Source organism: Kribbella sp. NBC_01484 (assembly GCF_036227145.1).
In the GTDB taxonomy this organism is placed as follows: Bacteria; Actinomycetota; Actinomycetes; order Propionibacteriales; family Kribbellaceae; genus Kribbella.
This window is the reverse complement of the sequence record NZ_CP109437.1, coordinates 857,303-912,136: the sequence shown is the minus strand read 5'-3', so window position 1 is coordinate 912,136 and position 54,834 is coordinate 857,303. Positions and strand designations below refer to the sequence as shown.

General features: G+C 68.4%; 61 protein-coding genes (2 of these 61 only partly in view). 33 read left to right on the top strand and 28 right to left on the bottom strand.

Translation table 11 applies throughout. The features are described 5' to 3' along the window. Together OG555_RS04425 and OG555_RS04420 are read right to left on the bottom strand one after the other, a co-directional pair. Nucleotides 1-1,418: the 5' portion of an MDR family MFS transporter gene (locus OG555_RS04425; protein WP_329481389.1), read on the bottom strand. It extends 220 nt beyond the left edge of the window; the window shows 1,418 of its 1,638 coding nt (coding positions 1-1,418); its start codon is at nt 1,416-1,418; its stop codon lies off the left edge, out of view. Further along, on the bottom strand, nt 1,415-2,020 hold the full coding sequence (locus OG555_RS04420; protein ID WP_329481388.1) for a MarR family winged helix-turn-helix transcriptional regulator: 606 nt from the start codon (nt 2,018-2,020) through the stop codon (nt 1,415-1,417). Before OG555_RS04420 ends, OG555_RS04425 begins: the two co-directional genes overlap by 4 nt. 155 nt (nt 2,021-2,175) lie before the next feature. Between OG555_RS04420 and OG555_RS04415 the strand changes: the two genes are divergently transcribed. From OG555_RS04415 to OG555_RS04395, 5 genes are all read left to right on the top strand, one after another. Beyond that, a complete protein-coding gene (locus tag OG555_RS04415) occupies nt 2,176-2,904 on the top strand; it encodes an SDR family oxidoreductase (protein WP_329481387.1) in 729 nt (242 codons plus the stop codon). An 89-nt stretch (nt 2,905-2,993) separates the two neighbouring features. Then, complete coding sequence (locus OG555_RS04410) at nt 2,994-3,941, top strand: ABC transporter ATP-binding protein (protein ID WP_329481386.1); 948 nt, start codon at nt 2,994-2,996, stop codon at nt 3,939-3,941. 3 nt (nt 3,942-3,944) lie between these two features. Then, complete coding sequence (locus OG555_RS04405) at nt 3,945-4,727, top strand: ABC transporter permease (protein WP_329481385.1); 783 nt, start codon at nt 3,945-3,947, stop codon at nt 4,725-4,727. Nucleotides 4,728-4,968: 241 nt separating this feature from the next. Next, nucleotides 4,969-5,772 (top strand): ABC transporter permease, encoded by an 804-nt coding sequence (locus OG555_RS04400; RefSeq protein ID WP_329481384.1) that lies wholly within the window; start codon nt 4,969-4,971, stop codon nt 5,770-5,772. 65 nt (nt 5,773-5,837) lie between these two features. Next, nucleotides 5,838-6,590, top strand: a complete 753-nt coding sequence (locus OG555_RS04395; RefSeq protein ID WP_329481383.1) for a hypothetical protein — start codon at nt 5,838-5,840, stop codon at nt 6,588-6,590. A gap of 1 nt (nt 6,591) precedes the next feature. Here OG555_RS04395 and OG555_RS04390 read toward each other — a convergent pair whose 3' ends face one another. Then, nucleotides 6,592-7,836: an aminoglycoside phosphotransferase family protein gene (locus OG555_RS04390; protein WP_329481382.1), complete on the bottom strand. Its 1,245-nt coding sequence runs from the start codon at nt 7,834-7,836 to the stop codon at nt 6,592-6,594. A gap of 53 nt (nt 7,837-7,889) precedes the next feature. On the opposite strand from OG555_RS04390, the gene ilvA reads away from it, so the two are divergent. Continuing rightward, entirely contained in the window at nt 7,890-9,092 is a 1,203-nt protein-coding gene (gene ilvA / locus OG555_RS04385) for a threonine ammonia-lyase (RefSeq protein WP_329481381.1), read from the top strand. On the opposite strand, the gene OG555_RS04380 is transcribed toward ilvA, so the two are convergent. Beyond that, the gene (locus OG555_RS04380; RefSeq protein WP_329481380.1) at nt 9,093-9,536 is read right to left on the bottom strand and encodes a MarR family winged helix-turn-helix transcriptional regulator; all 444 of its coding nucleotides are present in this window, start codon (nt 9,534-9,536) and stop codon (nt 9,093-9,095) included. It lies immediately after the preceding gene. 88 nt (nt 9,537-9,624) lie between these two features. Between OG555_RS04380 and OG555_RS04375 the strand changes: the two genes are divergently transcribed. Both OG555_RS04375 and OG555_RS04370 read left to right on the top strand, forming a co-directional pair. Then, on the top strand, nt 9,625-11,124 hold the full coding sequence (locus OG555_RS04375) for an MFS transporter (protein WP_329481379.1): 1,500 nt from the start codon (nt 9,625-9,627) through the stop codon (nt 11,122-11,124). A gap of 135 nt (nt 11,125-11,259) precedes the next feature. After that, nucleotides 11,260-12,243 carry a hypothetical protein gene (locus tag OG555_RS04370; RefSeq protein WP_329481378.1) on the top strand — a complete coding sequence of 328 codons (984 nt, stop codon included), beginning with the start codon at nt 11,260-11,262 and terminating at the stop codon, nt 12,241-12,243. Here OG555_RS04370 and OG555_RS04365 read toward each other — a convergent pair. The 3 genes from OG555_RS04365 to OG555_RS04355 all read right to left on the bottom strand — a co-directional run bounded on the left by OG555_RS04365 (nt 12,225) and on the right by OG555_RS04355 (nt 14,819). After that, nucleotides 12,225-13,472 carry an MFS transporter gene (locus OG555_RS04365; RefSeq protein WP_329481377.1) on the bottom strand — a complete coding sequence of 416 codons (1,248 nt, stop codon included), beginning with the start codon at nt 13,470-13,472 and terminating at the stop codon, nt 12,225-12,227. The genes OG555_RS04370 and OG555_RS04365 overlap by 19 nt on opposite strands. 211 nt (nt 13,473-13,683) lie before the next feature. After that, complete coding sequence (gene greA / locus OG555_RS04360) at nt 13,684-14,196, bottom strand: transcription elongation factor GreA (RefSeq protein ID WP_329481376.1); 513 nt, start codon at nt 14,194-14,196, stop codon at nt 13,684-13,686. 194 nt (nt 14,197-14,390) lie between these two features. After that, on the bottom strand, nt 14,391-14,819 hold the full coding sequence (locus tag OG555_RS04355; RefSeq protein ID WP_329481375.1) for a DUF4307 domain-containing protein: 429 nt from the start codon (nt 14,817-14,819) through the stop codon (nt 14,391-14,393). A gap of 58 nt (nt 14,820-14,877) precedes the next feature. Here OG555_RS04355 and mca point away from each other — a divergent pair, with 58 nt between their 5' ends. From mca to OG555_RS04340, 3 genes are all read left to right on the top strand, one after another. Next, on the top strand, nt 14,878-15,741 hold the full coding sequence (gene mca / locus OG555_RS04350; RefSeq protein WP_329481374.1) for a mycothiol conjugate amidase Mca: 864 nt from the start codon (nt 14,878-14,880) through the stop codon (nt 15,739-15,741). 31 nt (nt 15,742-15,772) lie between these two features. After that, nucleotides 15,773-16,075 carry a hypothetical protein gene (locus OG555_RS04345; RefSeq protein ID WP_329481373.1) on the top strand — a complete coding sequence of 101 codons (303 nt, stop codon included), beginning with the start codon at nt 15,773-15,775 and terminating at the stop codon, nt 16,073-16,075. Between the two features lie 115 nt (nt 16,076-16,190). Further along, nucleotides 16,191-17,216, top strand: coding sequence for a copper resistance D family protein (locus OG555_RS04340; protein WP_329481372.1), 1,026 nt, complete (start codon nt 16,191-16,193; stop codon nt 17,214-17,216). Here OG555_RS04340 and OG555_RS04335 read toward each other — a convergent pair. Further along, nucleotides 17,202-17,738 carry a nitroreductase family protein gene (locus tag OG555_RS04335; protein ID WP_329481371.1) on the bottom strand — a complete coding sequence of 179 codons (537 nt, stop codon included), beginning with the start codon at nt 17,736-17,738 and terminating at the stop codon, nt 17,202-17,204. The two genes, OG555_RS04340 and OG555_RS04335, sit on opposite strands and share 15 nt — an antisense overlap. A gap of 63 nt (nt 17,739-17,801) precedes the next feature. Between OG555_RS04335 and OG555_RS04330 the strand changes: the two genes are divergently transcribed. The 3 genes from OG555_RS04330 (at nt 17,802) to OG555_RS04320 (ending at nt 23,608) form a co-directional block, all read left to right on the top strand. Beyond that, nucleotides 17,802-19,778, top strand: a complete 1,977-nt coding sequence (locus tag OG555_RS04330; protein WP_329481370.1) for a thioredoxin domain-containing protein — start codon at nt 17,802-17,804, stop codon at nt 19,776-19,778. 250 nt (nt 19,779-20,028) lie between these two features. Beyond that, on the top strand, nt 20,029-22,083 hold the full coding sequence (locus tag OG555_RS04325) for a M4 family metallopeptidase (RefSeq protein WP_329481369.1): 2,055 nt from the start codon (nt 20,029-20,031) through the stop codon (nt 22,081-22,083). Nucleotides 22,084-22,180: 97 nt separating this feature from the next. Then, complete coding sequence (locus tag OG555_RS04320) at nt 22,181-23,608, top strand: M20/M25/M40 family metallo-hydrolase (protein ID WP_329481368.1); 1,428 nt, start codon at nt 22,181-22,183, stop codon at nt 23,606-23,608. Here OG555_RS04320 and OG555_RS04315 read toward each other — a convergent pair. Together OG555_RS04315 and OG555_RS04310 are read right to left on the bottom strand one after the other, a co-directional pair. Beyond that, a complete protein-coding gene (locus tag OG555_RS04315) occupies nt 23,605-24,114 on the bottom strand; it encodes a hypothetical protein (RefSeq protein ID WP_329481367.1) in 510 nt (169 codons plus the stop codon). The genes OG555_RS04320 and OG555_RS04315 overlap by 4 nt on opposite strands. Before the next feature lie 77 nt (nt 24,115-24,191). After that, nucleotides 24,192-25,361 carry a phosphotransferase gene (locus OG555_RS04310; RefSeq protein WP_329481366.1) on the bottom strand — a complete coding sequence of 390 codons (1,170 nt, stop codon included), beginning with the start codon at nt 25,359-25,361 and terminating at the stop codon, nt 24,192-24,194. Between the two features lie 105 nt (nt 25,362-25,466). Here OG555_RS04310 and OG555_RS04305 point away from each other — a divergent pair, with 105 nt between their 5' ends. Further along, the gene (locus tag OG555_RS04305; RefSeq protein WP_329481365.1) at nt 25,467-25,913 is read left to right on the top strand and encodes a MarR family winged helix-turn-helix transcriptional regulator; all 447 of its coding nucleotides are present in this window, start codon (nt 25,467-25,469) and stop codon (nt 25,911-25,913) included. A 22-nt stretch (nt 25,914-25,935) separates the two neighbouring features. Here the strand turns inward: OG555_RS04305 and trhA are convergent, their stop codons facing one another. Further along, on the bottom strand, nt 25,936-26,631 hold the full coding sequence (gene trhA / locus OG555_RS04300) for a PAQR family membrane homeostasis protein TrhA (RefSeq protein WP_329481364.1): 696 nt from the start codon (nt 26,629-26,631) through the stop codon (nt 25,936-25,938). Between the two features lie 259 nt (nt 26,632-26,890). Here trhA and OG555_RS04295 point away from each other — a divergent pair, with 259 nt between their 5' ends. From OG555_RS04295 to OG555_RS04285, 3 genes are all read left to right on the top strand, one after another. Continuing rightward, entirely contained in the window at nt 26,891-27,670 is a 780-nt protein-coding gene (locus OG555_RS04295) for an isoprenyl transferase (RefSeq protein ID WP_329481363.1), read from the top strand. Between the two features lie 350 nt (nt 27,671-28,020). Then, nucleotides 28,021-29,355, top strand: coding sequence for a PhoH family protein (locus OG555_RS04290; protein WP_329481362.1), 1,335 nt, complete (start codon nt 28,021-28,023; stop codon nt 29,353-29,355). A gap of 183 nt (nt 29,356-29,538) precedes the next feature. Next, nucleotides 29,539-30,249 (top strand): hypothetical protein, encoded by a 711-nt coding sequence (locus tag OG555_RS04285; RefSeq protein ID WP_329481361.1) that lies wholly within the window; start codon nt 29,539-29,541, stop codon nt 30,247-30,249. A 17-nt stretch (nt 30,250-30,266) separates the two neighbouring features. Here the strand turns inward: OG555_RS04285 and OG555_RS04280 are convergent, their stop codons facing one another. Then, nucleotides 30,267-30,758, bottom strand: coding sequence for a hypothetical protein (locus OG555_RS04280; RefSeq protein ID WP_329481360.1), 492 nt, complete (start codon nt 30,756-30,758; stop codon nt 30,267-30,269). A 458-nt stretch (nt 30,759-31,216) separates the two neighbouring features. On the opposite strand from OG555_RS04280, the gene OG555_RS04275 reads away from it, so the two are divergent. The 4 genes from OG555_RS04275 to OG555_RS04260 all read left to right on the top strand — a co-directional run bounded on the left by OG555_RS04275 (nt 31,217) and on the right by OG555_RS04260 (nt 34,231). Further along, complete coding sequence (locus tag OG555_RS04275) at nt 31,217-31,873, top strand: spermidine synthase (protein ID WP_329481359.1); 657 nt, start codon at nt 31,217-31,219, stop codon at nt 31,871-31,873. Between the two features lie 44 nt (nt 31,874-31,917). Continuing rightward, nucleotides 31,918-33,321 carry a class II fumarate hydratase gene (locus OG555_RS04270; RefSeq protein ID WP_329481358.1) on the top strand — a complete coding sequence of 468 codons (1,404 nt, stop codon included), beginning with the start codon at nt 31,918-31,920 and terminating at the stop codon, nt 33,319-33,321. Continuing rightward, complete coding sequence (locus OG555_RS04265; RefSeq protein ID WP_329481357.1) at nt 33,318-33,977, top strand: DUF402 domain-containing protein; 660 nt, start codon at nt 33,318-33,320, stop codon at nt 33,975-33,977. The genes OG555_RS04270 and OG555_RS04265 overlap by 4 nt, the downstream gene beginning before the upstream one ends. Nucleotides 33,978-34,072: 95 nt before the next feature. Then, a complete protein-coding gene (locus tag OG555_RS04260) occupies nt 34,073-34,231 on the top strand; it encodes a hypothetical protein (protein WP_329481356.1) in 159 nt (52 codons plus the stop codon). A gap of 3 nt (nt 34,232-34,234) precedes the next feature. On the opposite strand, the gene OG555_RS04255 is transcribed toward OG555_RS04260, so the two are convergent. From OG555_RS04255 to OG555_RS04245, 3 genes are all read right to left on the bottom strand, one after another. Beyond that, nucleotides 34,235-34,651 (bottom strand): nitroreductase/quinone reductase family protein, encoded by a 417-nt coding sequence (locus OG555_RS04255; RefSeq protein WP_329481355.1) that lies wholly within the window; start codon nt 34,649-34,651, stop codon nt 34,235-34,237. A 65-nt stretch (nt 34,652-34,716) separates the two neighbouring features. Beyond that, nucleotides 34,717-36,387, bottom strand: a complete 1,671-nt coding sequence (locus tag OG555_RS04250) for a fumarate hydratase (RefSeq protein WP_329481354.1) — start codon at nt 36,385-36,387, stop codon at nt 34,717-34,719. Between the two features lie 33 nt (nt 36,388-36,420). Then, a complete protein-coding gene (locus OG555_RS04245; RefSeq protein WP_329481353.1) occupies nt 36,421-36,762 on the bottom strand; it encodes a hypothetical protein in 342 nt (113 codons plus the stop codon). A gap of 97 nt (nt 36,763-36,859) precedes the next feature. Between OG555_RS04245 and OG555_RS04240 the strand changes: the two genes are divergently transcribed. Together OG555_RS04240 and OG555_RS04235 are read left to right on the top strand one after the other, a co-directional pair. After that, nucleotides 36,860-37,555, top strand: coding sequence for a DUF1707 SHOCT-like domain-containing protein (locus OG555_RS04240; RefSeq protein WP_329481352.1), 696 nt, complete (start codon nt 36,860-36,862; stop codon nt 37,553-37,555). 97 nt (nt 37,556-37,652) lie between these two features. Continuing rightward, complete coding sequence (locus OG555_RS04235; protein ID WP_329481351.1) at nt 37,653-37,778, top strand: hypothetical protein; 126 nt, start codon at nt 37,653-37,655, stop codon at nt 37,776-37,778. Here the strand turns inward: OG555_RS04235 and OG555_RS04230 are convergent. Next, nucleotides 37,775-38,260 carry a hypothetical protein gene (locus OG555_RS04230; RefSeq protein WP_329481350.1) on the bottom strand — a complete coding sequence of 162 codons (486 nt, stop codon included), beginning with the start codon at nt 38,258-38,260 and terminating at the stop codon, nt 37,775-37,777. The two genes, OG555_RS04235 and OG555_RS04230, sit on opposite strands and share 4 nt — an antisense overlap. A 270-nt stretch (nt 38,261-38,530) precedes the next feature. Between OG555_RS04230 and OG555_RS04225 the strand changes: the two genes are divergently transcribed. The 3 genes from OG555_RS04225 to OG555_RS04215 are packed head-to-tail and all read left to right on the top strand — an operon-like array spanning nt 38,531 to nt 40,774. Continuing rightward, nucleotides 38,531-39,103, top strand: coding sequence for a dihydrofolate reductase family protein (locus OG555_RS04225; protein WP_329481349.1), 573 nt, complete (start codon nt 38,531-38,533; stop codon nt 39,101-39,103). A 14-nt stretch (nt 39,104-39,117) separates the two neighbouring features. Further along, on the top strand, nt 39,118-39,471 hold the full coding sequence (locus tag OG555_RS04220; protein ID WP_329481348.1) for a YciI family protein: 354 nt from the start codon (nt 39,118-39,120) through the stop codon (nt 39,469-39,471). A gap of 13 nt (nt 39,472-39,484) precedes the next feature. Continuing rightward, the gene (locus OG555_RS04215; RefSeq protein ID WP_329481347.1) at nt 39,485-40,774 is read left to right on the top strand and encodes an RNA polymerase sigma factor; all 1,290 of its coding nucleotides are present in this window, start codon (nt 39,485-39,487) and stop codon (nt 40,772-40,774) included. Here the strand turns inward: OG555_RS04215 and OG555_RS04210 are convergent. Next, entirely contained in the window at nt 40,739-41,551 is an 813-nt protein-coding gene (locus tag OG555_RS04210; protein ID WP_329481346.1) for an ABC transporter ATP-binding protein, read from the bottom strand. The two genes, OG555_RS04215 and OG555_RS04210, sit on opposite strands and share 36 nt — an antisense overlap. Beyond that, on the bottom strand, nt 41,539-42,879 hold the full coding sequence (locus tag OG555_RS04205; protein WP_329481345.1) for a 2-isopropylmalate synthase: 1,341 nt from the start codon (nt 42,877-42,879) through the stop codon (nt 41,539-41,541). The genes OG555_RS04210 and OG555_RS04205 overlap by 13 nt, the downstream gene beginning before the upstream one ends. Nucleotides 42,880-43,075: 196 nt before the next feature. Here OG555_RS04205 and OG555_RS04200 point away from each other — a divergent pair, with 196 nt between their 5' ends. Next, nucleotides 43,076-43,744, top strand: coding sequence for a FadR/GntR family transcriptional regulator (locus tag OG555_RS04200; protein WP_329481344.1), 669 nt, complete (start codon nt 43,076-43,078; stop codon nt 43,742-43,744). Here the strand turns inward: OG555_RS04200 and OG555_RS04195 are convergent. The 3 genes from OG555_RS04195 to glpX form a co-directional block, all read right to left on the bottom strand. After that, nucleotides 43,741-44,211, bottom strand: a complete 471-nt coding sequence (locus tag OG555_RS04195) for a hypothetical protein (RefSeq protein ID WP_329481343.1) — start codon at nt 44,209-44,211, stop codon at nt 43,741-43,743. The two genes, OG555_RS04200 and OG555_RS04195, sit on opposite strands and share 4 nt — an antisense overlap. A 2-nt stretch (nt 44,212-44,213) precedes the next feature. Then, nucleotides 44,214-45,161 carry a carbohydrate kinase family protein gene (locus OG555_RS04190; protein WP_329481342.1) on the bottom strand — a complete coding sequence of 316 codons (948 nt, stop codon included), beginning with the start codon at nt 45,159-45,161 and terminating at the stop codon, nt 44,214-44,216. Between the two features lie 118 nt (nt 45,162-45,279). Beyond that, on the bottom strand, nt 45,280-46,314 hold the full coding sequence (gene glpX, locus OG555_RS04185; protein ID WP_329481341.1) for a class II fructose-bisphosphatase: 1,035 nt from the start codon (nt 46,312-46,314) through the stop codon (nt 45,280-45,282). A gap of 69 nt (nt 46,315-46,383) precedes the next feature. Between glpX and OG555_RS04180 the strand changes: the two genes are divergently transcribed. Together OG555_RS04180 and OG555_RS04175 are read left to right on the top strand one after the other, a co-directional pair. Then, the gene (locus tag OG555_RS04180; protein WP_329481340.1) at nt 46,384-47,115 is read left to right on the top strand and encodes a DUF4245 domain-containing protein; all 732 of its coding nucleotides are present in this window, start codon (nt 46,384-46,386) and stop codon (nt 47,113-47,115) included. Nucleotides 47,116-47,303: 188 nt separating this feature from the next. Then, a complete protein-coding gene (locus OG555_RS04175) occupies nt 47,304-47,981 on the top strand; it encodes a nucleotidyltransferase family protein (protein ID WP_329481339.1) in 678 nt (225 codons plus the stop codon). 34 nt (nt 47,982-48,015) lie between these two features. On the opposite strand, the gene OG555_RS04170 is transcribed toward OG555_RS04175, so the two are convergent. After that, nucleotides 48,016-48,336 carry a DMT family transporter gene (locus OG555_RS04170; protein WP_329481338.1) on the bottom strand — a complete coding sequence of 107 codons (321 nt, stop codon included), beginning with the start codon at nt 48,334-48,336 and terminating at the stop codon, nt 48,016-48,018. Next, nucleotides 48,336-48,938 (bottom strand): flavodoxin family protein, encoded by a 603-nt coding sequence (locus OG555_RS04165; protein ID WP_329481337.1) that lies wholly within the window; start codon nt 48,936-48,938, stop codon nt 48,336-48,338. The genes OG555_RS04170 and OG555_RS04165 overlap by 1 nt, the downstream gene beginning before the upstream one ends. Before the next feature lie 40 nt (nt 48,939-48,978). Between OG555_RS04165 and OG555_RS04160 the strand changes: the two genes are divergently transcribed. Next, nucleotides 48,979-49,605, top strand: coding sequence for a TetR/AcrR family transcriptional regulator (locus tag OG555_RS04160; RefSeq protein ID WP_329481336.1), 627 nt, complete (start codon nt 48,979-48,981; stop codon nt 49,603-49,605). On the opposite strand, the gene OG555_RS04155 is transcribed toward OG555_RS04160, so the two are convergent. Beyond that, nucleotides 49,602-49,817, bottom strand: a complete 216-nt coding sequence (locus OG555_RS04155; RefSeq protein WP_328526776.1) for an exodeoxyribonuclease VII small subunit — start codon at nt 49,815-49,817, stop codon at nt 49,602-49,604. The two genes, OG555_RS04160 and OG555_RS04155, sit on opposite strands and share 4 nt — an antisense overlap. Beyond that, nucleotides 49,814-51,034, bottom strand: coding sequence for an exodeoxyribonuclease VII large subunit (gene xseA / locus OG555_RS04150; protein WP_329481335.1), 1,221 nt, complete (start codon nt 51,032-51,034; stop codon nt 49,814-49,816). The genes OG555_RS04155 and xseA overlap by 4 nt, the downstream gene beginning before the upstream one ends. 58 nt (nt 51,035-51,092) lie before the next feature. Between xseA and OG555_RS04145 the strand changes: the two genes are divergently transcribed. Together OG555_RS04145 and OG555_RS04140 are read left to right on the top strand one after the other, a co-directional pair. Then, nucleotides 51,093-51,389 (top strand): hypothetical protein, encoded by a 297-nt coding sequence (locus OG555_RS04145; RefSeq protein WP_329481334.1) that lies wholly within the window; start codon nt 51,093-51,095, stop codon nt 51,387-51,389. 933 nt (nt 51,390-52,322) lie between these two features. Further along, nucleotides 52,323-53,363 (top strand): 4-hydroxy-3-methylbut-2-enyl diphosphate reductase, encoded by a 1,041-nt coding sequence (locus OG555_RS04140; protein WP_329484766.1) that lies wholly within the window; start codon nt 52,323-52,325, stop codon nt 53,361-53,363. Here OG555_RS04140 and OG555_RS04135 read toward each other — a convergent pair. The 3 genes from OG555_RS04135 to OG555_RS04125 form a co-directional block, all read right to left on the bottom strand. Further along, complete coding sequence (locus OG555_RS04135) at nt 53,356-54,135, bottom strand: hypothetical protein (protein WP_329481333.1); 780 nt, start codon at nt 54,133-54,135, stop codon at nt 53,356-53,358. The genes OG555_RS04140 and OG555_RS04135 overlap by 8 nt on opposite strands. A gap of 3 nt (nt 54,136-54,138) precedes the next feature. Beyond that, nucleotides 54,139-54,657, bottom strand: coding sequence for a SigE family RNA polymerase sigma factor (locus tag OG555_RS04130; RefSeq protein ID WP_329481332.1), 519 nt, complete (start codon nt 54,655-54,657; stop codon nt 54,139-54,141). A 102-nt stretch (nt 54,658-54,759) separates the two neighbouring features. Then, nucleotides 54,760-54,834 carry the 3' portion of an aromatic ring-hydroxylating oxygenase subunit alpha gene (locus OG555_RS04125; protein WP_329481331.1) on the bottom strand. The gene runs 1,038 nt beyond the window's last position, so the window shows 75 of its 1,113 coding nt (coding positions 1,039-1,113); its start codon lies off the right edge, out of view; its stop codon occupies nt 54,760-54,762.

Here is a 54,834-nt window from a genome sequence, read left to right as displayed (position 1 = left end):
CCGTGCAGAGCCTGCACACTGTTCGCCGCCTTGGCCAGTCCGTCGACCGCGGCCTGCGTGGCGTTCGGAACGATGTCGGTCAGGTGGTCCTTCAGCCGGATGGTCAGTACGGCGCCGTAGACCGCCGTACCGATCGCGCCACCCATCGAGCGGAAGAAGGTCATCGTCGAGGTCGCGGTGCCCATGTGCTTGCGGGGCACACTGTTCTGCGCGGCGGTGACGGTGATCTGCATCGACAGGCCCAGGCCGGCGCCCATCACGAACATGTAGATCGCCATCTGCCAGTACGGCGTGGTCAGGCTCAGCGTGGACAGCAGCACCATCGCGCTGCCGACCAGGACCGAGGAGATGATCGGGTACACCTTGTAGCGGCCGGTCTTGCTCATCAGCTGACCGCTCGGGATCGAGGCGGAGAAGATACCGACGATCATCGGCAGCAGCGCCAGGCCGGACTGGGTCGGCGACAGGTCCTTGACCGCCTGCAGGTACAGCGGCAGGAAGATCAGCGCACCGAACATCGCGAACCCGAGCAGGAACGCGTAGCCGGCGTACCCGGCGAAGATCCGGCCCTTGAACAGGTCCATCGGGATGATCGGCTCGGCCACTCGCAGCTCGATGAACACGAACGCGACGGCCAGTACGACGGCCGCGACCAGCAGGCCGATCGTGGTCCCGTTGCCCCAGCCGTTGCTCGGGCCGCTCCAGGAGATGGCCAGCAGCAGCGTGGTGACGGCGGCGGCGACCGTGGCGGCGCCGAGGTAGTCGATCTTGTGCGAGCGCTTGACGTGCGGCAGCTTGAGCACGGCGGCGACGATGCCCAGGGCAACGAGGCCGATCGGCAAGTTGATCCAGAAGATCCAGCGCCAGCCCGGACCGTCGGTGAGCAGACCGCCGAGCAGCGGGCCGGCCACCGAGGACAGGCCGAAGACGGCGCCGAAGTACCCCATGTACTTACCGCGCTCGCGCGGCGGGATCACGTCGCCGATGGTGGCGAACGCCAGCGACATCAGGCCACCGGCGCCGAGACCCTGGACGGCCCGGAAGCCGATCAGCATCTCGATGTTCTGCGACATTGCCGACAGTACGGAGCCGGCGAGGAAGATGACGATCGCCGCGATGAACAGCGGGCGGCGTCCGTACAGGTCGGAGATCTTGCCCCACAGCGGAGTGGAGGCGGTCGAGGTCAGCAGGTACGCCGTGACCACCCAGGACAGCTTGTCCAGGCTGTTGAACTCGCTGACGATCCGCGGCAGCGCCGTACCGACGATGCTCTGGTCCAGCGCGGCCAGGAACATCCCGGCCATCAGACCGCCGAGAATGACCAGGATCTGCTTGTGGGACAGGTAGTTAGGGGCGCCGCCAGGGGCGGCGATGGTGCTATCTGGGCCGCCGGCGGTGGCGGGCTCAGTGGTGCTCATCTGGTGCTCTCCAGGTTCTTGTCGGTGTTCTCGCGGGTGGCGGGGTCGCCGCCTGGCGCGAAGTCTTCGTCGGTACGGCGCTCAGGATCGGGGGCGGCGCGTAGTCGCGGGGCGACCGCGGCCCAGCCCCTGTCGGCCCAGCGAGCGTCGGCCGGGGTGTCGGTGAGATTGGCGACTCCGTCGGCGAACCGGGTCATCAGCCGCTCGAACGTCAGGATGTCCTCCTCGGACCAGCCGTCCATCGCGGTGCTCAGCAGCTCCATCCGGCGGCGGGCACTGGACTCCCACTGCTCGATGCCCTGCTCGGTCAGCTCGACCCGGAAGGCGCGGCCGTCGTCGGGATCGGGGGAGCGGCGGACCAGGCCCAGCTGCTCCAGCGCGCGAACGTGACGGCTCGCGGTCGAGGCGTCGAGCTCCATCCGCGCGGCCAGGTCGGACAATCGCAGTGCGCCACTGCAGCGCAGCACGAACAGCGCCACGTGCGCGCTGTGGTCGATCGTGTCGCCGGGCTGCTTGGCCTTGAGCCGGCGTCCGATCCGGGTGAACGCGTGCATGACGCCCTCGATGGGGGTCTGCGGGGTGTACGCGTCGTTTACTTGCATGCTGCAAGCATATACATGCTTGCGTGATACACGCAAATGAGTTTCCGAGATTGCCGAGTGAGCCGCCACTCATTTACTCTCCGTCCCGGGCTGGTCACTGTCCGCAGTAGAGGAGAATCAGCGGACGATCATTCGACGACAGAGGGGTGCGTTCTGTGACGCAGGTGGCGGTGGTGACCGGTGGCGGCTCCGGGCTGGGGCGGGAGATGGCGCTCGCTCTGGCGGCGGCCGGGTTCGACGTGATCGTGACCGGCCGGACCGAGGAGACCCTTCGGGAGACCGTGGCTGACGGGGGCGGGCGGGTGCGCCTCGCGGTGCTGGACGTGGCTGACGGGGAAGCGGTCCGCGCATTCTTCGGTGGGCTGGAGCGGATCGACGTACTGGTGAACAACGCCGGGATCGGGGCGCCGGCGGCCGCCGTACCGGATGTCGCGGAGGAGGACTGGCGGCGGGTGGTGGATACGAACCTGACCGGGTCGTTCCTGTGTGCGCAGGCCGCGTTCGGGCTGATGCTGCGGCAGGAGCCGAAGGGCGGGCGGATCATCAGCAACGGGTCGATCTCGGCGCACGTGCCGCGGCCGCGGGGTATCGCCTACACCGCGAGCAAGCACGCGATCTCCGGCCTGACGAAGGGTCTCGAGCTGGAGGGTCGCGCGCACGGGATCACCGCGTGCCAGATCGACATCGGGAACGCCGCCACCCAGATGACCGAGCGGATGCGGCAGGGCGTGCTGCAGCCGGACGGGTCGTTCGCGATCGAGCCGACGTTCGACCCGAAGATCGTCGCGGACTTCGTGGTCCGGATCGCCCAGTTGCCGACATCGGTCGCCGTACCGACGCTGACCGTGATGGCGGCCGGGATGCCGTACGTCGGTCGCGGTTGACCTCCAGCGCTGTTGAGGTTCTACCTTCGGCGCATGGAGCCGCTCAAAACGACAAGAGAAATGTCGGACGGTCCGTCTAGGGTCGGTCCGTGAGTGAGCAGCGGGAGTCCCTGGTCCATGTCCGCGGGCTGCGGAAGTCGTACGGCGACTTCGAGGCAGTGCGCGGGATCGACCTGGACGTCTGGAAGGGCGAGGCGTTCGGGTTCCTCGGGCCGAACGGCGCGGGCAAGTCGTCGACGATGCGGATGATCGGCGCGGTCTCACCGGCCAGTGGCGGCACGCTGCGGATCCTCGGCCTCGATCCGGCCACCGACGGCCCCTCGATCCGGGCCCGGCTCGGCGTGTGCCCGCAGGACGACACACTCGACACCGAGCTGACCGTCCGGGAGAACCTGACGATCTACGGCCGGTACTTCGGTCTCAGCCGGGCCGAGTGCCGCCTCCGGGCGGACGAGTTGCTCGAGTTCGTCGCGCTGACCGAGAAGGCGAACGTCAAGGTCGACGAGCTCTCCGGCGGGATGAAGCGGCGGCTGACGATCGCGCGGTCGCTGGTCAGCAAGCCGGACCTGCTGCTGCTCGACGAGCCGACCACCGGCCTCGACCCGCAGGCCCGGCACCTGTTGTGGGACAAGTTGTTCCGGCTCAAACAGGCCGGCGTGACGCTCATCATCACCACCCACTACATGGACGAGGCCGAGCAGCTGTGCGATCGGCTCGTGGTGATGGACGGCGGCCTGATCGCGGCCGAGGGTTCCCCGGCCGAGCTGATCCGCGACTACTCGACCCGCGAGGTCACCGAGCTGCGGTTCGGTCCGGACGTGATGCTGTCCGACCACGACGCGCTGGCCGGCAAGGTGGAGGACCTCGCCCAGCGCATCGAGGTGCTGCCCGATCGCCTGCTGCTCTATACGGACGACGGTGAGCGCGCGGTCGCCGCCGTACATGAGCGTGGTCTGGAGCCGGCCGCTGTGCTGGTACGGCGCTCCACCCTGGAGGACGTGTTCCTCCGGCTGACCGGCCGGACGTTGGTGGATTAGGACATGGCACTCGCAGTGGAGAACGGGCGGCGCCAGTTCGACTACTGGCTCACCGTCTACAAGCGGACCTGGAAGGGCACGCTGATCAGCAGCTTCCTGCTGCCGCTGCTCTACCTGGCCGCGATGGGGATCGGACTCGGCTCGTTCGTGGACAGCAACGGGACCGGCGCGCTCGGTGGCATGACCTACCTGCAGTACATCGCGCCCGGGCTGCTCGCCGCCACGGCGTTGCAGGTAGCCGTCGGCGAGTCGACGTACCCGGTGATGAGCGGGCTGAAATGGCAGAAGTTCTACTACTCGATGATCGCGACCCCACTGCGCCCGGCGGACGTCGTCTACGGGCAGCTCGGGTTCATCGCCTTCCGGGTGGGCAGCACCTGTGCGGTGTTCCTGGTGGTGATCGCGGCGTTCGGCAGTCTGCAGTCACCGCTGGGCGTGCTGGCTCTGCCGGTTGCGCTGCTGGTCGGAATGGCCGTCGCCGGCCCGGTCGCCGCCTACGCCACCACGCTGGAGAACGACTCGGGCTTCGCGATGATCTTCCGGTTCGGGGTGGTCCCGGCCTTCCTGTTCTCCGGCGCGTTCTTCCCGGTCTCCCAGCTGCCCAACTGGATCGAGTGGCTCGCCTATGTCAGTCCGCTGTGGCACGGGGTCCATCTCTCCCGGGCCCTGGCGGAGGGCTCGGTCAATCCATGGCTCGCGCTCGTCAACGTCGCCTATCTACTGGCCTGGTTCATCATCGGCACCTGGCTCGCCGTCCGCGGCTTCACCAAGAGGTTGATCGGCTGATGGCTGTGCTTTTGGCCGGGCCTCCGGCGCCGGCGGGGTCATGGGGCCTTGGCTCCCGGCCTTCCCTCGTCGCTCCAGTCGCTGTGCTTTCGGCCACGCCTGCGGCGCGGCGGGTCATGGGGCTCTACCTCCCGGCCTTCCCTCGTCGCTCCAGTCGCTTCGCTCCCTCCGCTCCTCAGTCCAGGCCGGGAGGCCCCATGACCGGGCTCCCTACGCTCCTCAGTCCAGGCCGGGAGGCCCCATGACCACCATCGCAGCCCGGGTGGTGCCTGTTCCGGTTCGTGTTGGTGGGGGACGGCACATCGTCGAGCGGAACTTCCTGCTCTATCGGCGGTCCTGGGTCGTCTTCTTGTCCGGCTTCTTCGAGCCGGTGTTCTACCTGCTGTCGATCGGGATCGGGGTCGCCCAGTTGGTCGGCGACTTCACGCTGTCCGACGGCACCGTCATCGGGTACGCCGCCTTCGTCGCGCCGGCGATGCTGGCCAGCTCGGCGATGAACGGTGCGATCTTCGACTCGACGTACAACATCTTCTTCCGGATGAAGTACGCCAAGCTCTACGACTCCATGCTGGCGACGCCGCTGCGGCCGTGGGACGTCGCCACCGGCGAGGTGACCTGGGCGCTGCTGCGCGGCGCCTGCTACTCGGCCATGTTCATCGTGGTGATGCTGATCATGGGCCTGGTGTCGTCGTGGTGGGTGGTGGTCGCGCTGCCGACGTCGGTGCTGATCGGGTTCGCGTTCGCCGGCGCCGGGATGGCGCTGACCACGTTCATGCGCAGCTGGCAGGACTTCGAGTTCGTGCAACTGGCGATCATCCCGATGTTCTTGTTCTCGGCCACCTTCTACCCGGTCGAGACCTACCCCGCCGCGATCCGCTGGCTGGTCGAGATCACCCCGCTCTACCAGGGCGTCGTCCTCGAGCGCGCCTTCACCACCGGCACCGTGAGCTGGTCCCTGCTGATCAACGCCGCCTACCTGGCCGTCATGGGCACCCTCGGCATGTACGTCGCCTCCCGGCGGCTGGGCAAGCTGCTGCTGAAATAGTCACTGAGTGCGACCTGTCGGAACCGGAGGGTTTACAGCGCCGTCGGATAGGCATGATCCGGCGGGTGAGGAATCCGATCGGGGTGTTGCGGCGCAACCAACAGGTCCGGGCCGAGCTGAAGGCACCGCGCGAACGGCTGCCAGGTGGGCGGCGGCGGTGGATTCGGTCGTCGATGAACTGGCTGATCGCCGAGTTCGGGCGGGACGTCCTGCTCCGGCCGATCGTCCTGCCGGACGAGCTGATCCCGACCGGGTACGACGGCAGCCTCGCCGCGGCCGAGGAGCTGTGCGCGCGGGTCGCCGATCGGATGGAGCTGCCGTCGGGCCGGTGCGCGCTCAGCTTCGGGCTCGTCGGTGACGGCGTACGGCGACCGGCGTACCGCGGAGTGGTGAAGGAGCAGGGCGGCCGGTGGCTCCGCGGTGCGGACGGCAACGAGATCCAACTCGCGCCGGCGCTGGCCGCCGATCCGGTCGCCTTGGCGGCGATCTACGCCCACGAGGCCGGACACGAGTTGCTGCTCGGCGGCGACCGGATCTCGTTCGCGCGCCGGCCCGACCACGAGTCGTTGACCGACCTGCTGACCGTGTTCTACGGACTCGGGATCTTCACCGCCAACGCGGCGTACGAACGTCGTCCGCGGCCGAACGGCCGTGGCAAGCAGCCGCTGGCTCGGGGATACCTGCGCGAGGCGGCGCTGTCCGACGCACTCGCGTACTACGCCCTCCTGCGCGGCGAGCGCCACCCGGACTGGGACCGCCACCTCGACCCACCAGTACGCCGAGGTATGCGGAACCAGCTCACCATCCTCAGCAAATGACCTAGTGCTCGAGCAACCGCCGCAACCACCACACCGCGCCGCGGAGCATGGATTCGCGGTCCGGCTCGGACAGGTGGTCCCGCAGGTGCAGGCTGGTCATCGTCTGATGGAGTGCGCCCAGTTCCCTGGCCAGCTCGAGCGCCCGGCGCAGGTCCGCGGGGGCGGCGTACTCCTCCCACTCGGCCAGATACGCATCCTGCACCCGCGCATCCATCGAGAGCGGTGACTTCTCCTCGACGAAGGTCACCAAGTCGAGGAACGGGTGCGAGACCAGTCCGTCGGTCCAGTCGAAGGCCAGCACCTTCCCGTCCCGCACAGCAAGGTTCCGCGGGTGCAGGTCGCCGTGCAGCAGCGTCTCCGGTACGCCGATCGCCGCCAGCTCGGTGATTGCCTCGTGCAACTGTTCGGCCCGCCGCGGCAGCCGCGCACGCTCGGCGGGCTCGAGCAGTTCGGTTGCCGGATTCGGTCCGAGGAGCCGGTCGAGCTCCGCCGCCAGGACATTGAGCCGGCGGTCGACGCAACTGAACTCCAACAGCCGGTCGATCTGATCCACATAGCTGCGCTGCAACCTGGCATGCCCTCGCAGCGCGTCGATCCACACCGCGATGTCAGCCTCGTCGGCCAGCGGGCGACCGAGGTCGGGCAACAGCATCCAAGCGCGCTTCTCGTCGATGGCCAACGGCGCCGGCACCGCGCCGGGCCGGTCGTCCGAGAGGTGCTTCAGGAGCAACGGCTCATGCGCGAAGAGAAGCGGCAATGCGTCGGCGTGAGCCGGCCGGATCGTGCTGGAGTGTGCGAGTGCCTTGAAGTAGACGTCCCCGTCCGGGCCGCTGACGCGCAAGACGTTCGACAAACCCCACGAGCGCACTTGTGTCCACGAGCCCGGAACGTGCTCAGCGATCCAGGGCAGGGCTTCGTCGTACCAGTCCGGCATCGTCCACGCCGGGGTGACGGGGGAGTCCGGCGGCAGGGCGAGGTGTCGCCGAGCGGCCACGACCGCCGGGTCGTCGACGTCGTGCACCCAGTGAGCGTCTTCCGGTACGGAGCCGGTCGAGAGCATCAGGTAGACCATCGGTTCTTCGCTGAGGCAGGTGAGCACAGCGGCGTCGATACCGGGCAGCGCTCGGAGCACCGGCTCGACGTCCGGGAACCAGAACTTCTCGGTGACATCTGCCCGCGGCAGACCCGACGGCAACATCAGGACAGCCTCGTCGGACGCGCGGACCACGACAGCTGTGATTTCCATGACCAGCAGCGTATGTGGCCGGTGCAACGGCTTTTCGTGCGTAGGGTGAGGGCGTGATCGATGCCAGGGACATCGTGCGGGCCGCGGATCTGCTGCATGACGTGGTGGCGCCGACGCCGCTGGAGTACTCGCGCTGGTTGAGCGAGCTCGTCGGCGGTGACGTGTTCCTGAAGTGCGAGAACCTGCAGCGCACCGGGTCGTTCAAGTTGCGTGGCGCCTATGTGCGGATGGCCCGGCTGTCCAAGGCCGAGCGCAAGCGTGGCGTGGTCGCGGCCAGTGCGGGCAACCACGCCCAAGGTGTTGCGCTCGCGGCGCAGCTGCTCGGGGTCAAGGCCACCGTCTTCATGCCGCACGGGGCCCCGATCCCGAAGGAGAAGGCGACCCGCGCGTACGGCGCCGAGGTCCGGTTCGTCGGTACGTCGATCGACGACTGTCTGACCGCGGCACGCGCGTTCGAGGCGGAGACGGGTGCGGTGCTGATCCACCCGTTCGACCATCCGGACATCGTGGCCGGTCAGGCGACCGCCGGACTCGAGATCGTCGAGCAGTGCCCGCAGGTCCGGACGGTCGTCGTACCGACCGGTGGTGGTGGCCTGCTCGCCGGGATCGCGTCCGCGATGCAGCGCGACGGGATGCCGATCGAGGTCGTCGGTGTGCAGGCCGCGGGTGCGGCGGCGTACCCGGCCTCACTGGCGGCCGGTGAGCCGGTCCAGCTCGCTCACATGGCAACAATGGCCGACGGGATCGCGGTCGGGCTGCCGGGCGCGGTGCCGTTCGAGGCGGTCGAGCGGTACGTCGGGGAGGTCCGTACGGTCGGCGAGGATTCGTTGTCCAAGGCACTCTTGCTGGTGCTCGAGCGCGCGAAGCTCGTGGTCGAACCAGCCGGCGCCGCCGCGGTGGCCGCCGTACTCGACGAGCCTCGGCGGTTCAAGCCACCGGTCGTGGTGGTGCTGTCCGGCGGCAACATCGACCCGTTGCTGCTGATGCGCGTGATCCGGCACGGCATGGCGGCAGCCGGCCGGTACCTGTCCTTGCGGGTGCGGATCCCGGACACGCCTGGCGGTCTGGCCACACTGCTCGCGCAGCTCGCCGACCTGGACGTGAACATCATCGAGATCGTGCACGAGCGCATCTCGGAGACACTGCGGCTGGACGAGGTCGAGGTGGCCCTGCAGCTCGAGCTCCGCGGCGAAGACCACCGGGGCCGGGTCCTCAGCACCCTGGCCAGCGACGGCTACACGTACACGTTCAACTGATCAGTCGAGCGGTGTGCAGCTCTTCACCAGCGGTGCGTGCAGCCGCTCGGCGAGAACCTGGCGCTGAGTGGGCTTGGCCTCGGTCTGGCGCCGGAGGCCCTCGTCGGTCAGTCGGACATTGACTGCGCGACGGTCCTCCGGGCACATGTGGCGCTCGACCAGGCCGGCCACCTCGAGGCGGCCGATCACGCGGGACAGCGCGCTCTGGCTCAGGTGCACCGACTTCGCGATCGTCGCGACCTTGGCGGACTGCTCGGGCAGCTCGGCCAGACGCTCGAGCACCTCGTACTCACTCATGCCGAGCTCGTGGCCGGCCTGCAGGGCCCGGTCGAGGGCGCAGGTCAGATCCGCGTGACGAGCCAGCAGCTCGCGCCACTCGCGGACATCGGCACTGGCATCGGCGCTGGTCTCACCAGGACCGGCACTGACCTTCGTAGCGGTCATGGGGCCGACCATAGCATGCACGCGCATTCAATGCAAACGCATTTAATGCCTAGACATTAGATGCACACGCATGGAATAGTCTCCCCTCGTGACACAGACAACGCACACCACATCACCGGCTCGCATGACCTGGGACGCGCGCCTCTGGGGCGCTCTTCTGGTGGTCTGCGGCGTGATCTTCCTCGACGGCCTGGACGTGTCCATGGTCGGCATGTCCCTGCCGTCCATCGGCGCCGACCTGGGCGTCTCCCTCTCGTCCCTGCAGTGGGTCGTGACCGGCTACGTGCTCGGGTACGGCGGCCTGCTGCTGCTCGGCGGCCGGACCGCCGACCTGCTCGGCCGGCGCCGGGTCTTCCTGATCGCGCTGGCCGTGTTCGCCGCGGTCTCGATGCTGAGCTCGCTGGCCACGAACGCCGAACTGCTCATCGCGGCGCGGTTCGTCAAGGGCGTCGCCGCCGCGTTCACCGCACCGGCCGCGCTCTCCATCATCACCACGACCTTCCACGAGGGCCCGGACCGCAACCGCGCCCTCAGCATCTTCACCACCTGCGCCGCCAGCGGCTTCTCGATGGGCCTGATCCTGGGCGGCGCGCTGACCGAGGTCGGCTGGCGCTGGACCTTCCTGATGCCCGGCCCGGTCGCCCTGATCGTGCTGCTGTTCGCGCTCAAGCTGATCCCGAACAGCCCGCGCGACAACACCTCCGGCGGGTACGACGTCCCCGGTGCGATCACCGTCACCGGCGGCATGCTGTCCCTGGTCTACGCCGTCGTCGGCGCCGAGCACGCCGGCTGGGTGTCGGTGCAGACCTTCGGGATGTTCGCGCTGGCGATCGTCCTGCTGGGCGCGTTCGTCGCGATCGAGCTGCGGTCCAAGCACCCGCTGGTCCGGCTCGGCATCCTGCGCAACGCCTCGCTCCGGCGGGCGAACCTGGCCATCCTGACCGTGTTCGGTGCGTACGTCGCCTTCCAGCTGATCGGCACCTTGTACATGCAGAACCTGCTCGGCTGGTCGTCGTTCGAGACCGCGCTGGCGTTCCTGCCGGCCGGCCTGCTGGTCGCCACCCTGTCGCCGAACGCGGGCAAGCTGGCCGACCGGTTCGGCACCGAGGCGATGATCGTCACCTCGATGGCGCTGTTCGTCGCCGGGTACGCCCTGTCGCTGCGGATCGGCCCGGAGGCGGCGTACTTCTCGACCGTGTTCCCGACCATCATGCTGCTCGGCCTCGGGTTCGCGATCGGGTTCCCGGCGCTGAACATCCAGGCGGTGTCGGGTGTCCCGGACCACGAGCAGGGGCTGGCGTCCGGACTGTTCAACACCTCCAATCAGGTCGGCGGCGCGGTGGTCCTGGCGATCGTGACCGCGGTGATCAGCAGCCAGTCGGTCGGTGTGACCACGCCGGCCGGGATGCTGTCGGCGTACAAGCCGGGGCTGGGTGTGGTGACCGGGATCGCGGCACTCGGTCTGGTGATCGCGCTGACCGGTCTGCGTGGGCTGAAGGCCCGGCGGGCGGCTGAGGCGGCCGAGACCGCCGAGCTGGCCGCCGTACAGAACGAACTGGCCGAGGAGGAGATGACCCCGGCCGCGTGACAACAACCAGCTCCGTCGTGGGCTGTGTACATAGAGACGCGGTTGCGGGTCCCGGGCTACTCTCCGGGGCCCGCACTGCTGCTTTGGGGGCGATCCCGGATTGGTTTCGACCCAGTGGGGTGCTGGACTGGGGGCATGAGCAACCAGAGCTACGACCAAAGGGTCAAGGACATCCTCGACCGGGTCGCGAAGGGCCACCTCTCCACCGAGGAGGCCACCACCTTGATCGCCGCCATCACGACCCCGGGCACGGCCCAGGCCGACGAGCCGGCAGCACAGCCTCCGGTTGCCGAAGACGTCGTACCTGACGAGACTCCGTCGACCTCGGTCTGGGCGGACGTTGTCGACTCACCGGATGCGGTGGACGCGCCGGTCGCCGAAACCGTCGTGACTGGCGTCCAGGACAGTGTTGTGGACGAGGCGCCGGCGGCTTCCGACGAAGTTGTCGAAGAAGAAGAGGTCGAGGAACAGCACAGCAATGTGCCGATGCCGGCCGGCGTGCAGCGGGTGACCGTGCGCGCCATCGGGCGGCGGGTGCGGCTGATCGGCGAGCCCGCGATCAACGGCGTCGCCGTGGACGGGCCGCACGTGATCAAGCGTGACGGCGACACCCTGGCGATCAGCAGCGAAGGTGACATGGGTGTCTCGATCGACGGGTTCAGCATGCTGCGCAACCCGACCGATCTGAAGTCACACGTGAACGGCCTGGCCAAGGAGTTGTCCATCCGGGTGAACCCGAGCCTCCAGGTCGAGGTCGAGGTGACCGGCGGCAGCGTCAACGCCGAGCGCCTGCCGGGGCTGTCCCGGGTCCGCGTCACCGCCGGTACGGCGAAGGTCGCGGATGTGGACGGCCCGATCGACCTGCTCGTCCAGGCCGGTTCGGCCACCCTGGACGCGCAGATCACCAAGGGTCGCTCCCGTGTCCGGGTCGAGTCCGGCACGGCCAACGTGTCGCTGCGTCGCGGCTCCGACGTCCGCGTCCACACCGAGGCACAGCTCGGCCGCGTCACCTGGACCGGTGCGGTCTCCGGTCAGTCCAAGGATGTGGAGATCGGCCGCGGCCGCGCCGCCCTCGACGTCGAGGTCTTGGTCGGCACCGCTCAGATCGTCTCCGACTGATCCGCCTGCTGGGTCGCCGGGACCGTGCGCAACGTACGGAACGGTGAGAGGTAGAGGAACACCGTGCCGGCCAGTGCGGCCAGACCGGCGACCCAGAGTGTGGCGCGCAGTCCGAAGACAGTGCCGAGCGCTCCGCCCAGCAGACTGCCGAGCGGAGCGGCGCCCCAGCCGACGAAGCTCATGGTGGCGCTGACCCGGCCCTGCAGCTCCGGTGGGCACACGCGCTGCCGGATGCTCACCTGCAGGATGTAGCAGATGGTGATGCAGAATCCGGCGAGCAGCATCGAGACGACGTACCAGCCCACCTGCCAGCCCGGTGCGGTCAGCGCCTGCAGTGTGAACGCGACGCCGATGCCCGTCGACGAGAGCAGGAGCATGCGGGCATCGCCGTACCGGTTGCTGATCCTCTCCGTAACCGCCGACGCGACGATGGCTCCGAGCAGACCGATCATGCTGAGTACGCCGATGGTCCCCGGCTGCAGGTGAACCTCGCGGACCAGGTAGACGATCATGATCGCGCCGGCTGCTGCCTGGAACAGCATGGTCGTTGCCGTGTTCAGTGCGATCGGCCGCAGTAGTGGGTGGGTGAAGACGTAGCGCATGCCGTCCGCGATCTCCCGGCGCAGGTCGGGATGGTCCGCCTTCGCCGGCCGGGCTTCCGGCGTACGGATCGAGCGAAGCCATAGTGCGGACCACAGGAAGCTCAGGGCGTCCAGTCCGATCGTCACGGCCGCACCGAGCCACTGGACAAGTACACCGCCTGCACCAGCGCCGATCACCGCGCCGATGGAGTGATTGGCGGCCAGCTTGGCGTTGCCCGGCAACAGCTGGTCCGGCTCGAGCAGCCGGGGTGGATAGGTGCTGTGCGCCACGTCGAACAGCACCGTGAGGATCCCGGTCAGCGCCAGTACGACGTACAGCTGCGTGAGACTCAGTACGCCGAACCACGCGGCAACCGGGATCGACGCGAAGAGCAGTGCGCGACCCAGATCGGCGTACACGAGCACCGGGAGACATCTGATCCGGTCGACCCACGCACCGGCGAACAGACCGAGCAACAGCCACGCCGCGGTCTCGCACGTCCGCAGCAGCGAGACCTGGAGGGTGGACGCGTCCAGGGTGAGTACGGCGAGCAGTGGGATCGCGATCATGCTCAGGCGCGAGCCCAGCTGGCTGAGCAGGTCTGCGGTCCACAGACGCCGGAAGTCGGGGTGGCGGAGGATGCCCATGCGGCGACCGTAGGCGCCGAGTTGAGCCGTGTCGACTCAACTATCAACAAAATTGAGCCCGATAGACTCAAGTCTGAACCCGCTCGAAAGTGTCGGCGTCGCCGCTCGTCGACGCGCGATCAGGACAACATGCGCTTCGCGCCGGCCACTCACTAGGCCGAAAAGCAAGCGCCCCGGTGGTTGTCCACCGGGGCGCTCGGAGCTGGGTGGGTCAGCCGGTGAAGGGTTCGGCAGCGACGATCTCGACGGTGACGTCCTTGCCGTTCGGGGCCTCGTAGGTGGCCTTCTCGCCCTTCTTCTTACCCAGGATCGCCGAACCGAGCGGGGACTGTGGCGAATACACGTCGATGTCGACCGACGCGTCGAGGGCGAGCAGTTCGCGGGAGCCGAGCAGGAACGTCTCGACGTCGTCGTCACCGGCGAACTTGATCGAGACCTTCATCCCGGGCTCGACCTTGCCGCCCTTCTTCGGGGTCTCGCCGACCCGGGCGCGGCGGAGCATGTCCTCCAGCTGCCGGATCCGCGCCTCGATCTTGCCCTGCTCGTCCTTGGCGGCGTGATAGCCGCCGTTCTCCTTCAGGTCGCCCTCGTCCCTGGCCTCGCTGATGCGCTGGGTGATCTCGGCACGGGCGGGGCCCTTGAGGTGCTCGAGCTCAGCCTTCAGCTGGTCGTAACCGTCCTGCGTCAGCCAGACAACGCTGTCCTCTTCGATCCTTTGCGTCACGGGCTGCTCCTTGTGTCGGTGGGGATGGGCAGAAATGCTTCTGGCCGCCGTCGTCGACGGCGACCAATCCACTCAGCGTAGCAAGATCCGGCAGAGAACCCCACAGTTCTTTGACCTCTCAAACGCTGGGAAATCGCTTGCCTGGAGGTTTTTCCCGGGTCTCGGCCATCGGATGGCAATCGGTTGCCGACGGGTCAGTGGGGATGGTGGGAGTCGGCCGTCGTGCAGCCGATCAGCACGACGGAGGTGGCCGAGCGCTGGGTTGTCAGGGTGGCGGGGAGGGTCTGGTGGCGGGCGGAATCGGCCGGGATGGTGAGGGTGAGCTCGCCGACGATCGAGAAGTCGGCGGCCTTCGCCTGCAGGCGGCAGTTCGCCTCGACGGACTTGGTCCGGTCCACCTGGATGGTCGCCTTCGCGCTGGTGGCCGACATCACCTCGAAACCGAGCAGCCGCGACGTCACCGGCGGATTCGATCCGATCACCGCCGCCCACGTCAGCCAGCCCAGACCGGCCAGCACGACGACGGCCAGCACGCCGATCAGCACCGGCCGGCGCGACCTCCGGTCCCGTCCGTACCGGGCGTCGAGGTCGGTGGTCGGGCTGCTGGCAGATGACTCGGTCAACGGGGGTCCAGGGGGTCGGTCGTGGGTTTGAGCTGGGCTTGGAGGACCATTGTGTCTTGTGAGTGGAGATCTTCGGTTGTTGCATGTGCACGCCCACCCGGATGACGAGTCGAGTAAGGGAGCCGCTTCGACGGCTCGGTATGTGGCCGAAGGTGTCGAGGTCATGGTGGCCACGTGTACCGGTGGTGAGCGCGGGTCGATCCTGAACCCGAAGATGGACCGCCCGGAGGTGCTGGCGAACATCACCGAGATCCGCCGCAAGGAGATGGACGCGGCCCGGGAGATCCTCGGCATCCGGCAGGAGTGGCTCGGCTGGGTGGACTCGGGATTTCCCGAGGGTGACCCGCTGCCGCCGTTGCCGGAGGGCTGCTTCGCCGCGCTCAAGGTCGAGGACGCCGCCGCCCCGCTGGTGAAGCTGATCCGCGAGTTCCGCCCGCAGGTCGTCACGACGTACGACGAGAACGGCGGCTACCCGCACCCGGACCACGTGATGTGCCACACGATCACCGTGGCCGCGTTCGAGGCGGCCGGCGACAAGGACGCCTACCCGGAGCTCGGCGAGCCGTGGCAGCCGCTCAAGCTGTATTACCACCACACCTTCCACTACGAGCGGATGAAGGCGCTGCACGACGCGATGATCGCGCGCGGCCTGGAGTCGCCGTACGCCGAGCGCCTCAAGGACTGGAAGCCGGACCCGGAGAACGAGCGCCGGATCACCACCCGGGTCGAGTGCGCGGAGTACTTCGCCACCCGGGACAAGGCCCTGCTCGCGCACGCCACCCAGATCGACCCCGACGGCGCGTGGTTCGCCGTACCGCTGGAAGTGCACCAGGCGGCCTGGCCGACCGAGGACTACGAGCTGGCCCGGAGTCTGGTCGAGCCGGAACTACCTGAGGACGATCTGTTCGCGGGGCTGCGCTGACGGCGGGCATAGACAGTGAGAGACTGGTGGCGTGATAGCGACGACCTCCCTTCTGACGGCCGAGATCGATCCGAACTCGGTGCGCCCCGGATGGGTCGCGCTGCTGATCGTGCTCGCACTCGGTGCCGCCACGGCGCTGCTGGTGCGCAACATGGGCAAGCAGTTGAAGAAGATCGACTTCGACGGCGATGGTGCGGACGCCCCAGCACCGTCCGACGGCCCAGCGACCACGGACAGCTCGCCGTCCCCGGCTGGCGATGCCGAGCCGACGGATACGGCCGCTACGACGGAGAAGCCGACGCAGAGTGATTCGAAGGAACACTCTCAGCACTGATTTCGGTCAGCTTCGCGACACGGTGATCACGAGATGGTGTCGGGCTGGGCGGCCCTCCTCCGGCTGACCCTATAGTGAGCCGGGTGTCGAATGGTGCCGAAGCCGGGTCCGCTCTGTGACCGCGACCCGCGCCGCCCGGCATCGCATGCCCGGACGTCTGGTCGCGGGTGGCGTGGGTGCGATCGTCATCGCCTCGGTGGCCCTCGTGGTGGGCCTGTTCGCGGCCGACAGTGAGCCCCGCTACCTCGGTGGGATCGGCGGGCCGAGCGTGTTCGTCTCGTGGCTGCTGCCGTTCTTCCGGCTGATCGCCACGCTCGCGACCGTCGGCTGCGCCGGCGCTCTGCTCGCCGCGGTCGTCCTGCTCCGGGTCGAAGGCGGTCCGCTCGGCGTCCAGGGGCGCCGCGCCATCCGGGATGCCAGCAACTCGGCCTTCATCTGGGCGGTCTGCGCCTTCGCCGGCGCGATCGTCACCGCGTCGATCCTGCTCGACACCCCGGTGAACCTGCTCCGCTTCCGCCTCGACGACGCCCTCGGCGTCCCCGAGGTGAAGGCCCTGCTGATCACCGGCATCCTGGTCCTTGCCCTGGCCGTCGGCATCCGCCGGGTGCAGACCTCGTCGGCCGCGGGTCTCGGCGTCCTGGTCGCCGTCGCGGCCCTTGTCCCGACCGCGCTCACGGCGTACCCGCGCAACGAGTCGTACGTCGTCCTCGCCGGGGCGGCCCTGGTCGTGCACGTCATCGCCGCGACCACGTGGATCGGCGGCCTGGCGGGTCTCGTCCGCTACGGGCGGGCCAGCCGGACCGGACTCCCGATCGTGCTCGAGCGGTTCAACCAGGTCGCGCTGATCTCGTCGATCGCCGTCCTCCTCAGCGGCCTGATCAGCGCCGCCGGCCGCCTGGCCGCGATGGGTGGCGGCTGGGGTACGGTCCTGGATGCCCTCACCTCGGACGCGTACGGCGCGCTCCTGATCGCGAAGATCGGGGCCTTCCTGCTCCTGATCATCCTCGCCTGGCTTCAGCGCCGCCGAGCCGTCGGCGACCTCCTCGACGGCGGCACGCCGTTCTGGCAGGTCGTCGGCACCGAACTCTTCGTCATGGCCCTGACCCTGGGCCTGTCGGTCGCCCTGTCACAGACCGCCTGACCACGGCGCGGTGCGCAGATCGGCCGCGCTGCGCCGCTCCCGGTCCGGCGGGCGTTCCTCGGCGGCCCGGCCGACCGCGATCATCGAGACGATGTGCCATCCCGCGCCGGGCGCCAGGTCCGCGGTCAGCCCGTCGAGATCGAAGGCCCGGAACTGCCGGCAGGCCAGACCCATCGCCTGAGCCTGCAGCGTCAGATGGGCCACCGACTGGCCGAGGTCGTAGTCCGCGAAGTCCGAGTAGGCCCAGTCGGTGTCCTCGATGTAGCGATGCGCCATCGTCACGACGAGCAGGCCGGCGCTCGGCGCCCACCGTCCCGAGCTGGCCGCGAGATGCCGCACGATCCGCTTGTGCTCGGGCTCGTCCCGCCGCGCCGTGAAGTACGCCCAGGGCTGCGAGTTGCCTGCCGACGGCGCCCAACGAGCGGCTTCCAGTAACAACTCCACGTCGTCCTCGGTGATCGTCCACTCAGGATCGAACCGAAGCGGGCTGAACCGCGACGCGAGCAACGGATGAACGTGCATGCCAGGGGCAACTCCGATCCGGCCCGGTCCATTCCGCTCGACCGGAGCGCATACGGTGGGGCCATGGCGTCCGTCAACGAGCTCGGCCGGAGTACCAGCCCGTATCTCCGGCAGCATGCGGAGAACCCGGTGGCGTGGCGGGAGTGGTCGGACAAGGCTTTCCAGGAGGCGCGGGAGCGGGACGTGCCGGTGTTCCTGTCGGTGGGGTACTCCGCTTGTCACTGGTGTCACGTGATGGCGCATGAGTCGTTCGAGGACGAAGCGACGGCGGCGTACCTGAACGAGCACTTCGTCAGCATCAAGGTGGATCGGGAGGAGCGGCCGGACGTCGACGCGATCTATATGGCGGCGACGGTCGCGATGATCGGCCAGGGCGGCTGGCCGATGTCGGTGTTCCTGACACCGGACGCGGAGCCGTTCTTCTGCGGCACGTACTTTCCCAACGATCCGCGTGGCGGGATGGCGTCGTTCCGGCAGGTGCTGGAGTCGCTGGCCGACGCGTGGCAGACCAAGCGGGACCAGATCGACGGGATCGGCCGGCGAGTGGTCAAGCAGCTCGGAGCCCAGCAGCAACCGGTCCCGGGAGAGTTCGACACCGCGAAGGCTGCTCAGCTCCTGCGGACCGACTTCGATCCGGTGGACGCGGGGTTCGGGCGGGCGCCGAAGTTCCCGCCGTCGATGGTCCTCGACTTCCTGCTCCGCCACCACCGCCGGACCGGTTCGGCCGACGCGCTCGCGATGGTCGCGCAGACCTGCGACCGGATGGCTCGGGGTGGGATGTACGACCAGCTCGCCGGAGGGTTCGCGCGGTACTCGGTCGACGGTCAGTGGGTCGTCCCGCACTTCGAGAAGATGCTCTACGACAACGCCCTGCTGCTCGACGTCTACACGCAGTGGTGGACGGTCGGTGGCGACCCGCTCGCCCGGCGCGTCGCCGAGGAGACCGCCGAGTTCCTCCTGACGGAACTCCGCACGCCGGACGGTGGTTTCGCCTCCGCCCTCGACGCCGACACCGAAGGGGAGGAGGGCAAGTACTACGTCTGGACCCCCGCGCAACTGCGTGACGAGCTGGGTGACGACGCCGGCTGGGTGATCGACGTCTGCGACGTCACCGGGACTTTCGAGCACGGCTCCTCGGTCCTCCAGCTTCGCGCGGACCCCGACGACCCCGAGCGCTGGCAGCGCATCCGGGCCACCCTGCGGCATGCCCGCAGCCACCGCACCTACCCCGGCCGCGACGACAAGGTGGTCGCCGCCTGGAACGGCCTGGCCATCACCGCCCTCACCCGCGCCGGCATCGTCCTCGACAAGCCCGAGTACGTCGAAGCCGCCGAGCACGCGGCCAGATTGGTCCGGAACGTGCACCTCGACCACGACACCGGCCGGCTCCATCGCACTTCCCGCGACGGGGTGCGCGGCACGGCTCACGGTGTGCTCGAGGACTACACGGCGTACGCGCAAGGGTGTCTGACGCTGTTGGGTGCCACCGGCAACATCGAGTGGTTCGAGACGGCCGAGCGGCTGCTGGACCGGACCCTGGAGCAGTTCGTTGCCGATGGCTCCTACTTCGACACGGCGGCCGACGCCGAGGAGCTGGTCTGGCGTCCGCAGGACCCGACCGACAACGCCAGCCCGTCCGGCGTCAGCCTGGCCGCCGAGGCCTTCACGACGCTGGCGAGCCTGACCGGATCGGTCCGCTACGAAACCGCCGCACAGCAGGCGCTACAGGCCTCGGCCACCATCGCGGACCGCGCGCCGAGGTTCGCCGGCCGCGCGCTCGCGGTCGCCGAGACGATCGCCGCCGGTCCACTGGAGATCGCGATCGCGGGGGATTCACCCGAGCTGCGCCGGACCGCGCTGACCGAGGCGCCGTGGGGTACGGCGATCGTTGCCGGCGGCCCCGGTCTCGCCGTACCGCTGATGGCGGGCCGGGATCTCGTCGACGGCCGGGCGGCGGCGTACGTCTGTCAGAAATTCACCTGCCGGCTTCCGATCGTGTTGCCGGAAGACCTTCGCCGGGAACTGAAACCCCAGGCCTGACACCGGCATGGGCGCGGGTTTTCCCTGTCGTTTCGCCCAGATCCCTTGACTCCCGCGCCGCTGGCGACCAGAGTCCTCCCTCAGTCGGATGTAACAGAACTCGCACGCCCCGACACACAGTGTCACAAATGAGGCAGTGGCACTGCTGAGTCAGCATCCGGCGTCCCCAACTGAATTCGGTCGCTGCGCCCAAACAGCGACCACACCGTGAGGAGATGTTGTCTTGAGACGACTGACATCAGCAGGGGCGGTGGCCATCGTCGCGGCAGCGGGTCTTGCCGGCGTGTTCACCGGCTCACCCGCGGGTGCCGCGCAACGAACGGCTCCGCTCTCGGCGTCGGGTTTCGACCAGCCCGCCGCCGTCCAGGCCGAACAGGCGCTGACCGCGCAGACGGCCGCAGCCCTCGGACTCGCCAGTGGTGAACAACTCGTGGTCCGCGACGTGGTCAAGCACCCGGACGGCACCGAGTACGTCCGCTACGACCGCACCTACAACGGCCTGAAGGTCGTCGGCGGTGATCTGATCGTCAAGCGCAAGGGCGCGGCGGTCGGCGGTGCCATCACAGTCACCTACAACCGCGGCGCCAAGTCCGTCGGGGTCGCGACCAAGCCGACGCTGTCCCAGTCGGCCGCTCTCTCCAAGGGCGCGCAGTCGGCGAAATTCAAGGCCACCGCGAACAAGGGATCGCTCGTCGTCTTCGTGACGCCGAGTAAGCCCGTGCTCGCCTACGAGGTCGTCACCACCGGCGTGAAGCCGGACCAGACCCCGTCGGTGCTGCACTCGTTCATCGACGCCAAGACCGGCGCCCTGCTGGACCAGGACGACGAGATCAAGACCGGCACCGGCAACTCGATGTACTCCGGCACCGTCAACATCGGTACGTCGGGCAGCTTCACGATGACCGACCCGAGCCGTGGTGGCAACTTCACCACTGACCTCAACGGCGCGACGTCCGGCAACGGCACCACGTTCACCGACGCCGACGACACCTGGGGCACCGGCGCAGCGTCGAACCGCCAGACCGCCGGTGTGGACGCGCACTACGGCGCCCAGCTGACCTGGGACTACTACAAGAACGTCCACGGCCGGAACGGCATCTTCAACAACGGTCAGGGCGCCCGTTCCCGGACGCACTACGGCAACGCCTACGTGAACGCGTTCTGGGACGGCACCCAGATGACGTACGGCGACGGCGCGGGCAACACCCACCCGCTGACCGCCATCGACGTGGCCGGTCACGAGATGAGCCACGGTGTCACCGAGGCGACCGCCAACCTGAACTACTCCGGTGACGCGGGCGGCCTGAACGAGGCCACCTCCGACATCTTCGGCACCATGGTCGAGTTCTCCGCCAACAACTCGTCCGACCCGGGTGACTACCTGATCGGCGAGAAGATCAACATCAACGGCAACGGAACGCCGCTGCGCTACATGGACAAGCCGTCGAAGGACGGAGCCAGCGTGGACTGCTGGTCGACCAGCACCGGCGGACTCGACCCGCACTACTCCTCCGGTCCGCTGAACCACTGGTTCTACCTGGCCTCCGAGGGCACCGGCAGCAAGGTCATCGGCGGTGTGACGCACAGCAGCACCGCCTGCAACGGCGCCACCATCACCGGCGTCGGCCACGACGTCGCCGCCAAGGTCTGGTACCGCACGCTGAGCACCAAGCTGAGCTCGGGCAGCACCTACAAGGACGCCCGCGAGGGTGCCATCACCTCCGCGGTCGAGTTGTACGGCGCCGACTCGGCCCAGTGCAAGGGCATCGAGGCTGCCTTCAGCGGCATCTCGGTCCCGGCCGGCGCGGCCAAGTGCAGCGGTGGCACCGAGCCGCCGCCCAGCGGCGACAACCTGCTGCAGAACCCGGGCTTCGAGTCCGGCGCGGTGAACTGGACCGGCACCGCCGGCCCGATCAACAACGACACCGGCCGTCCGGCGCGCACCGGCAGCTGGAAGCTGTGGCTGCAGGGCAACGGCCGCGCCACCACCGAGAACGTCGGCCAGTCGGTCGCGATCCCGGCCTCGGCGACCACGGCCACGCTGTCGTTCTGGATCCGGATCGACTCCGCCGAGACCACCACCTCGACGGCGTACGACACGGCGAAGGTGCAGGTGGTCGACGGTTCGACCACCACCACGCTGGCGACGTACTCGAACCTGAACAAGAACACGTCGTACGTCCAGAAGACGCTCAACGTGTCGCAGTACAAGGGCAAGACCGTCACGGTGAAGTTCGTCGGCCAGGAGGACTCCTCTCTGCAGACCAGCTTCGTCATCGACGACACCTCGCTCACCGCGAGCTGACGCGGTAACCCGTCCGGGGCGCGCGCGGCCCTCCGCCCGCTGGCCCGCGCGCCCCGGATCTTCTTCTTCTTTGATTGAGGCCAAAGGAGATCCGCCCATGCACAAGTCCCTCGTCTCCGGACTCGGCGCCGTCCTCGTGGCCGGCGCGTTGCTTGCCCCTTCGATTGCCCGCAGCAACGTCGCCGCCGCGGTCGAGTCCCCGGACATCTCCGTCACCAACACCAAGGCCCATCTCGACCAGCTGCAATCGATTGCCACCAGCAACGGTGGCAACCGCTACACCGGCCGGGCCGGATACAAGGCTTCGGCCGACTACGTGAAGGCCAAGCTCGATGCGGCCGGCTACACCACCACTCTGCAGTCCTTCTCCACCTCGGCGGGTACGTCGTACAACGTGATCGCGGAGTGGCCGCACGGCGACGCGAACCACGTGGTGATGGCCGGCTCGCACCTGGACAGCGTCAGCGCCGGTCCGGGGATCAACGACAACGGTTCTGGCAGCGCCGGCGTACTCGAAACCGCCCTCGCCTACGCCGCCAGTGGCCAGACTCCCAGGAACCGGTTGAGGTTCGGGTTCTGGGGTGCCGAGGAGCTCGGCCTGCTCGGCTCGAAGTACTACGTCAACAACCTGCCCGCGGCCGAGCGCGACAAGATCGAGTTGTACCTCAACTTCGACATGATCGCGTCGCCGAACCCGGGCTACTTCCTGTACGACGACAACCCGGCCGGCAACGGTGCTCGCGACGACCTGGTTTCGTACTTCACCAGCAAGAGCATCCAGACCGAGTTCATCGACGTCCAGGGCCGCTCCGACCACGCGGCGTTCCGGTCGCTCGGCATCCCGACCGCCGGGATCTTCTCCGGTGCCGAGGAGATCAAGTCATCGGCCCAGGCGGCCAAGTGGGGTGGTAAGGCGAACCAGGCGTTCGACCCCTGCTATCACCGGTCCTGCGACACCATCAGCAACCTGGACCTGACCTCACTGGATCGGCAGATCGACGCCATCGGCCACATGATCTGGAACTACGCCCAGAAGGACTACACCAGTGGTCCGCCACCCGGCGGTGACAACCTGATCCTCAACCCCGGCTTCGAATCCGGTGCGGCGAACTGGACCGGAACCACCGGCGTGATCACGAACAGCACGTCCCGGCCCGCGCACGGCGGGTCGTACAAGGCGTGGCTGCAGGGCAACGGCCGGAGCAGCACCGAGAACATCGGCCAGTCGGTGGCGATCCCGGCCGCGGCGACGGCGGCGTCGCTGTCGTTGTGGATCCGGATCGACACCGCCGAGACGACCACGTCGACGGTCTACGACACGGTCAAAGTTCAGATTGTCGACAATGGGACACCGACCACGCTGGCGACGTACTCGAACGTCGACCGCACCACGTCGTACGTGCAGAAGACGCTGAACGTCCTTGCCTACAAGGGGAAAACCGTCACCGTGCGGTTCCTCGGGCAGGAGGACTCGTCACTGCAGACCAGCTTCGTCATCGATGACGTGGCACTGACGACCAGTTAGACCGGCTTGCACAGCTTGCCCGGTGGGATGGCGGCTTCGGTGAGCAGTTTGCCCACCGGGGCCGCCAGCGGCTTCACCTTGGGGTCCTCGAGCCGGGCGGTCTTCCCGTTCGCGGAGACCGCCAGGATCATGTCGTCGGGGTGCTTGATCGTCGGCTTGGTGGCGACCAGGCTCGCCCAGTCGACCTGCTGAGCGGCCGTGGTGATGGTCGCCAGCAGAGTGGGGTCGAGCTTGCAGCGGATCGTGTCCTTGCCGCGCGAGCTCACCGTGGCGACACCGTCGGTGCCGATCAGCACCTGATCGTCGAAGCCGGCGAACCCACCCTTCCTCGACACCGTCAGCGGCAGCCCTGCCCCGACCGGGGTCGACTGCGTCACAGTCGGTGCGCTACTCGGTGCCGGGGAGGGCGGGGGGTTGCCCACGCCGCCGTCGGACTCGTTGCCGCACCCGCTCAGGACGAGACCGGCGACCGCGGCGGCCACTGCGTATCTGCTGAAGTTCCTCACGCACCATGGATACCCGTAGACGTGCCGTTCGTTGCAGCTGTGACACGACTGAGATATTGGGAGGCACGCCCTGATCGTCAGACGACCGGTGACACCAGGTCGACCAGCGCACGGGTGAGCAGGACACGATCCTCGAACAGCGCGAGCGAGGCACCGTCGCTCATCTTGGTGATCTCCTCCAACGGCAGCGCGGTGAAGGTCGCGCGAGCGCACAGCGAGCCGAGGTAGCCGTACAGCACCTGCTCCTCGGTCACCTGCATCCCCTCCTCGGCCAAGCCCTTGACGAACGCCTTCAGGATGACCTTGTGCACGGCCGGCAGAGCCTCGGACGCCAGCTCACCGGCGTGCGCCAGCCCAACGAGCAACTGCCCCAGATCGAACCCGACCGCCTGCGGGCAGTCGAACCCCCAGTCGATCACCACGAACTCGTCCGTCCCCTCCGGCACCAGGAGATTCTGCGGACTCGCATCCCCGTGCTGGTAGCACTGTGGCAGCGCGTCGAGAGCGTCCAGTACGGCGGGCAACCGTTCGCCCAGCTCGAGCAGATCGTCACGCAACCGGTGGTCGCCGACGTTGCAGACAGCCGCCGCGAGCAGCGGGTGCCGCCAGGTCTCGGGGTCGGCGATCGCCGGCAGTGCAGACGTCTGCACGCGCCCGCCGGTGTAGTACCGCAGTCCGACGCCCGGGGTGGTGACGTTGCCGCGGGGGAGCAGCGGCTCGACCAGATGTGGCTGACGCCGGGCGGAGAGCAGCCCGAGCAGGTACGCCGCTCGCTCGAACCGCTCCATCGGCCACGGACCGGGCTCCTGGACGATGTTCTCCATCCACAGGGTGCCGCGGTCGTCGTCGTACACGTCGATCCGGTAGGCCTGGGGCAGGCGCATGCCGTCCGGGAGGACGTCGGCGATGCCGCTGCGGTGTACGGCGATCTCGAGCTGCCAGGGCAGGTTCTGGATGAACGCCGCCCGGAACTGCTCGGGCACCATGTCGATGTACGCCCAGTGTCGCGGCGACTGGAACTTCTTCACGAAACACGACCAGCCGACAGTGTCGCCGGCCGTGGTGGTCGCCGTACCGAAAAGCCGTAGCAGCGCCGCGGTGCTCGGCGTGCCGATCGGGTAGTCGACCGGTTCGACCCGTACGTCGCCAGGCGTGGCGGCCGGATCGCCGGTGATCGTCCGGACCAGCGCGGTGAAGTCGTCGCCGGCCAAGGCGTCGCGGCCAAGTGGCTCGAGTGCGGTGATCATGTCGTTCCCCCCATGCGGTCTGGCTGCCCAGCATCCGCCCCGACCTTCTGCCAGTCTTCAGAAGGAAGTAAAGCAGCCTTACTATCGAGATAGTAAAGTGGCCTTATGACTTCCGTCAATGACCTTTCGGGCCGGCCGTCGGGCCCGTGGCCCGACCACATCGCCGGATTGCTCGGAGGAGCACTGCGGCGGCTCCGGGAGGAGATCCTGGCGGTGTCGGACGACTTCCCGGGCCTGCGGGTCTCGCACTACCGGCTGCTCGAGCTGATTCCGCCGGACGGGGCGCGGATCACCGATCTGGCAGAGGTCGCGTTGATGACGAAGCAGGCGCTCGGGCAGCACGTGGACTACCTGCAGGGGCTCGGGTACACCGAGTCCGACCGGCTCCGCGCCGACCGCCGGGTCCGGCTGGTACGGCGTACGGCCCGGGGGGAGGAGGCGGTCGCGTTCAGCCGGGCCGCGATCGAGCGCGTCGAAGCGCTCTGGGCGGACCAACTGGGCCCAGAGCGCTACGAGGAATTCCGGGAGATCCTGCGGGTGATCGGGGCCTGAGGCCGGGAGCACCACACCCGGCCTAGCCGACCCGGTACGTCGCGATGCTGACGGCGATGTAGTGGCAGACGAACGCGGCCACGGTGAACGCGTGGAAGATCTCGTGGAAGCCGAACCAGCGCGGTGACGGGTTCGGCCGCTTGGTGCCGTAAACGACCGCGCCGATCGAGTAGAGGCCGCCGCCGATCGCGATCAGCGTGACCACCGCGGCGCCGCCCTGGTGGTAGATGTCACCCATCCAGAAGATCGCGACCCAGCCGAGCGCCAGGTAGATCGGCGTGTAGAGCCAGCGCGGAGCGTGCACCCAGAAGATCCGGAACAGGATGCCGAGCAGGGCACCGCCCCAGACCAGGCCGAGCATCAGCGCGCGGTCCTTGCCGTGCAGCAGCACCATCCCGAGCGGGGTGTAGGTGCCGGCGATCAGCAGGAAGATGTTGCTGTGGTCGAGCCGGCGCAGGATCGCCTCACCGGTCGGGCCCCAGTAGAACCGGTGGTACAGCGCGGAGATGCCGAACAGCAGCATCGCGCCCATCGTGTAGACGGCGGCGGCCCAGCGGGCGTTGGGGTGCGGAGCGAGGCAGATCAGCACGATGCCGGCGGCGGTTGCGAACGGGAAGGTGCCCGCATGCAGCCAGCCGCGGAGCTTCGGCTTGAGCGGGCCGAGTCGGCCGGACAGCCCGTGACCGACTTCCTGGGGCTGGGTGGTGGTAGCGGACATCGCCGTCCTTTCGAGGGGTGCCGGGCGGTTCAGTACCTACGCAACCGTAACCTACGGAACCGTAGGTCCAAATGGCTCAGAAGGATGAAATGTAGGCGAGATCGCCTGCCGGCACACCGCCGCCCGCGTGTCCGACGCACGAACTTCGGCGAAAGTTCGATCTGCCTGGCAGCTTCCTCGAAGCTGTTCTGTGCCCTCTCTTTCCGGGGCGAAACTGGGCTAGCCTCGTGACTGAGAGCACTGGAGGAGCACCCTGCCCATGCGGACACCTGGCAAGCAGAAACTGCGCGATGCGGTGTACGGCCTGTACGAGCGCCGGCTGCGGCGATCCTTGTCGCCGGACCGGATCCCGCGGCACATCGGCGTCATCATCGACGGCAACCGGCGTTGGGCCCGGGCGGTCGGCGACCCGGTGTCGCGCGGCCACGAGGCCGGGGCGAACAAGATCGTCGAGTTCCTCGGCTGGTGCGACGACGTCGGCGTCAAGGTCGTCACGGTCTGGATGCTGTCCACGGACAACCTGAGCCGTCCGGCCGACGAGCTGGAGCCGCTGCTGCGGATCATCGAGCAGACGGTCGAGGAGCTGACCTCGATCGGCCGCTGGCGGATCCACCCGGTCGGCGCGCTGGACCTGTTACCCGGAGCCACCGCCGAGGCGCTGAAGACGGCCGAGGCGGACACGCAGGGCATCGAAGGGATGCTGGTCAACGTCGCGGTCGGGTACGGCGGCCGCCGCGAGCTGGCCGACGCCGTCCGCTCGCTGCTGCTCGAGGAGGCCGCGCAGGGCATCTCGATCGAGGAGCTGGCCGAGCGGGTCGACGTCGAGCACATCGCCCGGCACCTGTACACGAAGGGCCAGCCGGACCCGGACCTGGTCATCCGGACGTCGGGTGAGCAGCGCCTGGGCGGTTTCCTGCTGTGGCAGAGCGCGTTGAGCGAGTTCTACTTCTGTGAAGCTCTGTGGCCGGACTTCCGGCACGTCGACTTCCTGCGGGCGGTGCGCAGCTATGCGCAGCGAGAGCGCCGGTTCGGGACCTGACCCCGCGTCCACACCTCGCGGGCGTGGAAGGTGTAACACACCGTTAACCCCGTGGCCGGGCGTGTCGGGCTGCGGCGTTTGCAGGACCCTCCTACCCTGACTATGACGGTCGGAGGGGAAGCCGGCTGTCCGGGAGGCCCGATCAGCTTGAGAATCGTTCGCCAGCCGGTTGCCCCATGAGGGGCAGAACGGAGTGCCCGAGACCCCAGGTCTCGATCTCACTGGTTCCCGGATCCGCTCGTGCGGCGGTCCGAGGGGGATCTGCACCAGATCATCCCCGCTCCCGGTCCAACACCTAACCACTGGTGGGCCGGGCGTGGTGCACGTCGCGGCCCGAGAGGACGTGCGACATGGCTGCCACCCACGCCAAGGCGTCAAGTACCTCATCCACACCGGCCCAGCGCACTTTTGTGCTGGACACCTCCGTACTCCTGTCCGACCCGCACGCGATGGTGCGGTTCGACGAGCACGAGGTGGTCGTCCCGGTGGTCGTCGTCACCGAATTGGAGGGCAAACGGCATCACCCGGAACTCGGCTACTTCGCTCGCACCGCACTGCGGCTGCTCGACGAGCTCCGGATCCTTCATGGACGTCTGGACGCGCCCCTGCCAGTGGGAGAGAAGGGTGGAACCCTCCGGGTCGAACTGAACCACACCGATCCGGAGACCTTGCCGGCCGGCTTCCGGCTCGGCGACAACGACAGCCGCATCCTGGCCGTGGCCTGCAACTTCAAGGCCGAGGGCAAGGACGTCACGCTCGTCTCGAAGGACCTGCCGATGCGGGTCAAGGCGTCGGCCTGCGGCCTGATGGCCGAGGAGTACCGGGCCGAGCTGACGCTGGAGTCCGGCTGGACCGGGATGAGCGAGCTCGAGGTCGAGACGCGCGATGTGGACGACCTGTACGAGAACGGCGTACTGGAGCTGCCGCAGGCCGGTGAGTTCCCGACCCACACCGGGCTGGTGCTGCTGTCCGACCGGGGCAGTGCGCTCGGCCGGGTGATGCCGGACAAGCGGATCCGGCTGGTCCGCGGCGACCGCGAGGCGTTCGGTATCCGTGGCCGGTCGGCCGAACAGCGGGTCGCGCTCGACCTGCTGCTGGACCCGGACGTGGGGATCATCTCGCTCGGTGGCCGGGCGGGTACGGGTAAGTCGGCGCTCGCGCTCTGCGCCGGGCTGGAAGCGGTGATGGAGCGGCGGCAGCACAAGAAGGTGGTGGTGTTCCGGCCGTTGTTCGCGGTCGGCGGCCAGGAGCTCGGGTACCTGCCCGGCTCGGAGTCGGAGAAGATGCAGCCGTGGGCACAGGCCGTGTACGACACGCTCGGCGCGCTCACCAGCGGTGACGTGATCGACGAGGTGATGGACCGCGGCATGCTCGAGGTGCTGCCGCTGACCCACATCCGTGGCCGGTCGCTGCACGACGCGTTCGTAATCGTGGACGAGGCGCAGTCGCTCGAGCGCAACGTGCTGCTCACGGTGCTGTCCCGCGTCGGCGCGAACTCACGGGTCGTGCTCACGCACGACGTCGCCCAGCGCGACAACCTGCGGGTCGGCCGGCACGACGGTGTGGTCGCCGTGGTCGAGCAACTGAAGGGGCACCCGCTGTTCGCGCATGTGACGCTGACACGGTCCGAGCGCTCGCCGATCGCCGCGCTGGTCACCGAGATGCTGGATGACCTGCAGTTGTAAGGAGTGTGTAGGGTCTTAGGTAATTTGATTCTGTAAGGCACGCGTAAGACTTCGGGCCGACGGTGCGGCCGCCACACAGGCGGCCGCACCGTTCGTTCGTGACCTGCTTGTGATCACGCTCGGTTTACGCCAGAGTATGGTCTCGTTGCCAGCCGACGGGGGTCGGGTTTCTCGGAAGGACAGATGAAAGCGAAGCGCTCCGTCGCGGCTCTCTCAGTGACTGGGATCGTCGTCGTCTCCGTTGTCGCCGGTATCGACCTCTTCAGCTCCCCCGGGAGCAGCAGCGCCTCGGAGCAGGTCTCAGGCCGCGCCGAGATGGCCGTGCTGAACAGCGAGAAGGCCCACACCGCCGCCACACCGTCGATCCAGCCGGAAACCGCCAAGCAGCAGGCCCTGGAGGTGGCCCGGATGCGGAACCAGGTCGAGGCTGTCGCGGCCGCGCAGAAGGCCGCGCGGAAGGCCGCGCAGGACCAGTCCGACCTGAAGCAGGCAGCCAAGAACGCCGTACTCAAGCGCTACGAGGCGCTGCAGAAGACCGACGCGAACTCGCGGGAGGAGCGGGCCAGCCGCGACGCCGAGCGGAAGAAGCTCGAGGGCACGCCCAAGGAGGTCGCGATGAACCTCCTGCCCGACCACGGCTGGGGCGAGAGCCAGTTCAGCTGTCTCGAGAAGCTGTGGAACAAGGAGTCCCGCTGGCGGGTCGACGCCGACAACCCGTCCTCCTCGGCGTACGGCATCCCGCAGGCCCTCCCCGGCAACCGGATGGCGGCCTACGGCTCCGACTGGCGCACCAACCCGGTCACCCAGATCAAGTGGGGCCTCGACTACATCGAGAACACCTACGGCTCCCCCTGCTCCGCCTGGGGCCACTCCCAGGCCAAGGGCTGGTACTGACGCTGACCGTCTTCCAGTTACGTCCGAAGATCTGAGGCCGATAGCCCTCGGGTCTTCGGACGTTGTGTCGATGGGCGCCAACCTCCGGACTGGAGGAGGCGGGCTACTTGGGTCATGTAGTGGTCCGGGTCGACGCGCAGGCCGATGACGGGAATCCGGACGACTCGGTCGTTGCCGATCGTGAGTTCGTTCTGCCGGCTGGCGTCGGCCATCGCCTGGGCCGCTTCCAGGTGGTGAAGCCCTTCGATCTCCACCACGGCGTCGTACGCCGACCACGCCGAGTCCAGGTGGAAGACACCGTCCGGCCCACGCCGCCGGACCTGCCGGTCCGGTTCCGGGAGCCCGAATCTCCGGCAGAGCTGCGCGAACTCGATTTCACCGAGGGACTGCGCGCCGTTCGACAGGTCGTTCAGGATCAGCCCGATGAGCTTGCGGCGGCGATGTCGTCGTATCGACGAGAACGCTTCGGTCAGGGCCTGCGGCGTGGTGATGCGCTGTTGCACCGACATCGCGAGTACGAGGGCGGCTTGCCGGTCTGACCGCGCCCACAGGGCGGCCCGCCGACCACCAGGTCGCCGGCCCAGACAGGTCGCCGGTATGGATCGCGATCGTCTGCCTGTGGTGCGCTCGCCAGCGCCGCGCCCTCAGCTCGGCCATGACCTGCCATCGGGTGACACCCAACGCCACGAGTTGAGAGCGCGAAACGACGCCACCTTGGCGAGCGGCAAGCTCCCGGGCGAGCTCGCGTCGTCGCACCCGTTGCCTCCGCGCAGCACAGTCCCGGCACCGCCCACACCGCAGTTGCCCTACACATCCTCGATCTCCCACACCAAAGAACATGCCGCGATCCCCACCCCACCCCTCGCCACCTCTTCTCCCTGTGGAAGACCCAGTCCCTTACGTCCGAAGATCTGAGGGCAATAACCCTCAGATCTTCGGACGCAAGGGACTGCGGGAAGATTGGCGGGTGAGCGAGGTGGCGCGGGTGGCGAGTGCGCGGGGTGAGCTGGTGCTGCGGCGGCGCGAGGATGACGGGGCGCTGGAGTTGCGGGTGAACGGCGTCTTCGTGATGGACGACCGCGAGACCTCGAGTGAGGAGCTGCTGGCGTCGGCGGTGCTGGCCTCGGTACGGCGGCCCGACCGGGTGCTCGTGGGTGGTCTGGGCCTCGGCTACACCGTTCGTGCGCTGCTCGCCGACGCCCGCTTGGGTTCGGTGGTCGTCGCCGAGATCGAGCCCGACCTGGTGGCGTGGATGCGGTCCGGCCTGGTGCCGTCGGTCCTTGACGATCCCCGGGTGTCTGTCTCGCTCGGTGACGTCCGAGATGTGGTCACCGCAACACCGGACGCGTGCCTGGATGCGATTCTCCTGGACGTGGACAACGGCCCGGACTTCCTTGTCTACAACGAGAACTCAGCGATCTACTCGTCTTCGTTCCTGACCGTGTGCCGGTCCAAGTTGCGGACCGGCGGCGTACTCACGGTCTGGTCGTCGTCGGCGTCGGACGCGCTGGAGTCCGCCGTCTCGTCGGTGTTCGGTACCTGTCAGGTGACGCCGGTTCCGGTGACGCTGCAGGGACGCGACGAGACCTACTACGTGTACCAGGGTTCGTTTTCCACAGGCTGACGATCGGTCGCCGGGGACGACGCGGAGCGACGTACTCTGCAGGTATGGGTGACAACGTGGAATTCAGGATCGAGCACGACACGATGGGCGAGGTCAAGGTGCCTCGGGATGCCTTGTGGCGGGCACAGACCCAGCGCGCGGTGGAGAACTTCCCGATCTCCGGGCGGCCGCTGGCGCCGGCGCTCGTGCACGCGCTCGCGCAGATCAAGGCCTCGGCGGCTGTGGTGAACGCCGAGCTCGGTGTGCTGGACGGGGAGCGGGCGGCCGCGATCGTGGCCGCCGCGGGCCAGGTGGCCGCGGGGGAGTACGACGCGGAGTTCCCGATCGACGTGTTCCAGACCGGCTCGGGCACCTCGACGAACATGAATGCGAACGAGGTGCTCGCGACACTGGCCACCCGGTCGCACGGCGCCGACGTGCATCCGAACGACCACGTGAACGCGTCCCAGTCCAGCAACGACACCTTCCCGTCGGCGATCCACGTCGCGGCCACGGCGGGCGTCGTCCACGAGTTGTTGCCGGCCCTCGAGCACCTGGCGGATTCCCTGTCTCGGAAGGGATCCGAGTTCGCCGAGGTGGTGAAGTCGGGGCGGACGCACCTGATGGACGCGACGCCGGTGACGCTCGGGCAGGAGTTCAACGGGTACGCGCAGCAGGTGGGGCGCGGGGCGGATCGGGTCCGGGGGACCTTGTCGCGGGTGGCTGAGCTCCCGCTCGGCGGGACGGCGGTCGGGACGGGCATCAACACGCCGCCCGGGTTCGCCGCGGCCGTGATCGCCGAGCTGAACCGGCGGACCGGGCTCCAGTTCAGTGAGGCCGAGGACCACTTCGAGGCCCAGGGTGCGCGGGACGGCCTGGTCGAGCTGTCCGGGCAACTGAAGACGGTCGCGGTCAGCCTGACGAAGATCTGCAACGACCTGCGCTGGATGGGGTCCGGACCACGCGCCGGGCTGGGCGAGATCGCGCTGCCGGACCTGCAGCCGGGGTCGAGCATCATGCCCGGCAAGGTGAATCCGGTGATCTGCGAGGCGACGCTGATGGTCGCCGCCCAGGTGATCGGCAACGACACGGCGATCACCGTGGCCGGTGCCGGAGGCAACTTCGAGCTCAACGTGATGCTGCCGGTGATCGCGCGCAACCTGCTCGAGTCCATCACCCTGCTCGCCAACACCTCCCGCCTGCTGGCCGATCGTTGCGTCGACGGCATCACCGCGAACGTCGAACATGCCCGCGAGCTGGCCGAGTCCTCGCCGTCGATCGTGACGCCGCTGAACCGCTACATCGGGTACGAGAACGCCGCGGCGGTGGCCAAGAGCGCCTTGAAACAAGGTAAAACGGTCCGCGAGGTCGTGATCGAGAACGGGCACGTCGAGAAGGGTGACCTGACCGAAGAACAGTTGGATGCGGCCCTCGACGTCCTCTCGATGACCCGGCCGGCCGGCTCGTGACGGCGTACTGGGAGCCGGGGACGACGATCGAGTGGGTGTACCAGGGGACCGGGCGGCATGCGGACAAGCCGAACGTCCGGCCGATGACGGTGGTGCGTGACGACGCGGACGGGCTGGTCGCCTGGCTCGCGCCGGGTACGCCACTGATCAAGCCGGTGCTGGTGGACGGACGGGAGACCCGGTACGCCGGTCCGATCGGGATGTTCACCGCGGACCGGGTGCTGAAGCTGGACGTCTGGCGCGGCACCGGGATCCTCAAGGTGCTGCCGCCGGGCAAGCCGTGGTCGGTCTGGCACTTCTGGGACGACGACGGCACGTTCCGCGGCTGGTACGTGAACCTCGAGGCATCGCACGTCCGGGAGGGTCTCCGGACCAGCACGGTCGACCACGTCCTCGATCTGTGGATCCGTCCGGACCGGACGATCGAGTGGAAGGACGAAGACGAACTGGAAGGCGCGGTGACCGCCGGGCGCTACACCACCGCCGAGGCCGACCGCATCATCGCCGACGCCCACGCCGCGGTCGGCGAGATCGACGCCTGGACGTCCCCGTTCTCCGACGGCTGGCAATCCTGGACCCCACCACCCCACTGGCGCCTCCCAACGGCGCCCACCACCCACCAACCCGACCTGATCGCCGAGGAGCTGCACAGTTGACCCCGCAAGTCCTCCTCCGCACCGGCTGAAAAACCCGGCACAACGGGTGGGTCACGAGCACTTCCATCCGGCGGGTTCGGACTTACCTTGGAAACATGTACACCATCGAGTTGCAGGGCGAGGAGCTCCAGCTGCTGCGATCCGCGCTGCGAAGCTACCTTCAGGCCTTCGGGCACAACGAAGCCGACCTGGTTCAGGCTGCGAAGACGCTCATTCTCAAGTTGCCCGAGCCCGTCGATATCAAGGTCGGCTGAGCGTCACTTCTCGACCGGCTCCAGGACGGCCACCGGGATCGTGCGCGTGGCCTTCGTCGCGAACCGGCCGATGCCGGGATCCTCGCGCAGGATGACGTTCGTCCACATGGTGTGCCGCTCCGGACCGGTCAGCTCGCGGGCGTGCATGAGGCTGTGCTTCGCGCCGATCTGCACGTCGGCGGTCTCCGCGGCGCGCAGGTTGCGGAACCAGTCGGGATCCTGGCGCGATCCCGACCCGGTGCCCCAGACGATCAGGCCGTCGGGCGTTGCCAGGTAGCGCACGCACGTCGAGCGCGGTACGCCGGTCCGACGGCCGGGCGTGGTCAGCATCAGCACGTGGACGTCCTTGCTGCCGCTGGCCAGCCGCCCGTCGAGGGTGCGGTACATCCACACGCCGATCCGATTCCCGAACCTCAGCATCCGCCGCCCCATCACACACCCCCCCGACTCCGAGGGTCCTGCGAACAACCGGGGCCGTCAAGAAGTCAGCTGCGCGGTCGGACCGTGAGCGGGACCGGCTTGGCGGTGTCGGTGAAGAAGTCGTTGCCCTTGTCATCGACGACGATGAACGCGGGGAAGTCCTCGACCTGGATCTTCCAGACGGCTTCCATACCGAGCTCGGCGTACTCGATCACGTCGACGGACTTGATGCAGTCCTGCGCCAGCCGCGCCGCCGGTCCACCGATCGAGCCCAGGTAGAACCCACCGTGCTCCTTGCACGCGGCGGTCACCTTGGCCGACCGGTTGCCCTTGGCAAGCATCACGAACGATCCACCGGCCGCCTGGAACTGATCGACGTACGCGTCCATCCGCCCCGCCGTCGTCGGCCCGAACGACCCCGACGCGTACCCCTCGGGCGTCTTGGCCGGACCGGCGTAGTACACGGCGTGATCGCGCAGGTAGTCAGGCATCGGCTCGCCCGCGTCCAGCCGCTCCTTGATCTTCGCGTGCGCGATGTCGCGCGCCACCACGAGCGGCCCGCTGAGTGACAGCCGCGTCTTCACCGGCAGCTTGGACAGCTCTGCCCGGATCTCGCTCATCGGCCGGTTCAGATCAACATGGACGACGTTGGTGTCGTCGGCGAGGTGCTCGTCGGTCGTGTCCGGCAGGAAGCGGGCCGGGTCGCGCTCGAGCTGCTCCAGGAACACACCCTCCGGCGTGATCTTCGCCAGCGCCTGCCGGTCCGCGGAGCACGACACCGCGATCGCGACCGGGCAGGACGCGCCGTGCCGCGGCAGCCGGATCACCCGGACGTCGTGGCAGAAGTACTTGCCGCCGAACTGCGCGCCGATCCCGAACTGCTGCGTCAGCTTGAAGACTTCCTCCTCCAGCTCCACGTCCCGGAACCCGTGCCCCACCGGCGATCCCGCCGTCGGCAGCGAGTCGAGGTAGTGCGCGGAGGCGTACTTTGCGGTCTTCAGCGCGAACTCCGCCGACGTGCCGCCGACCACGACCGCGAGGTGGTACGGCGGGCAGGCCGCCGTACCCAGGGAGCGGATCTTCTCGTCCAGGAACGTCATCATCCCGGCCGGGTTGAGCACGGCCTTGGTCTCCTGGAACAGGAACGACTTGTTCGCCGAGCCGCCGCCCTTGGCCATGAACAGGAACTTGTACGCCGGGTCGTCCTTGGCCGGGGTCGAGTACAGCTCGATCTGGGCCGGCAGGTTGGAGCCGGTGTTCTTCTCGTCCCACATGTTCAACGGGGCCATTTGTGAGTAGCGCAGATTCAGCTTGGTGTAGGCGTCGTACACGCCGCGGCTGATCCACTCCTCGTCGACCGCGCCGGTGAGCACGCCCTCGGACTTCTTGCCCATCACGATCGCGGTGCCGGTGTCCTGGCACATCGGCAGTACGCCGCCGGCCGAGATGTTGGCGTTCTTCAGCAGGTCGAGCGCGACGAACCGGTCGTTCCCGGACGCCTCCGGGTCGTCGATGATCCGCCGCAACTGCGCGAGGTGCGCGGTCCGCAGGTAGTGCGAGATGTCGTGCATCGCCTCCGCGGTCAGCGCCTGCAGCACCTGCGGCTCGACCTGCAGGAACGTCCGGCCCCCGGCCGTGAACGTGCTGACACCCTCGGTCGTCAGCAACCGGTACTCCGTCTCGTCCGCCCCGAGCGGCAACAGATCCGAGTAATCGAAGTCAGCGGACACCGACATACCTCCAAAACAAGTGGCCTGAGCTCTCCAAGCCTAGTTCGAGCCTCGGCTGGTCGTGCTCGCACCCCGGCCTGTCAGCGTCCGCCACGCCCCTCGCAGTTCGACTCCCGAGGCGAGCCGCTGGTAGGCGCGGGTGGAGTTGCTCGCCCTCGCCGTGAATCTGCCCGGCTTGTCAGGCACCCGATTCTGGAGTCCCCACGACAGGGCGAAGATGCCGAGCAGTCCTCCGATGAACGCGAAGCCGCCGAGGGTCAGCCGGGTCTGGCCGGTCCAATTGCCGAGCACCACGCAGACGACCCCGCCGTACAGGCTCACGAAGGCGATCAGATAAAGGCCGGCCACTAGCCGTCCGTTGCGTACCCCAGCCCAGTTCATGGCGGACAGTATGGACCCCCGGATCAGGGATGCGCTCAGGGGTGAATCGGGGAAGAAACTGGCGGCGGTGGGGCTGGGGCGCGCGTATGGTTTTGGCGTGGCTCAGGATGACGTTCCCCAGGAGAATCGACCGCAGGATGCCGTGCCCGCGCAGGCACCGACCGGTGACGAGCTGGCATTGCGCCGGCGGGTGTCGGATCACGAGCGGGAGGAGGTCGCCGACGTACTGCGCGATGCCGCGGGCGAAGGGCGATTGTCGTACGCCGAGCTCGAGGAGCGCCTGGAGACTCTGTACGCCTCCAAGACGTACGGCGAACTCGTCGAGCTCACCGCCGACCTGCCGAACGGCCCGCGCGCACCGGGAGTCCCGGCCGTCAGCCCGCAGTACAGCGGAGCGATGGTCGAGTCCGGCCCGGTCATCAACGCGTTCATGTCGGAGACCAAGCGCCTCGGCGGCTGGCACGTGCCGCAGCGTCAGGAGGTGAACGCGGTCCTCGGCGACGTCACGCTGGACTACACCGAGGCCCAGATCCCGTTCGACGAGGTCCACGTCGACGTGAAGTCGATCTTGGCCGACGTGAAGATCCGCGTGCCCCAGAACGCGATCGTCATGCTCGACAGCAACCCCATCCTCGGCTCCGTCTCCGAACAGGAAGCCGGCCTCGGCGCCGTCCCCGACCCCAACACCCCCGCCGCCCACCCCAAAACCTTCCACATCCGCGGCACCGCCATCCTCGGCGAAATCAAAATCAAACGAGGCCCCCGCCTCACCAAACGCCTCGGCCTCTCCTGACCCAACTCGGGAGTTGGTCCGATCGCGACCGAAGCCACCGTGCGCGGGCAGTCGACTGCGAGAACCGTGCAGCTGGTAAGCGATTGCCGGCGACCTGGTGGCCGCAGTCGACGCGCGCTTCGAGGCCAGCGGGATCGTGCCGACGCTCGCACTGCTCGAGCGGGTCGCTCACGCTTTCCACACTGAACTGGTGGTCTTCGACGAGAGCTCCCCGGCCGCCTAAGCCGGAGCGCTCGGCCGATCTGCCTGCTGTCCGGCGAGCCAGGTGGCGAAGGCCGACAGGTCCTTCACGTTGTCCTGGGTCAGGGTCAACTGGCGCGACCAGCGGTTGGTGGGAGTGATGGGGAGGATGCGAAAGATGCGCGGGCCGTGGGGTGAGCCGATGGTGCCGATCTCGTTCCACGGTAGGAACGCCCTCAGGTAGTGGATGCCTTCGCGGTCGATCGTCAGGCTGGGGCGCTGAGTGATCAATTGCCAGGCGCTGCCGCCAACCAGGGTGAGGACGAGTACGACGGACAGCAGGCCGAACCCGAGTCGTACGCCGCCGGCGTCGAGCCAGTCGTCGAACGACAGGGCGGGGTCCAGCCCGAGCAGCACGGCGATGCAACCACGCTGGATCGCCAGCCGCTTCCGCCGTACCAGGAAGACCACCCGCCCGGTCCGACGGAGCTCGTCCGTCCAGACCTCTGGTGGCGCTTCACCCATCACCGTCACGTGTTCCCCCAGCTCTCAAGCCCCCGGAGCAGAGTCACTGTAGTGCAGGAAAGGCCCGTCGGGCGCTGACAATTGGTGGATTGGGTGGGCTCGCCGGCTCGGGCACAATCCGAACCCCCGGGCCGGGCCGAGCCGGCGTACCGCAGCCGAATCAAGGGGTTGCACGGTCGCTTCAGCGGCCCATGTCGATTTCGGGACGGCTCGTTCGAAGGTCTAGGTGAAGGGGTCGAACAGCGGCCCGGTAACCGGGAGGACCGGACAATGCGGAAACTGGTGGCCTTCGAACACGTGACGTTGGACGGCTTCGCCTCGTCTGGACAAGGCATGGGCTTCGAATGGACCTTCCGTGCCTACAGCGAGGAGCTCGCCGCGTACGCCCAGAACATCCAGGCCGACTTCGACATGGCGGTCTACGGACGTGAGACCTATCTGGGGATGTACAGGTACTGGGGCAACCAGCCCACCCCGGAAAGCTCCGCGCACGAACGCGCACATGCCGAATGGGTGAACGCCGTGGACAAAGTCGTCTGCTCGACCACCCTGGCATCGGCTGACTGGCACAACACGCGCCTGATCAGGGGAAACCTCGCTGAAGAGTTCACTCAGCTCAAAGCCCGGCCGGACGGCGGCACGATCGCGATCTACGCCAGCCCGAAGCTGGTGCACTCGTTCATCGACCTGAAGCTGATCGATGAGTTCCGGCTGCTCATCCACCCCGTGGTGATCGGCTCCGGAACACCGCTGTTCCACGACAAATCAATGCTCGACCTGAAGTTGTCCGAGTCCAAGTCGTTCGACGGCGGCGCCGTCTACGTGCGCTACCAGGTCAGCTAGGCGAGGATCCGCACATGCGCTATCTGATGTTGATCCGCTCCGATCCCGCCACCGCACCCACCGCCGGCCCGGACCCGGCGCTGGCCGAGGACATGGGCAGGCTGATCGAGGAGATGACCAAGGCCGGTGTCCTGCTGGACACGGCCGGGCTGCGCCCCATCGAGGAGGCTACGCGGATTCGCCTTGCGGACGGTGCGACGACCATCCTCGACGGTCCGTTCACCGAGGCGAGGGAGGTCATCGGCGGCTATTGTCTGGTCCAGACCCGCACGCGGGAGGAGGCGGTGGAATGGGGCTCGCGTTTCCTCCGACTGCACGGACCGGAGTGGACGATGGAAGTCGAGATCCGGCAGCTGGACCAACCGTAAGCCGGACCCGCGGATGAGCCATGACCAGGCGCCCGCGCAGCCGGCGGTACGCGCTGTCGAGGCAGCGTGGCGGATCGAGTGGCCGCAACTGGTGGCCGGACTGACCCGCTTGGTCGGTGACATCGACACCGCCGAGGACCTCGCACAGGACGCCCACCTGGCGGCCCTTCAACAGTGGCCCCGCGACGGTGTGCCACCGAACCCAGGCGCCTGGCTCATGCTCACCGCGCGACACCGAGCCATCGACCGGATCCGGCGCGACGCCTTGTTGGCCGGCAAGCTCCGCTTGCTCGAACACGAACTACTCACCGAACCTCGATCGGTGCCCCCGATTCCCGGCGAGAGTCTCGACAACGGTATATCCGATGACCTGCTGCGGATGATGTTCACCACTTGCCATCCCATACTGTCGCAGCTCGCGCAGGTGACGTTGACGCTGCGCATGGTCGGTGGCCTGACGACCGAAGAGATCGCACGGGCCCATGTGGTGCCGAAATCGACTGTGGCACAAAGGATCGTGCGTGCCAAACGCACCATCAAGGACAACCACGTCCCCTACGAGGTACCCGACAACTCGGAACTGGCCATGCGGTTGGACGCCGTGCTGGAGGTCATCTACCTGATCTTCAACGAGGGATACGCCGCCACGTCGGGTCAGGACTGGATGCGCGCCGAACTCTGCGACGACGCGTTGCGCCTGGCCCGCATCCTCACCGGCTTGCTGCCGTCCGAACCCGAGGTACACGGACTCACCGCACTGCTCGAACTACAGGCATCACGCGTACACGCTCGCAGCGACACCGCCCGGCGTCTGATCCTGCTGCCGGACCAGGACCGCTCGCGCTGGGACCAACTGTTCATCCGCCGCGGCTACACCGCGCTCGGGCGAGCGCACGCCCTCGCGCGGCAACGCTGCGCACCGTCCGGCCGGTACGCGCTCCAGGCGGCGATCGCCGCCGTTCACACCATGGCCGCGACACCCGAGGAGACCGACTGGCGCCGCATCACCGGCCTGTACGCACTGCTGGCCGACCGATTTCCCTCACCGATTGTCGAACTCAACCGAGCCGTGGCCCTCACCATGGTGCTCGGTCCCGCAGCCGGACTCGAACTCGTCGACGCTGTCGCGGCGTCCGGCGTGCTTGACAGCTACCACCTCCTGCACGCCGTCCGCGCCGACCTACTCGTCCGTCTCGGCCGCCGCACAGAAGCCCATACCGAGTTCGTCCGGGCAGCCGAACTCACCGCCAACGCAGCCGAACAATCGTTACTCCACGCCCGCGCGACCGACTCCCCCCGGTAGCGCGTGGCGGTGGGCGGTGGCGGTCCAGCGGCCGGTGGTGTGGTGGATCTGGATGGGGTGGTTGAAGGTCTCTGAGATACGGGCGGTGGTGAGGACCTCTTCGGCGGGGCCGGCGGAGAGGACCCGGCCGTCGCGGAGGAGGGCGGCGTGGGTGGTGCAGGTCGGGAGTTCTTCGAGGTGGTGGGTGACCAGGACCCAGGTCAGGTAGGGATGCGACGCGTGGATCTGGTCGAGGGTCTCGAGGAGTTGCTCGCGGGCCGCGACGTCGAGCCCGGTCGACGGCTCGTCGAGGAGCAGGAGACGAGGGTCGGAGATCAGCGCGCGGGCGATCAACGCCCGGCCGCGCTCGCCCTGGGACAGCGTCGTCCAGGGCGCCGCGGACAGGGCGCTGATGCCGAGCAGTTCGATCAGCTTCAGAGCACGCGCCCGCTGAGCCGACGTCGGCTCCCAGCGCGGCATGCGTTCGATGGTCCCGGTCAGACCGGTGAGAACGACGTCGAGAATGTTCAGCGGCGACCGCAGCGGGTGTCGTGGGTTGACGTGACCGATCGACTCGCGGAGCTCCCGGATGTCGACGGTGCCGAGGCGGCGGCCGAGGATCTCGACCGTGCCGCGGGTCGGGTGGGTGATCGCGCCGCACAGGTTGAGCAGCGTGCTCTTCCCCGCGCCGTTCGGCCCGAGCAGCGCCCATCGCTCACCCTCGCCGACCGTCAGCGACACCCCACCGAGCAGCAGCTTGCCGTCCCGGACGAAGTCGACGTCCTTCAGTTCGAGCACCCGAAAACCTCCTCGTACAACGCCTTCAACTCCTCCGCACTCGCTTCCCGCCCCGTCCGGTCGGTGTGCCGCTGCACGTGCTGCGCGAACGATCTCTCCTGCGACGCTGACAGCCGAACGCCGTACGCAGTCTCCAGCACGTGCGCGATCCCGCCCTTCCCCGACTGACTGTTCACGCGTACGACGGCCTCGTAGCCCCGACCCACATCCATCGGATCGATCGGCAGGTACGGCACTTCCCAAGGACCAGACCCCTGGACGGCGAATCCCTTCCGGATCGCGTCCTGATGCGTCCCCGAGAACGCCGTGTACACGAGCTCCCCGACGTACGGGTGCCGTGGATGGATCGGCATCCGCGTGCAGTACTCGACCACCTCACGGATCCCGTCGATGTCGGAGAAGTCGATCATCGGGTCGACGCCCTGCGCGTGCAGGTTCAGCGCGAGCGTGGCGATGTCGACGTTCCCGGTCCGCTCGCCGTTGCCGAAGATGCACCCCTCGACGCGCTGAGCACCGGCGAGTACGGCGAGCTCCGCGCAGCCGATGCCCGTGCCGCGATCGTTGTGCGGGTGCACCGACAGGATCACGCCGTCCCGCCGCGGCAGGTTCTTGTGCATGTACTCGATCTGGTCGGCGTACACGTTCGGCGTCGCGGCCTCGATCGTGGCCGGCAGGTTGAGGATCACCGGCCGCTCCGGCGTCGCATCCCACTGCTTGGTCAGCTGATCGCTCAACTCCAGCACGTAGTCCGGCTCGGTCAGGTTGAACACCTCGGGCGAGAACTGGAACCTGATATTCGGCTGCCCGTCGGTGAGTCGCAGGATCTCCTCGGACCCCGCGTAGATCATCGACGCCAGTTCGTCGCGGGTACGACGCAGTACGACGTCCCGCCACACCGGCGCGGTGGCGGCGTACATGTGGATCACCACCTGACCGCGCATCCCGGCCACGGACTCGACGGTCCGTGCGATCAGGTCGGGCCGGGCCGGCGTGAACACGACGATCGTGACGTCGTCCGGGACCAGGTCCGAGGTCGCCAGCATCCGGACGAAGTCGAAGTCCGGCTGCGAGGCGGACGGGTAGCCGACCTCGATCTCTTTGTAGCCGATGGCAACCATCAGCTCGAAGAAGCGGCGCTTGCGCTCGGGATCCATCGGGTCCGCGAGAGCCTGGTTGCCGTCGCGGAGGTCGACCGGCACCCAGAGCGGTGCGGTGGTGATCCGGCGGTCCGGCCACTCGCGGTCGACCGGGGCGACCGGCACCTTGCGGAAGATGTCGTGGTAGCGGTGGCTGGGCATGGGGGAGTGCTGCTGGCGGTTCCAGTCCATGAGCTGTCCTTCGGTGTGCTGGCGTGAGACCGGCGGACGACGGCACTCCACGGAGGGAGCGCCGATCGAATCAGCTCCCGCCGTGGCGGCCGAGGAGGAGAAGGCCGAGCAAGAGGTTCGAGGACATGCCGACCACGCTAACCCGAAACCAACTCCTCAGACAAGCTGAGAACTTCAGGCGACTAGACTGACCCGCATGATTCGCCGTCACCCGCTCGCCGAGCAGGCCGCCGAGGAGCTGCTCCGCCGCATCGGCAGTGGTGAGTGGGCGCTCGGCCAGAAGCTCCCCGGCGAGACGACGCTGGCCGCGCAGCTGGGCGTCGGCCGGTCGACGATCCGCGAGGCGGTCCGGGAGCTGGCCGGTCGCCGGGTGCTCGAGAGCCGTCAGGGCGCCGGTGTGTTCGTGATCGCGCACCAGGCCGCGGAGGACTGGGACAAAGTCCTCCGCCGCGCCGACATCACCGACGTCCTGGAAGGCCGGCTTGCGATCGAGACCGAGGCGGCCCGGCTCGCCGCTGCCCGCCGTACGCCGGCCGACCTGAAGAACTTCCGCTACACGCTGGCGGACCGGAAACGGGCGTCCGAGAAGTCACCCGACGACTGGTACGTCGAGGCCGACCTGGCCTTCCATCGTGCGGTCGTCACGGCCGCGCACAACGCCGTACTGACGGAACTGTTCGACACGTTCGTGCCGCGGATCCGGCGCGCGATGCTCGACATGCTGAAGCTCGACGACCAGCACCGGCATCGTCACGACCAGGCGGCTCACGAGGCGATCGCCGAGGCGATCCGGGCTCGCGATCCCGACCTCGCCGCGGCCTGCGCCCGCGAACACCTGAGCGCGGTCCGGAGCAGCGTGTCCTAAGGCTGGTGCTGATCGAGCAGCGCGCGCAGCCAGGGCGTCAGCGTGTCCAGATCCTCGACGTTGTCCTGCGGGATGCTGATCGGCCGCGTCCGCCGATCGACCGGCCGGATCAGCACGCTCCGGAACCCCGGCAGTCCGGCCGGGTCGTCGATGCTGGTGATCCCGGACCACCGCAGGCTCCGGCCGCGGGTGATGCCGTCGGCATCGACCCGGACGACCGGGCGATTGGTGATCAGCTGCCACAGCGTCAGCCCGGTGCCGTAGACGAACGCGGCGAGCGCCGTGATCCGCAGTACGCCGAGCATCCCCGACACGTCATCCGCGCGGAGATGGTCGAGGTTCGACCACGCGGACAGCGCCATCAGCAGGGCGAACCCGGCCAGCCGGAGCGCGAGTCGCCCCCGGCGCGGCCGGAACACCACGCTGCCTTTGGACTCCAGTTCCGACGTCCAGGTCTCGGCGGACACTCTCAGGAACCCCACTTCGCCTTGTGCTCGGCGGCGGTCGGCGGGTCGGCGCCGGGCCGGGTGCAGGTGATCGCGGCCGCCTTCACCGCGTAGTCGACGACATCCTGCAGGTCTTCAGGGGTCAGCCCGGTCAGCCGCGTCGCACCGAGCAGGCCGCGCGCGTTCAGCCCGGCCAGCAGCGCTGCCATGAACGAGTCGCCCGCGCCCACCGTGTCGACGACCTCGATCGCCGGCGCCGGCACCTCCACCCGTACGTCGCGGCTGATCCCGAGCGCACCGTCCCCACCGCGCGTGATCACCACGCACTGGGTCCGCTCGACCGCCAGGAGTTCGGCCGCGATCTCGTCCGGTGCCACGCCGGGACGCAGGAACTCGCAGTCCTCATCGCTCAGCTTGACCAGATCGGCCAGCCCGGCCAGCTGCCGTACGGCGGCCCACGTCGCGACTGGGTCGGGGGTGATCGACGGCCGGGCGTTGGGGTCCAGAGTCACCGTGACCGGTTGCGGCGCGACCGACTGCAGGAAGCTTCGGATCGCCGTCGCCCCCGGCTCGAGCATGGTTGCGATCGAACCGGTGTGGATCGCCGGGCACCCGCGCGTCAACGACAACGCCGGCGGATCCCAGGTGATGTCGAACTGGTACGACGCCACGCCGGCCGCATCCAGCGTCGCCGTCGCGGTGCTGGTCCGGAACCCGGGGTCCACCGACCCAGGGGCGAGCTGGACGCCGTTCCCGAACAGGTGTGCTCCGAGCTGATCGCCGTACGCGTCGGTCCCGAAGCGTGCCACCAGCTCGGTCGGTACGCCGAGCCGCGCGAGACCGACCGCCACATTCGCAGCGAAGCCACCCGGGGTCGCCTTGCCCTTCCCGTTGCCGTTGCGGGTCGTACGCGGCGCGGGCGCAATGATGTCCACGAGCGCCTCGCCAATGACGAGAAGGGGCGCGGTCATGGGGCCTCCCGGCCTGGACTGAGGAGTGGAGGGAGCGAAGCGACCGGAGCGACGAGGGAAGGCCGGGAGCCAAGGCCCCATGACCACGCCGCGCCGGAGGCGCGGCAACTCAACACCGTCATCTGGCGTGCTCGAAGTCGATGGCGGAGTACGCGCGCAGCTTCTCGAGCTGGTGCACGCTCTCGATGCTGCGGATCGTGCCACTGCGCGAGCGCATCACGAGCGAATGGGTCCGTGCGGTGGAGCGGCCATAGCGGACACCGCGCAGCAGTTCGCCGTCAGTGATCCCGGTCGCGACGAAGAAGCAGTCGTCACCGCTGACCAGGTCGTCGGTGCTGAGCACCCGGTCGAGGTCGTGGCCGGCGTCGATCGCCTTCTGCCGTTCCTCGTCGTCGCGCGGCCAGAGCCGGCCCTGGATCAGTCCACCCACGCACTTCATCGCGCAGGCGGCGATGATGCCCTCCGGCGTACCGCCGATGCCGAGCAGCATGTCCAGACCGGTATCCGGCCGAGCTGCCTCGACGGCGCCGGCGACGTCGCCGTCGCTGATGAACTTGATCCGCGCGCCGGTGGCCCGGATCTGCTGGGCCAGTTCCTCGTGCCGCGGCCGGTCCAGTACGACGACCGTGACGTCGTCGACCGAGGAGCCTTTCGCCTTCGCGACCCGGCGGATGTTCTCGGCGACCGGGAGCCGGATGTCGACCACGTCGGCCGCCTCCGGGCCGACCACGAGCTTCTCCATGTAGAACACCGCGGACGGGTCGTACATCGAGTTGCGGGCGGACACTGCCATCACGGCGATGCCGTTGTTCATGCCCTTGGCGACCAGCGTCGTACCGTCGACCGGATCGACCGCGACATCGCACTCCGGGCCGTCGCCGGCGCCGACCTGCTCGCCGTTGTAGAGCATCGGCGCGTTGTCCTTCTCGCCCTCGCCGATCACCACCACGCCGTTCATCCCGACCGTGCCGATCAGCGTGCGCATCGCGTTCACCGCCGCGCCGTCGGCGCCGTTCTTGTCGCCGCGACCGACCCAGCGGCCCGCTGCCATCGCTGCGGCCTCGGTGACCCGGACCAGCTCGAGGGCCAGGTTGCGGTCAGGCGCGTGCGCGTCGACCTCCAGATGGGCAGGTGGCGTGGTCGGGTCGCTCATGTCAACGGATCGTAGCCAACCGGTGTGGGCGCTGTTCGGGCGCATTGGGCGTCGCGAGACACTGGTGCCATGAGTACGACAGGTCAGGGCCCATCCGGCGACAGCGCACCCGCGCCGACCGACGACCCGCGGGCGGCGACGGAAGCGCCGCAGGCCGCGGCGGAGGACCCGCGGGCCGGGACCCAGGCCCCCAGGGCCGCGGCGGAGGACCCGCGGGTCGCGGCGGAGGCGCGGGAGAAGGCGCGGGCCCGGGCCGAGGCGATCACTTACCGCGAGCAGAACCGGAAGGACCGGGCCAAGGCGCGCACCTTGACCAACATGGTCTGGGCGCTGCTGGCCTGTTTCGTCGTGGTCGCGTTCCTGATGATCGTCACCTGGCGGCCGAAGGAGGAGAAGGTCCGCGCGGTCGAGTACACCGCCCAACTGCAGGACGCCCGAAAGGTCGCCCCCTGGGTTCGCGGGCCGGAGCCGATGCCGGCCGGCTGGGCGGCGACCAGCGTCGAATTCCGCGCCCCGGAGCAGCAGCCGATCACCTGGCACCTCGGCGTCGTCACCGACGCGAAGAAATATGTCGGCCTCGAGCAGTCCAATGTCACCGGCGGGGAATTCCCGGCCGACAAGCTCGGCCGCACCACCGACGACGGGACCTCGACGGTCGGCGGCGTGACCTGGCAGCGCAAGGTTCTGCTCGACCGCACGCAGGAGAACGCCTTGGTGCTGGTCGGTTCCGGCGTCACGACGATCGTCACCGGGAATGCCGGATATCCCGCGCTCGAAGCGTTTGCTTTGACGTTGCGCTGACATTCAGCTGCGTACTGTCACCGCCGGAGTGACCATATTTCCGGGCATTCCTGACCACTTATCGGACGCACGTTGACACCACTGTCCGCCGCGGGTTTCTATCAATGCTCGGCTTGTCCACGCTCGGGGAAACAGCGCGAAGGAGCCTCACGTGAGTGCGCCATCCCGGGCGGGGGGTTGATGCGGCCATGTTCGTCACGGGGTTGCTACTCGCCGCGGAGAGTTCACCGCACCTCGGCGTACCGCGGCAATTGCTTGCCTATCACGGCGAAACCCTGCTCGGCGCGACGCTGGAGACGGCCCAGGAGTGCGGGTTCGACCAGTTGATCGTGACGTTGGGTAGCGCGTCGGAGCAGATCCATGAGCGGGTCAGCCTCGACGGCGTTCGCGTGGTCGAGTCACCGCATGCGGACACCGGCAGTTCGTCGATCGTGCCGGCGCTGGACGCGGTCGACCGCCGCTCCGACGGCATCGTCGTACTGATCGGCGACCAGCCTGGCGTGACGCCGGCCGCCGTGTGGTCGCTCGTCGCCGAGGTCGCCGGACCCGCGACGCCGATCGGAGTCGTCCGGTACGCCGACGGCCACGGGTACCCGTGCTGGTTCGGCCGGGAGCTGTTCGGCGAACTGCGGCAGCTGCGCCATGACGGCGACCTCTGGGCCCTGATCGAGGACGGCCACTACCCGATCACCCAGGTAGATGCCATCGGCAACGTTCCGCTGCGCGCCAGTACCTGGGACTCCTACCGCCGCCTGGTCTCCGGCTACAGCCCCGCCCCGGGCACCGTCACCCCCGGCGCCTTCGACGACACCCACCCCGTCCCCCTCCCGACCCGCAGCCGCCCCCGCCGCCGCACCCCCCACTAGCCCTCGCCGGCCCGCACCGAGTGCTGCGGTCCGTCTAGTCGGCGCCGACCAACCGCAGGCCGACGACGCCGCTGACGATCAGGGCGATGCACGCGAGGCGGGCCGGGGTCAGCGGTTCGTCGAAGAGGACGATGCCGAGGGTGACCACCCCGACCGAGCCCAGGCCGGTCCACACCGCGTACGCCGTGCCGACCGGGAGGCGGTCCAGGGTCCTGGCCAGCAGGACGACGGAGATGACACCGAACACGAGCACGCCGAGCGTCGGCCAGAGGCGGCTGAAGCCCTCGCTCGGTTTCAGACTGAGTGCGAACGCGATCTCGAACGCCGCAGCAGCGAGAAGTACGAGCCACGCCATCAGGCCGCCAGCGCTCCCCGTAGGTGCCGCTGCGTGACGGTGGCGACCCGAGCGCCGAGCGCCGCCGCGGTCCGCAGGTCCGTCGCCGGTGGTGCCTTCTCGGCCGACAGATCGGCATCGGACTGCGCCATCGCACCCAGCCAACTGCCGAGCCGGTTGAGGTCCTCGATGCTCGCTGTGCTCTCCGCCCAGCCGGGGTAGATGTCCAGCCCGACCCAGATCATCCCGTGCTGCGCGGCGAACACGGCGAGGTCGACCAGGCTGTTCAGCTTGTCACCGGACATCGCCTTCGAGTTGGTGAACCCGGCGGCGATCTTGTCCCGCCAGGCCAGGTCGGCGGCCCAGATCCGCACACTCTCCTCGGCGAACTTCTTGAACACCCAACTCGGGCTGCCCATGTACGTCGGTGTTCCGAAGATGATCGCGTCCGCAGCGGTCAGCCGCGCCCACACGTCGTCGGTCAGCGGCTCGTCGAGCAGGACGAGGTCGGTCACCGTGCCCGGCACGGACTCGGCACCGGCGGCGACCGCCTCGGCCTGCTTCGCGGTGTGGCCGTATCCGGAGTGAAAAGCGATCGCAATCCGGGCGGGGGTGTTACTCATGTGCTTCCTCCCACGTCGTTAGCGGACTACAGTCCGTCTTATGAACGACAGTACCGGACCGCAGTCCGCTTCACAACGGGGTTTGCCGCTCGTCGGCGAACCACGCCCGGAACGCGCGGATGCCCGGCGCAATCGGCTCCGGGTGCTGGAGGCGGCCGACCGCCTGTTCACCGAGCAGGGCGTGAAGAACGTGTCGCTCGATGCGATTGCCGCCGCGGCCGGCGTCGGCAAAGGCACGGTCTTCCGCCGCTTCGGCGACCGCGCCGGCCTCGCGGTCGCGCTGCTCGACGAGCGCGAGCAGGAACTGCAGGGCAAAATCCTGACCGGCCCACCGCCGCTAGGCCCAGGCGCGCCGCCGGTCGTCCGGGTGATGGCCTTCCTCGACGCCTACCTGGACCTACTCGATCGTCATGTCGAGCTCTTCATGGACAGCGAGAACGCATCGGACGGCGCGCGCTACCGCATCGGCTCGTACCACCTCTGGCACCGCCACCTGTCCCACCTGATCGAGGCCGCGCGCCCGGACCTGGACGCCGACTACACGGCCCATGTCTTCCTGGCCCCGCTGGCGGCGGACCTCCACAGTGCGCTGCGCACGCAGGGCTTCGACCTCGAGCGCATGAAGGCGGGTCTTCAGGCCATCGCCACGAACCTGCTGGGCTCCTAGCTGGGCTTCTCCTCGTGGGCGGCCTGGGCTTTGGCAAGGCGCTCGCGGGCGCCGTCGAGCCAGCGTTGGCAGGTTGACGCCAGCTCCTCGCCGCGCTCCCACAGTGCGAGGGATTCCTCGAGGGACGTGCCGCCGGCCTCGAGTTTGCGGACCACCTCGACGAGCTCCTCGCGGGCCTGCTCGTAGGAAATCTCCGGTCGGTCGCCGCTCACGTGTTCTCCTCGGACTTGACTTCGACCGCGAACCGGCCGTCACTGACCCGCGCCTGCAGCAGGTCGCCGGGCGCCACCTGTGCCACTTCCCGTACGGCGCTCCCGTCCGCCAGCTGCAGCACGGAGTACCCGCGCTCCAGCGTCGCCTTCGGGGACAGCGCCCGTACGCTCGCCAACCGGTGGGTGATGTCGTCACTCGCGCGATCCAGGCGGTGTGTCAGCGTCCGCCGACTCCGCTCGACCAGCGCTGCGATCTCATCGGACCGCCGTTGCAGATCCGTCACCGGCGCCGCCAGAGCGGGCCGGCTCCGGATAGCCGCCAGCGCGTGCGTCTCACGCTCCAGCCACGAAGTGATCGCCCGCAGCCCGCGCTCCCGCAGCAGCCGTACGCCGTCCAGCTCCTCGCGCACATCCGGCACGATCCGCTTCGCCGCATCCGTCGGCGTGGACGCCCGCAGATCCGCGACCAGGTCGAGCAGCGGCGAGTCCGGCTCGTGCCCGATCGCGCTCACCACCGGGGTCTTCGTCTGCGACACAGCCCGGATCAGCCCCTCGTCGGAGAATGGCAGCAGATCCTCCAGCGACCCGCCGCCGCGCGCGATCACGATCACCTCGACCGTGTCGTCCGCGTCCAGCTTCCGCAGCGCTGTCATCACCTCGCCGGCCGCCGCCGGCCCCTGCACCGACGCGTACTCGATCCGGAACGCGACCGCCGGCCACCGCCGCTTCGCGTTCTCCAGGACGTCACGCTCCGCCGCCGAATCGCGCCCGCAGATCAGCCCGATCGTGTGCGGCAGGAACGGCAGCTTCTGCTTCCGGTACGACGCGAACAGCCCCTCGGCCGCGAGGAGTTGCTTCAACCGCTCGATCCGGGCCAGCAGTTCGCCGATGCCGACGTGCCGGATCTCGCTGACCGCGAGCGCGAGCGTGCCGCGCCGGGCGAAGAAGTTCGGCTTCGCGTTCACCACCACGCGCGATCCGTCGGTCACCGGCGGATCGACCGCCTCGAAAACCCTCCGATTGCAGGTGAACCGCAACGAGATGTCCGCGTCCGTGTCGCGCAGGGTCCCGAACACTGTCGTCGTACCGCGCCCGATCGAAACGTCCGTCAGCTGCCCCTCGACCCACACGGCGCCGAGCTGGTTGATCCAGCTGGCGATCCCGTTCGCAATCGTGCGAACGGCCGCGGGTGCATCCGGCGACGTCTCCAAAGCCACCCCCAGACCCTACGACCCCGCACCGACAAACCCCGCGCGGCGCACCTAACGTTGAGTGATGCGTCCACTCCTCCTACTGGACTTCGACGGCCCGCTGAACCCCCACCGGGCCAAGACGCCGTACGTCGCGAACTGGGTCGGCGACCGCCCGTTCGTCTGGGTCGACGACGATGTGGACGACTTCGACGTGACGTACTTCGCCGAAGATCACCAGTTGGTTCTTCGAGTGGACGCGAGTACCGGACTCACACCTGACGACTTCGCCGCGATCCGCGCCTGGCACACGGAAAATCGGCTGTCCTGTCGTATCCGTGGGTCGTTCCCGCCTGCCTTCGGGCACCGATCAAGCTCCTAGAACCTGCGGCCGCTGCGACGCTCGACTGGTGCACAACCCGGGCGGAACGCCAACCACCACCAGCCGCCGCCAGCCGCCGCCGGACGGCGGTCTGCGGCGGTCGGTGTAGGGCGGGCGGTGGTGTAGGGCGGGCAGCGTGCGGCACCTTCAGCAGGTTGAAGGTGCAGTCGTCGGGCGGGGTTTCGGGCAGGAGCAGGGGGCTGGGACAAGGTGTCGGGGCCTGGGACTGGTCGTGAGGTGTCCCAGGTTCCGACAGGGTGTCCGCACCCCCGCCCGCCTTACCGCGCCTCGAGACGGTGGACCGGATATCCGTGCGCGTGTTGGGTTGTCTGCTGGTGGACGCGGGGACAACCCCCAAGCCGAGGGGTTATCCGGCGGTGTTATGTCGTTTCGGTGGCTGCCCGACCTTGGCGGTGTCGAGGCCGCTGGTGCGGGGAGCGTCCAGGGCGAGCCTGGTCTGCCTGGTGACCGACGGTCGAGCCCGAGCAGGTTGCGGGTGCGGACCTGGGACACTCGCCAACCCCGCCGTCGGCTCACCACCGGCCCCGGATCGGAGCGTGACCGGCCAGGACCGGGTCTGCTTGGTGAGTGGCCCAGCACCGCGGAATCGAGCCCGAACCGTGGCCAACCGGCTTCGGCCACAGCAGAGATCGACTTTGGGCACGAGATCCGTACGCGGAGGCGGGCACATGTGCGGATCTGGTGCACAAAGTGACCGACCGAGGCAGCCAGGCCGGGTCCCCGGGGATCCACGGAAACTACAGGGCAGCCGGAAAATCCTTTGCGGGCAAGGCGTTCGGGCCGCATCCTTGAACACAGGTAACACCTCCCACGGGGGAGCCGTCCGGACAGGGCGGACGGCTCCTCGACGCACCGTCCGTCGTGATGCTGCTCACAAAGGTGGGGATCGGGGTGCCACACGTGGCCCGTACCATGGGGAGCGTGACTGCCCAGCCTGACGACCCTGGTACGACGACCGCGGTGCGGACCAAGCGGGTGCTGCTCGCTGCGCCACGCGGGTACTGCGCCGGCGTGGACCGGGCTGTCGTGGCGGTGGAGAAGGCGCTCGATCTGTACGGGCCGCCGGTCTACGTGCGCAAGGAGATCGTGCACAACAAGCACGTCGTGCAGACCCTGCAGGGGCGCGGCGCGATCTTCGTCGACGAGACCGACGAGGTGCCCGAGGGCCAGACGGTGATCTTTTCCGCGCACGGCGTCGCCCCGGTGGTGCACCAGGAGGCGGCCGCGCGGCAGCTGAAGACGATCGACGCGACCTGCCCGCTGGTGACGAAGGTGCATCACGAGGCCAAGCGGTTCGCGGCCACCGACTTCGACATCCTGCTGATCGGCCACGAGGGTCACGAGGAGGTCATCGGGACCAGCGGCGAGGCGCCGGAGCACATCCACCTCGTCGACGGGCCGCGCGACGTGCCGAATGTGACCGTTCGCGACCCCGAGAAGGTGGTCTGGCTGTCCCAGACCACGCTGTCGGTCGACGAGACGATGGAGACGGTACGGCGGTTGCGCGAGCGGTTCCCGAAGTTGCAGGACCCGCCGAGTGACGACATCTGCTACGCGACGCAGAATCGCCAGGCCGCGGTCAAGAAGCTGGCCGCCGACGCCGACCTGATGATCGTCGTCGGCTCCCGCAACTCCTCGAACTCGGTGCGCCTGGTCGAGGTCGCCGTCGAGCACGGCGCCAAGGCCGGCTACCTGGTCGATTACGCCGACGAGATCGACGAGTCCTGGCTGGCAGGCGTCGACTCCGTCGGCGTCACCAGCGGCGCGAGCGTGCCGGAGATCCTGGTCCGCGACGTACTGCGCTGGCTGGCCGAGCGCGGGTACTCCGACGTCCAAGAGGTCACCACGGCCGAGGAGAGCTTGACGTTCGCCCTGCCTCGTGAGCTCCGCAGTGACCTCAAGGCCGCCGGCCTCCCCACGACCGGCACCTCCGACCACGCCTGGACTATTTGACCGTCACTGTCGTGGTCTTGGTGACCGGCACCCAGCCCTTGGTGCTGCAGTAGCGGACCGTGTAGCTGAAGTTGTACGTGCCGGCTTTCGCGTACGTGTGCGTGCCTACGGGATCGGCCTGCAGAGTGTAGGTCTGATGTCCGGTGGTTCGTTTCGTGCCGCTCAGGCAGTTCACCGCGCCGGCGTCGGAGCCGCTCTGGCCGCCGTCGCCGAAGAAGTACTGCGTCCCGCCCAGCAGGTCGAGGAAGGGCGTGGTCGCCGTCGACAGCGGCGTGCCACCCGCGGCCGTCGGCACCAGCGCGGTCCCGGACAGCGTTACTTTCATCGTCAAGAGCCGCCCCTTGACGGTCGGTTTCAGGCTGACGTGCACCCCGAGCGCCGGTGCGGCCGGCGTGTTCGACGTCGACGGCGAAGACGGCGGTGGGGTGTTGTTCTTCGGCGTGTGCACGGCACCTGTCACTTGACTTGACGTCGTAGTCCCCGAGGGAGTCTTCGTCGGGGTCGTCGTCGGCGTGGTGGTCGGCGGGCCGGTGACGATGGTGGTCGGTGCGCTGGGCGTGTGGCTCACCGGTGGGCTGCTGTCGATGTCGGTCATGTTGCCTGCGGCAACGGCGATGGCGACCACCGCGGCCGCGGCCAGCGTGAGCACACCGGCGGTCCGGCGACGCCGTACCGTCCGGACCTTCGCGAACACGGCCTCACTCGGCACCGCGCTCGGCGGCGGCGGATCGGCGACGAGCCGCTCGAACTTGTCCTTGAGATCGTCGGTCATGGGTCAGCCCTCCTTCTGGGCCGGAGCGGAAACGGCATCGAGCAGGTGGTGTTCGCGGAGCTTGGCCAGCCCGCGGGAGACAGTGGACTTCACCGTGCCGATCGAGCAGCCCATGATCTGGGCGATCTCGGCTTCCGGCAGGTCCTCGAAGTACCGCAGCACCAGCGTCGCGCGGGTCCGGCGGGGGAGTTCGGCGAGTGCCCGCAGCAACAGGTCGCGGTCGTCGACGGCGCCGTACTGCTCCCGGGCGTGCGGCTCGGGCAGTTGTTCGGTTGGAGTCTCACCCCGCCACTTCCGCCTCCACCACTGAGTGCTGGTGTTCACCATCACCGTCCGGGTGTAGCTCTCGAGCGCGTTGCTGCTGCGCAGCGAGTTGCGGTGGAACCACACCTTGGTGAGCGAGGTCTGCACCAGATCCTCGGCCAGATGCCATTCACCGGTCAGCAGATACCCGAACCGTTGCAGTGCGGTGAACCGCCCGTCCACGAACTCGGCGAACTCGTGGTCGCGTCCTGGATCCATCCCAACCCCCATCTCGTCCATCTCGGTCAGATACGTGATGACCGGGTGGGGACAAAAGGTTGAGTCGCAACCGGCCGCTGCGGAGGTTGTGACCTTTCCGACTCAGCTGAGTGGCTTGCCCAGGTATCCGCGGGCGATCATTGTCACCCACTGGTAGACGGCGTCCTCCGCGGGGGC

Bases quoted from the DNA above. Each gene is read 5' to 3' on its own strand.
- OG555_RS04255 (WP_329481355.1), bottom strand. From the start codon at position 34,651: ATGCTGAGGTTCGGGAATCGGATCGGCGTGTGGATGTACCGCACCCTC.
- OG555_RS04405 (WP_329481385.1), top strand. From the start codon at position 3,945: ATGGCACTCGCAGTGGAGAACGGGCGGCGCCAGTTCGACTACTGGCTC.
- OG555_RS04200 (WP_329481344.1), top strand. From the start codon at position 43,076: ATGATTCGCCGTCACCCGCTCGCCGAGCAGGCCGCCGAGGAGCTGCTC.
- OG555_RS04335 (WP_329481371.1), bottom strand. From the start codon at position 17,738: ATGCACGTTCATCCGTTGCTCGCGTCGCGGTTCAGCCCGCTTCGGTTC.
- OG555_RS04380 (WP_329481380.1), bottom strand. From the start codon at position 9,536: ATGACCGCTACGAAGGTCAGTGCCGGTCCTGGTGAGACCAGCGCCGAT.
- OG555_RS04130 (WP_329481332.1), bottom strand. From the start codon at position 54,657: ATGGATCCAGGACGCGACCACGAGTTCGCCGAGTTCGTGGACGGGCGG.
- OG555_RS04400 (WP_329481384.1), top strand. From the start codon at position 4,969: ATGACCACCATCGCAGCCCGGGTGGTGCCTGTTCCGGTTCGTGTTGGT.
- OG555_RS04280 (WP_329481360.1), bottom strand. From the start codon at position 30,758: ATGTCGGTGCAACAGCGCATCACCACGCCGCAGGCCCTGACCGAAGCG.
- OG555_RS04225 (WP_329481349.1), top strand. From the start codon at position 38,531: ATGCGGAAACTGGTGGCCTTCGAACACGTGACGTTGGACGGCTTCGCC.
- OG555_RS04160 (WP_329481336.1), top strand. From the start codon at position 48,979: ATGAACGACAGTACCGGACCGCAGTCCGCTTCACAACGGGGTTTGCCG.
- OG555_RS04175 (WP_329481339.1), top strand. From the start codon at position 47,304: ATGTTCGTCACGGGGTTGCTACTCGCCGCGGAGAGTTCACCGCACCTC.
- OG555_RS04165 (WP_329481337.1), bottom strand. From the start codon at position 48,938: ATGAGTAACACCCCCGCCCGGATTGCGATCGCTTTTCACTCCGGATAC.
- OG555_RS04250 (WP_329481354.1), bottom strand. From the start codon at position 36,387: ATGTCGGTGTCCGCTGACTTCGATTACTCGGATCTGTTGCCGCTCGGG.
- OG555_RS04310 (WP_329481366.1), bottom strand. From the start codon at position 25,361: ATGATCACCGCACTCGAGCCACTTGGCCGCGACGCCTTGGCCGGCGAC.
- OG555_RS04365 (WP_329481377.1), bottom strand. From the start codon at position 13,472: ATGGGCATCCTCCGCCACCCCGACTTCCGGCGTCTGTGGACCGCAGAC.
- OG555_RS04420 (WP_329481388.1), bottom strand. From the start codon at position 2,020: ATGCAAGTAAACGACGCGTACACCCCGCAGACCCCCATCGAGGGCGTC.
- OG555_RS04140 (WP_329484766.1), top strand. From the start codon at position 52,323: ATGGGGAGCGTGACTGCCCAGCCTGACGACCCTGGTACGACGACCGCG.
- OG555_RS04230 (WP_329481350.1), bottom strand. From the start codon at position 38,260: ATGGGTGAAGCGCCACCAGAGGTCTGGACGGACGAGCTCCGTCGGACC.
- OG555_RS04190 (WP_329481342.1), bottom strand. From the start codon at position 45,161: ATGACCGCGCCCCTTCTCGTCATTGGCGAGGCGCTCGTGGACATCATT.
- OG555_RS04290 (WP_329481362.1), top strand. From the start codon at position 28,021: ATGGCTGCCACCCACGCCAAGGCGTCAAGTACCTCATCCACACCGGCC.
- OG555_RS04135 (WP_329481333.1), bottom strand. From the start codon at position 54,135: ATGACCGACGATCTCAAGGACAAGTTCGAGCGGCTCGTCGCCGATCCG.
- OG555_RS04220 (WP_329481348.1), top strand. From the start codon at position 39,118: ATGCGCTATCTGATGTTGATCCGCTCCGATCCCGCCACCGCACCCACC.
- OG555_RS04260 (WP_329481356.1), top strand. From the start codon at position 34,073: ATGTACACCATCGAGTTGCAGGGCGAGGAGCTCCAGCTGCTGCGATCC.
- OG555_RS04370 (WP_329481378.1), top strand. From the start codon at position 11,260: ATGAGCAACCAGAGCTACGACCAAAGGGTCAAGGACATCCTCGACCGG.
- OG555_RS04390 (WP_329481382.1), bottom strand. From the start codon at position 7,836: ATGGAAATCACAGCTGTCGTGGTCCGCGCGTCCGACGAGGCTGTCCTG.
- OG555_RS04295 (WP_329481363.1), top strand. From the start codon at position 26,891: ATGCGGACACCTGGCAAGCAGAAACTGCGCGATGCGGTGTACGGCCTG.
- OG555_RS04145 (WP_329481334.1), top strand. From the start codon at position 51,093: ATGCGTCCACTCCTCCTACTGGACTTCGACGGCCCGCTGAACCCCCAC.
- OG555_RS04245 (WP_329481353.1), bottom strand. From the start codon at position 36,762: ATGAACTGGGCTGGGGTACGCAACGGACGGCTAGTGGCCGGCCTTTAT.
- OG555_RS04330 (WP_329481370.1), top strand. From the start codon at position 17,802: ATGGCGTCCGTCAACGAGCTCGGCCGGAGTACCAGCCCGTATCTCCGG.
- OG555_RS04285 (WP_329481361.1), top strand. From the start codon at position 29,539: ATGAAAGCGAAGCGCTCCGTCGCGGCTCTCTCAGTGACTGGGATCGTC.
- glpX (WP_329481341.1), bottom strand. From the start codon at position 46,314: ATGAGCGACCCGACCACGCCACCTGCCCATCTGGAGGTCGACGCGCAC.
- OG555_RS04180 (WP_329481340.1), top strand. From the start codon at position 46,384: ATGAGTACGACAGGTCAGGGCCCATCCGGCGACAGCGCACCCGCGCCG.
- OG555_RS04270 (WP_329481358.1), top strand. From the start codon at position 31,918: ATGGGTGACAACGTGGAATTCAGGATCGAGCACGACACGATGGGCGAG.
- trhA (WP_329481364.1), bottom strand. From the start codon at position 26,631: ATGTCCGCTACCACCACCCAGCCCCAGGAAGTCGGTCACGGGCTGTCC.
- OG555_RS04215 (WP_329481347.1), top strand. From the start codon at position 39,485: ATGAGCCATGACCAGGCGCCCGCGCAGCCGGCGGTACGCGCTGTCGAG.
- OG555_RS04305 (WP_329481365.1), top strand. From the start codon at position 25,467: ATGACTTCCGTCAATGACCTTTCGGGCCGGCCGTCGGGCCCGTGGCCC.
- OG555_RS04320 (WP_329481368.1), top strand. From the start codon at position 22,181: ATGCACAAGTCCCTCGTCTCCGGACTCGGCGCCGTCCTCGTGGCCGGC.
- OG555_RS04205 (WP_329481345.1), bottom strand. From the start codon at position 42,879: ATGGACTGGAACCGCCAGCAGCACTCCCCCATGCCCAGCCACCGCTAC.
- OG555_RS04170 (WP_329481338.1), bottom strand. From the start codon at position 48,336: ATGGCGTGGCTCGTACTTCTCGCTGCTGCGGCGTTCGAGATCGCGTTC.